53 protein-coding genes (2 of these 53 only partly in view) are annotated in these 56007 nt (G+C 67.7%); 34 read left to right on the plus strand and 19 right to left on the minus strand.

Going from position 1 to position 56007, the window contains the following annotated elements; all coding sequences use genetic code 11:
- The 4 genes from ACSQ1W_RS17670 to ACSQ1W_RS17685 all read left to right on the plus strand — a co-directional run.
- Positions 1-253: the end of a hypothetical protein gene (locus tag ACSQ1W_RS17670; RefSeq protein ID WP_436045053.1), read on the plus strand. 293 nt of this gene lie to the left of the window's left edge; only the last 253 of its 546 coding nucleotides appear in the window; its start codon lies beyond the left edge, outside the window; the stop codon is at positions 251-253.
- A 1002-nt stretch (positions 254-1255) separates the two neighbouring features.
- Entirely contained in the window at positions 1256-1654 is a 399-nt protein-coding gene (locus tag ACSQ1W_RS17675; RefSeq protein WP_436045057.1) for an Imm10 family immunity protein, read from the plus strand.
- Between the two features lie 456 nt (positions 1655-2110).
- Positions 2111-2527, plus strand: a complete 417-nt coding sequence (locus ACSQ1W_RS17680) for a nucleotide triphosphate diphosphatase NUDT15 (protein ID WP_436045059.1) — start codon at positions 2111-2113, stop codon at positions 2525-2527.
- A 159-nt stretch (positions 2528-2686) separates the two neighbouring features.
- The gene (locus ACSQ1W_RS17685; RefSeq protein WP_436045061.1) at positions 2687-3076 is read left to right on the plus strand and encodes a Na+:solute symporter; all 390 of its coding nucleotides are present in this window, start codon (positions 2687-2689) and stop codon (positions 3074-3076) included.
- A gap of 6 nt (positions 3077-3082) precedes the next feature.
- On the opposite strand, the gene ACSQ1W_RS17690 is transcribed toward ACSQ1W_RS17685, so the two are convergent.
- Both ACSQ1W_RS17690 and acs read right to left on the minus strand, forming a co-directional pair.
- Positions 3083-3751 (minus strand): response regulator transcription factor, encoded by a 669-nt coding sequence (locus ACSQ1W_RS17690; protein ID WP_192274472.1) that lies wholly within the window; start codon positions 3749-3751, stop codon positions 3083-3085.
- 118 nt (positions 3752-3869) lie between these two features.
- Entirely contained in the window at positions 3870-5813 is a 1944-nt protein-coding gene (gene acs, locus ACSQ1W_RS17695; RefSeq protein WP_436045064.1) for an acetate--CoA ligase, read from the minus strand.
- 321 nt (positions 5814-6134) lie between these two features.
- On the opposite strand from acs, the gene ACSQ1W_RS17700 reads away from it, so the two are divergent.
- The 3 genes from ACSQ1W_RS17700 (at position 6135) to ACSQ1W_RS17710 (ending at position 9698) form a co-directional block, all read left to right on the plus strand.
- Entirely contained in the window at positions 6135-7514 is a 1380-nt protein-coding gene (locus ACSQ1W_RS17700) for a DcaP family trimeric outer membrane transporter (protein ID WP_436045066.1), read from the plus strand.
- Positions 7515-7525: 11 nt separating this feature from the next.
- A complete protein-coding gene (locus tag ACSQ1W_RS17705) occupies positions 7526-9190 on the plus strand; it encodes an MFS transporter (RefSeq protein ID WP_192274475.1) in 1665 nt (554 codons plus the stop codon).
- A 127-nt stretch (positions 9191-9317) separates the two neighbouring features.
- Positions 9318-9698: a tautomerase family protein gene (locus ACSQ1W_RS17710; protein ID WP_436045068.1), complete on the plus strand. Its 381-nt coding sequence runs from the start codon at positions 9318-9320 to the stop codon at positions 9696-9698.
- Positions 9699-9704: 6 nt separating this feature from the next.
- Here the strand turns inward: ACSQ1W_RS17710 and ACSQ1W_RS17715 are convergent, their stop codons facing one another.
- Positions 9705-10037 carry an EF-hand domain-containing protein gene (locus ACSQ1W_RS17715; RefSeq protein ID WP_436045070.1) on the minus strand — a complete coding sequence of 111 codons (333 nt, stop codon included), beginning with the start codon at positions 10035-10037 and terminating at the stop codon, positions 9705-9707.
- Positions 10038-10157: 120 nt separating this feature from the next.
- On the opposite strand from ACSQ1W_RS17715, the gene ACSQ1W_RS17720 reads away from it, so the two are divergent.
- From ACSQ1W_RS17720 to ACSQ1W_RS17735, 4 genes are all read left to right on the plus strand, one after another.
- Positions 10158-10991, plus strand: a complete 834-nt coding sequence (locus ACSQ1W_RS17720) for an ABC transporter ATP-binding protein (protein WP_436045071.1) — start codon at positions 10158-10160, stop codon at positions 10989-10991.
- Positions 10984-11802: a bifunctional DNA-formamidopyrimidine glycosylase/DNA-(apurinic or apyrimidinic site) lyase gene (gene mutM, locus ACSQ1W_RS17725; protein WP_436045073.1), complete on the plus strand. Its 819-nt coding sequence runs from the start codon at positions 10984-10986 to the stop codon at positions 11800-11802. Before ACSQ1W_RS17720 ends, mutM begins: the two co-directional genes overlap by 8 nt.
- An 81-nt stretch (positions 11803-11883) precedes the next feature.
- Positions 11884-12450, plus strand: coding sequence for an ECF-type sigma factor (locus tag ACSQ1W_RS17730; protein ID WP_192274480.1), 567 nt, complete (start codon positions 11884-11886; stop codon positions 12448-12450).
- A 24-nt stretch (positions 12451-12474) separates the two neighbouring features.
- Positions 12475-15279, plus strand: a complete 2805-nt coding sequence (locus tag ACSQ1W_RS17735) for a protein kinase domain-containing protein (RefSeq protein ID WP_436045075.1) — start codon at positions 12475-12477, stop codon at positions 15277-15279.
- 6 nt (positions 15280-15285) lie between these two features.
- On the opposite strand, the gene ACSQ1W_RS17740 is transcribed toward ACSQ1W_RS17735, so the two are convergent.
- Both ACSQ1W_RS17740 and ACSQ1W_RS17745 read right to left on the minus strand, forming a co-directional pair.
- Positions 15286-15909: a thymidine kinase gene (locus ACSQ1W_RS17740; RefSeq protein WP_436045077.1), complete on the minus strand. Its 624-nt coding sequence runs from the start codon at positions 15907-15909 to the stop codon at positions 15286-15288.
- Positions 15910-15939: 30 nt separating this feature from the next.
- On the minus strand, positions 15940-16647 hold the full coding sequence (locus ACSQ1W_RS17745; protein WP_436045079.1) for a hypothetical protein: 708 nt from the start codon (positions 16645-16647) through the stop codon (positions 15940-15942).
- 98 nt (positions 16648-16745) lie between these two features.
- Here ACSQ1W_RS17745 and ACSQ1W_RS17750 point away from each other — a divergent pair, with 98 nt between their 5' ends.
- From ACSQ1W_RS17750 to ACSQ1W_RS17760, 3 genes are read left to right on the plus strand one after another with little or no spacing between them, the layout of a single operon-like run.
- A complete protein-coding gene (locus ACSQ1W_RS17750; protein WP_192274484.1) occupies positions 16746-18722 on the plus strand; it encodes a UvrD-helicase domain-containing protein in 1977 nt (658 codons plus the stop codon).
- Positions 18723-18780: 58 nt separating this feature from the next.
- The gene (locus tag ACSQ1W_RS17755; protein WP_436045081.1) at positions 18781-19167 is read left to right on the plus strand and encodes a hypothetical protein; all 387 of its coding nucleotides are present in this window, start codon (positions 18781-18783) and stop codon (positions 19165-19167) included.
- 20 nt (positions 19168-19187) lie between these two features.
- Positions 19188-19562: a VOC family protein gene (locus ACSQ1W_RS17760; RefSeq protein WP_436045083.1), complete on the plus strand. Its 375-nt coding sequence runs from the start codon at positions 19188-19190 to the stop codon at positions 19560-19562.
- 16 nt (positions 19563-19578) lie between these two features.
- Here ACSQ1W_RS17760 and ACSQ1W_RS17765 read toward each other — a convergent pair whose 3' ends face one another.
- The 4 genes from ACSQ1W_RS17765 to ACSQ1W_RS17780 all read right to left on the minus strand — a co-directional run bounded on the left by ACSQ1W_RS17765 (position 19579) and on the right by ACSQ1W_RS17780 (position 22874).
- Entirely contained in the window at positions 19579-20994 is a 1416-nt protein-coding gene (locus tag ACSQ1W_RS17765; protein WP_436045085.1) for a phospholipase effector Tle1 domain-containing protein, read from the minus strand.
- A 16-nt stretch (positions 20995-21010) separates the two neighbouring features.
- Positions 21011-21625, minus strand: a complete 615-nt coding sequence (locus ACSQ1W_RS17770) for a hypothetical protein (RefSeq protein ID WP_436045087.1) — start codon at positions 21623-21625, stop codon at positions 21011-21013.
- Positions 21626-21819: 194 nt separating this feature from the next.
- On the minus strand, positions 21820-22212 hold the full coding sequence (locus tag ACSQ1W_RS17775) for an Imm50 family immunity protein (RefSeq protein ID WP_436045088.1): 393 nt from the start codon (positions 22210-22212) through the stop codon (positions 21820-21822).
- Positions 22213-22220: 8 nt separating this feature from the next.
- Positions 22221-22874, minus strand: coding sequence for a YceH family protein (locus ACSQ1W_RS17780; RefSeq protein WP_436045090.1), 654 nt, complete (start codon positions 22872-22874; stop codon positions 22221-22223).
- A 114-nt stretch (positions 22875-22988) separates the two neighbouring features.
- On the opposite strand from ACSQ1W_RS17780, the gene ACSQ1W_RS17785 reads away from it, so the two are divergent.
- From ACSQ1W_RS17785 to plsB, 4 genes are all read left to right on the plus strand, one after another.
- Positions 22989-23891 carry a 5'-nucleotidase, lipoprotein e(P4) family gene (locus tag ACSQ1W_RS17785; protein WP_436045092.1) on the plus strand — a complete coding sequence of 301 codons (903 nt, stop codon included), beginning with the start codon at positions 22989-22991 and terminating at the stop codon, positions 23889-23891.
- Positions 23888-24613: an orotidine-5'-phosphate decarboxylase gene (gene pyrF, locus ACSQ1W_RS17790; protein ID WP_436045093.1), complete on the plus strand. Its 726-nt coding sequence runs from the start codon at positions 23888-23890 to the stop codon at positions 24611-24613. Before ACSQ1W_RS17785 ends, pyrF begins: the two co-directional genes overlap by 4 nt.
- Positions 24614-24873: 260 nt before the next feature.
- Positions 24874-25812, plus strand: coding sequence for a hypothetical protein (locus ACSQ1W_RS17795; RefSeq protein ID WP_436045095.1), 939 nt, complete (start codon positions 24874-24876; stop codon positions 25810-25812).
- A gap of 138 nt (positions 25813-25950) precedes the next feature.
- Positions 25951-28638 carry a glycerol-3-phosphate 1-O-acyltransferase PlsB gene (plsB, locus tag ACSQ1W_RS17800; RefSeq protein ID WP_436045097.1) on the plus strand — a complete coding sequence of 896 codons (2688 nt, stop codon included), beginning with the start codon at positions 25951-25953 and terminating at the stop codon, positions 28636-28638.
- Between the two features lie 99 nt (positions 28639-28737).
- On the opposite strand, the gene ACSQ1W_RS17805 is transcribed toward plsB, so the two are convergent.
- From ACSQ1W_RS17805 to ACSQ1W_RS17820, 4 genes are all read right to left on the minus strand, one after another.
- Positions 28738-29220, minus strand: a complete 483-nt coding sequence (locus ACSQ1W_RS17805; protein WP_436045099.1) for a hypothetical protein — start codon at positions 29218-29220, stop codon at positions 28738-28740.
- Positions 29221-29520: 300 nt separating this feature from the next.
- Positions 29521-30234, minus strand: a complete 714-nt coding sequence (locus ACSQ1W_RS17810) for a hypothetical protein (RefSeq protein WP_436045100.1) — start codon at positions 30232-30234, stop codon at positions 29521-29523.
- A 217-nt stretch (positions 30235-30451) separates the two neighbouring features.
- Positions 30452-31045, minus strand: coding sequence for a hypothetical protein (locus ACSQ1W_RS17815; RefSeq protein ID WP_436045102.1), 594 nt, complete (start codon positions 31043-31045; stop codon positions 30452-30454).
- A 121-nt stretch (positions 31046-31166) separates the two neighbouring features.
- A complete protein-coding gene (locus ACSQ1W_RS17820) occupies positions 31167-33128 on the minus strand; it encodes a hypothetical protein (RefSeq protein WP_436045103.1) in 1962 nt (653 codons plus the stop codon).
- Between the two features lie 321 nt (positions 33129-33449).
- Between ACSQ1W_RS17820 and ACSQ1W_RS17825 the strand changes: the two genes are divergently transcribed.
- Positions 33450-34568 (plus strand): helix-turn-helix transcriptional regulator, encoded by a 1119-nt coding sequence (locus ACSQ1W_RS17825; protein ID WP_436045105.1) that lies wholly within the window; start codon positions 33450-33452, stop codon positions 34566-34568.
- Between the two features lie 12 nt (positions 34569-34580).
- Here the strand turns inward: ACSQ1W_RS17825 and ACSQ1W_RS17830 are convergent, their stop codons facing one another.
- A complete protein-coding gene (locus ACSQ1W_RS17830) occupies positions 34581-35300 on the minus strand; it encodes an N-acyl amino acid synthase FeeM domain-containing protein (RefSeq protein WP_436045107.1) in 720 nt (239 codons plus the stop codon).
- A gap of 367 nt (positions 35301-35667) precedes the next feature.
- Here ACSQ1W_RS17830 and ACSQ1W_RS17835 point away from each other — a divergent pair, with 367 nt between their 5' ends.
- Positions 35668-36636, plus strand: a complete 969-nt coding sequence (locus tag ACSQ1W_RS17835; protein WP_436045109.1) for a HEAT repeat domain-containing protein — start codon at positions 35668-35670, stop codon at positions 36634-36636.
- Positions 36637-36699: 63 nt separating this feature from the next.
- Here ACSQ1W_RS17835 and ACSQ1W_RS17840 read toward each other — a convergent pair whose 3' ends face one another.
- A complete protein-coding gene (locus ACSQ1W_RS17840) occupies positions 36700-37068 on the minus strand; it encodes a YdcH family protein (protein ID WP_436045111.1) in 369 nt (122 codons plus the stop codon).
- On the opposite strand from ACSQ1W_RS17840, the gene ACSQ1W_RS17845 reads away from it, so the two are divergent.
- From ACSQ1W_RS17845 to ACSQ1W_RS17865, 5 genes are all read left to right on the plus strand, one after another.
- Complete coding sequence (locus tag ACSQ1W_RS17845; protein ID WP_436045113.1) at positions 37067-38182, plus strand: hypothetical protein; 1116 nt, start codon at positions 37067-37069, stop codon at positions 38180-38182. The genes ACSQ1W_RS17840 and ACSQ1W_RS17845 overlap by 2 nt on opposite strands.
- 55 nt (positions 38183-38237) lie before the next feature.
- Complete coding sequence (gene ttcA / locus ACSQ1W_RS17850) at positions 38238-39140, plus strand: tRNA 2-thiocytidine(32) synthetase TtcA (RefSeq protein ID WP_436045115.1); 903 nt, start codon at positions 38238-38240, stop codon at positions 39138-39140.
- 64 nt (positions 39141-39204) lie between these two features.
- Positions 39205-40107 (plus strand): recombination-associated protein RdgC, encoded by a 903-nt coding sequence (locus ACSQ1W_RS17855; RefSeq protein ID WP_192274505.1) that lies wholly within the window; start codon positions 39205-39207, stop codon positions 40105-40107.
- Between the two features lie 40 nt (positions 40108-40147).
- Positions 40148-40936 (plus strand): YgjP family zinc-dependent metalloprotease, encoded by a 789-nt coding sequence (locus tag ACSQ1W_RS17860; protein WP_436045117.1) that lies wholly within the window; start codon positions 40148-40150, stop codon positions 40934-40936.
- A 134-nt stretch (positions 40937-41070) separates the two neighbouring features.
- A complete protein-coding gene (locus tag ACSQ1W_RS17865; protein ID WP_436045118.1) occupies positions 41071-41688 on the plus strand; it encodes a hypothetical protein in 618 nt (205 codons plus the stop codon).
- On the opposite strand, the gene ACSQ1W_RS17870 is transcribed toward ACSQ1W_RS17865, so the two are convergent.
- Together ACSQ1W_RS17870 and hemH are read right to left on the minus strand one after the other, a co-directional pair.
- Entirely contained in the window at positions 41668-42513 is an 846-nt protein-coding gene (locus tag ACSQ1W_RS17870) for an alpha/beta fold hydrolase (RefSeq protein WP_436045120.1), read from the minus strand. The two genes, ACSQ1W_RS17865 and ACSQ1W_RS17870, sit on opposite strands and share 21 nt — an antisense overlap.
- Positions 42510-43478 carry a ferrochelatase gene (gene hemH, locus ACSQ1W_RS17875; RefSeq protein ID WP_436045122.1) on the minus strand — a complete coding sequence of 323 codons (969 nt, stop codon included), beginning with the start codon at positions 43476-43478 and terminating at the stop codon, positions 42510-42512. Before hemH ends, ACSQ1W_RS17870 begins: the two co-directional genes overlap by 4 nt.
- 156 nt (positions 43479-43634) lie before the next feature.
- On the opposite strand from hemH, the gene ACSQ1W_RS17880 reads away from it, so the two are divergent.
- From ACSQ1W_RS17880 to tatC, 4 genes are all read left to right on the plus strand, one after another.
- Positions 43635-44492: a lipid-binding SYLF domain-containing protein gene (locus ACSQ1W_RS17880; RefSeq protein ID WP_436045124.1), complete on the plus strand. Its 858-nt coding sequence runs from the start codon at positions 43635-43637 to the stop codon at positions 44490-44492.
- Positions 44493-44573: 81 nt separating this feature from the next.
- Positions 44574-44795, plus strand: coding sequence for a Sec-independent protein translocase subunit TatA (gene tatA / locus ACSQ1W_RS17885; protein ID WP_062353690.1), 222 nt, complete (start codon positions 44574-44576; stop codon positions 44793-44795).
- Positions 44796-44819: 24 nt separating this feature from the next.
- Positions 44820-45332 (plus strand): Sec-independent protein translocase protein TatB, encoded by a 513-nt coding sequence (gene tatB, locus ACSQ1W_RS17890; protein ID WP_436045127.1) that lies wholly within the window; start codon positions 44820-44822, stop codon positions 45330-45332.
- Positions 45329-46087, plus strand: a complete 759-nt coding sequence (gene tatC / locus ACSQ1W_RS17895; protein WP_192274512.1) for a twin-arginine translocase subunit TatC — start codon at positions 45329-45331, stop codon at positions 46085-46087. The genes tatB and tatC overlap by 4 nt, the downstream gene beginning before the upstream one ends.
- 165 nt (positions 46088-46252) lie before the next feature.
- On the opposite strand, the gene ACSQ1W_RS17900 is transcribed toward tatC, so the two are convergent.
- Both ACSQ1W_RS17900 and ACSQ1W_RS17905 read right to left on the minus strand, forming a co-directional pair.
- Complete coding sequence (locus tag ACSQ1W_RS17900; protein ID WP_192274513.1) at positions 46253-47134, minus strand: BPSS1780 family membrane protein; 882 nt, start codon at positions 47132-47134, stop codon at positions 46253-46255.
- Positions 47135-47165: 31 nt separating this feature from the next.
- Positions 47166-47897, minus strand: coding sequence for a glutamine amidotransferase (locus ACSQ1W_RS17905; protein WP_436045130.1), 732 nt, complete (start codon positions 47895-47897; stop codon positions 47166-47168).
- Positions 47898-47988: 91 nt separating this feature from the next.
- On the opposite strand from ACSQ1W_RS17905, the gene glyQ reads away from it, so the two are divergent.
- The 5 genes from glyQ to ACSQ1W_RS17930 form a co-directional block, all read left to right on the plus strand.
- Positions 47989-48924 carry a glycine--tRNA ligase subunit alpha gene (glyQ, locus tag ACSQ1W_RS17910; RefSeq protein WP_192313011.1) on the plus strand — a complete coding sequence of 312 codons (936 nt, stop codon included), beginning with the start codon at positions 47989-47991 and terminating at the stop codon, positions 48922-48924.
- Positions 48921-49577 carry a glutathione S-transferase family protein gene (locus tag ACSQ1W_RS17915; RefSeq protein ID WP_436045132.1) on the plus strand — a complete coding sequence of 219 codons (657 nt, stop codon included), beginning with the start codon at positions 48921-48923 and terminating at the stop codon, positions 49575-49577. The genes glyQ and ACSQ1W_RS17915 overlap by 4 nt, the downstream gene beginning before the upstream one ends.
- A 2-nt stretch (positions 49578-49579) precedes the next feature.
- Positions 49580-51676, plus strand: coding sequence for a glycine--tRNA ligase subunit beta (glyS, locus tag ACSQ1W_RS17920; protein WP_436045133.1), 2097 nt, complete (start codon positions 49580-49582; stop codon positions 51674-51676).
- Positions 51677-51892: 216 nt separating this feature from the next.
- Positions 51893-53677 (plus strand): autotransporter assembly complex protein TamA, encoded by a 1785-nt coding sequence (locus ACSQ1W_RS17925; protein ID WP_436045135.1) that lies wholly within the window; start codon positions 51893-51895, stop codon positions 53675-53677.
- Positions 53678-53760: 83 nt separating this feature from the next.
- On the plus strand, positions 53761-56007 hold the 5' portion of the coding sequence (locus ACSQ1W_RS17930) for a translocation/assembly module TamB domain-containing protein (RefSeq protein ID WP_436046243.1). The gene runs 1500 nt beyond the window's last position; 2247 of the gene's 3747 nt are visible here — the first part of the coding sequence; it begins with the start codon at positions 53761-53763; the stop codon falls past the right edge of the window.

The raw sequence follows: 56007 nt of genomic DNA on the forward strand, positions 1-56007 counted from the left end.
CATAGGGCAACAACCGGACGCAGTGGTGTACGTTCGCCGTGAAGCGTCAGATGGGAGTTGCGAGCATCCTCACCTTTTTGATCCGGAGTCACTTCGGAAAGCAATCGAGGATGACAAAGCGTTCGATGAGCGTTTTTTTCCCGGCCGCAAGAGTCCGAGCTTGGCGAGTGAGATCCTTGCCTACCATGAAGCGCGCCATCCGCACCAAACCGCACACTATGTGCTGAGCAATCGCTTCGCAGATGTCAGCTAACAATTCGTCCAAGCCGAACCCGCTTCGCGGGTCGGCTTAATTCAGGCGTTAGCGGCCATGATCAAGTTCCTGATAACTGGACTCCTTCTAGTGGGCGCCTTCAGTTTTCCAGCCTCTGCGTGCCAGCAGATCCTGGTCAGCAGCCCAACGATCAGAAAGAACGCCGACTTGGTACTCGAAGCTAAGGTTGTCTCAACCGAGCCAGATCATGGCCGTGACCCAAGGCCCGGTGACCCGGCACGCATACTTCGCCTTGAGGTCACCAGGACAGTAAAAGGCAAAGTAGGCCGCTCGATTAGCGTCCCGACAACAGGGTGCTACGTGCCGGCCTATGACACAGGAGAGTTGGTTACGGTTGTCCGCTTTCCCGGCGGCGAGTACCACGTTGTACCGAGACATCAGCAGTAGCGTGCTGCTGGCCGCTAACAATTCATTCAAGCCGAAGCCGCTTCGCGGCTCGGCTTAATTCAGGCGTTAGGCAACCAATGAAACACTTCCGCATCTTGTTGATAGCTCTCACAGTAGCGTCTTGTACGACAGCCGCTGGAGACTTCTCTCACCAGGACTTCATTGGAGTTTCGTGCAGCTCAAACGATGGCGGCAATACCTGCTTTGGCTACGGAGAGAGATACGAGAACGGAACAGAAGATGCTTGCGGCCGCATCCCAAATGGCGGGCCGGAATTCGCATTAAAGCTAACTAATGAGATCTCGGGATCCACCGTGTGCAGCACGGTAGTAAAGACTTCGGACACTCGTACCATGCCAGTCGGGGATAAGTTTTGCGCTGTTCATCTTCAGAGAAATGCAGATGGCCTGACCTATCGCTTCACTGACGACGAGCCTACAAAGATTCGGCAAATCTATCTGGCAAACAGGTCTGATAAGTGGTGCCAACATTTGGTTGACGCACTTTAATGCCTCGGTTGCCTAACAATTCATTCAAGCCGAACTTGTCCGCTGGCGCGGCCAAGTCGGCTTAATTCAGGCGTTAGGCACCGGAATGAGCACCTTTGCGTTCGAAGCAAAATGCGTGGTGACGGAGCAGTCTGAGGGCGAGTTTCATCTCGTGGGTTTCGCCGATCAAAAGTTCGACACGCGCTTCCACCTAATGCTCCAGCGCGCCCTCGAGCATGATGAGCAGGACATCGCCCTAAGCATGGACACCTATCACGTCGAGTGGCGCGGCCAGGGCATGTCCGGTTACGGTGGTATCTCGCGCTTCTTGCTTAGCCCAAACGGGGTTGAGGTCTCATTTGAGCCACAGGCAGTTGTGGAGCTGGATGGCATGGAGCACCTGTCCATTTCCTTTCAGTTGAGTCACGGCGAGTTCCTGATGCTGCGAGAGGCTCTCGGCAACATTTTCGTCGGCAGCGGCTGCCTAGTTGTGGCCAGTGCCTAACAATTCATAAGGCGTTAGGCCTCTCAGGACATGGATTCTTACCCCGCGGAGAAGGATCTGCTTGGGGCGCTAGACCGCTGCGATCACCTGATTCATGCGTGTGCTTCTGGGCGCCTTTCATTCGCTGACTTTCAAGCCGAGTACAACGACTTCTACTGGTCGTTTGCCTTGGACGGTCATGAATCGGATCAGGCTGGTCAAGCCGTGCTAGCCAAGTACGCCTCACGTATCGCTCTCCACCAAACGGTGGCGGAGGCCATTCTCGCCAAGGTTTGTTCGGACACAGACGCAGCGCAGGAGAGTTATCGCGCTGCAGGCCGCTTCGGCTCCACTGACGCGGTCACAAGACTTAAGCTTGTGGCGGAGGGCCTCCCGGGTAGAGAGGCCTAACAATTCAGTCAAGCCGAACCCGCTCGGGCAAACTCGATCGACATCTTGTCCCAAAGAACTTCCGCCATGAACTCAGAAAAGATACGTGTTGGCGTTGGCGCGATCGTCATGCGCGATGGACTGGTGTTGCTCGGGCAGAGGATCGGCTCGCACGGCGCTGGCACGTGGGCGCTTCCTGGCGGTCATCTCGAGTTCGGTGAGAGCGCCGCAGCGTGTGCCGCACGCGAAGTCCGCGAAGAGACCGGGCTGGAGATCAGGAACGCCGTCGCCGCTCCCTACACGAGTGACGTATTCGCCCAGGAGGGCAAGCATTACGTCACCTTGTTTGTCGTTGCCCAAAGCGATGCCGGTGATCCGATGGCGTGTGAGCCCGGCAAGTGTTCCGGTTGGCACTGGTTCCGCTGGGCGGAGCTGCCACATCCCTTGTTCCAGCCTCTTGCCACGCTTCGCGCGACCGGGTTCGTGCCGGACGGAGCAGTCTGACAAGGCTTCGAAGCCGATCTCGGCTCATGGGTCGGCCTGCCTGAGACGCAGGATGGATGGCACGCGGCTTCATCCTAGCGCACGTGAACACGTCGTCTTTGCATGACGTTCCGCATGATCGGGCGTCAGACCATCGGCCATTTTCACCGGAGATCGTGCATGGAAATCCCGCGCAGGCAGGCCCTCATCGCTGGAGCCGCCGCCATCGCATGCATCATCGCGCTTCAGGCGTTCAACAGCGTAGGCTGCTACGAGCACACGCTGCTGACGTTCCTGCAGGTGCTTGGCATGTTCCTGCTGGTGCCCCTGCTGCCCGCGCTGGTTTCGCTGTTCACCGCCAATCCGCTACGGGCGGTCGGGGCCTGCCTGCTGTTCGCGCCGTGGCTGGTGTTCGCCTATTACGTCGACTGCGTGCGCCCTTACCAGGGCGGCGGGGCGTCGATGATCTACGTGGCGGTGCTGCTGTGGGGCACGCCGTGCGCCATTGTCGGCGCCTTGCTGACGGGACCGGTGATGCGGCTGTTCGGACTGTCGGTGGCGCGCCGGTAGCCGGCCCTACTCCCCCTCTTCCGGCGGCAGGATGATGCCGTCGGGATCCACCGCCAGGCGACCGGCGGCGAGCACGGCCTGGGTGCGGTTGGTGACGTGCAGCTTGCGCAGGATGGCGGTGACGTGGGCCTTGATGGTGGCTTCGGACACGCCGAGGTCGTAGGCGATCTGCTTGTTGAGGCGGCCGGCGCCGAGCATCTGCAGCACCTTGAACTGCTGCGGGGTGAGGTCGCGCAGGCGCTGCGCGGTTTCCTGTTCGTCGCGGCTGGTGGCCGGCGCGTTGTGCGCTTCGTCGGGCACCCAGCGCTCGCCGTCGAGCACCGCGCCGATGGCCTGGCCGATGGTGTCCGAATCCGCGGACTTCGGAATGAAGCCCAGTGCGCCGTGGTCCAGTGCACGGCGCATCACGGCCGGCTCCTCGCGTGCCGACACGATGACCACCGGCAGCTGCGGGTGCAGCGCGCGCAGGTGGACCAGTGCGTTGAAGCCGTGCGCCCCCGGCATGTTGAGATCCATCAGCAACAGGTCGGCGTCGGGATGCGCGTCGACCAGCACGTACAGCGCATCGACGCTGTCGGCTTCGTGCAGCTTCACCCCCGGCATGACCCGTTGCACGGCGCCGCGCAGCGCCTCGCGGAACAGCGGGTGGTCGTCGGCGATCAGCAGGGTGGGCATGGCGTTGCGGTCCATCGTGGGGGAAGGGTAATCCGTAGGGGTCGTGCTGCACAGGTGCGGGCATCATCCGCCCGCACCGTGCCTGGTCCTCCGCCTCCCCGCGAAGGACCCGTGGTGCTTACTTGACCTTGCGCTCGGCGACCAGCGATTCCACCACCGACGGGTCCGCCAGCGTGGAGGTGTCGCCGAGCTGTTCGGGCGCGTTCTCGGCGATCTTGCGCAGGATGCGGCGCATGATCTTGCCCGAGCGCGTCTTCGGCAGGCCGGGCGCCCACTGCAGGTGGTCGGGCGTGGCGATGGGGCCGATCTCCTTGCGCACCCACGCCACCAGTTCCTTCAGCAACTCGTCGCTCTGCGCTTCACCGGCCTTGAGCGTGACGTAGGCGTAGATGCCCTGGCCCTTGATGTCGTGCGGGAAGCCGACCACGGCCGCCTCGGCCACCTTGGGATGCGCGACCAGCGCGCTTTCCACTTCGGCGGTGCCGATACGGTGGCCCGAAACGTTGATGACGTCGTCGACGCGGCCGGTGATCCAGTAGTAGCCGTCCTCATCGCGACGGCAGCCGTCGCCAGTGAAGTAGGTGCCGGGATACGTGCGGAAGTAGGTATCGATGAAGCGCTGGTGGTCGCCGTACACGGTGCGCATCTGGCCCGGCCACGAATCCAGCAGCACCAGGTTGCCTTCGGTGGCGCCGTCGAGCTGTTCGCCGTTGGCATCCACCAGTGCCGGCTTCACGCCGAAGAACGGCAGCGTAGCCGAGCCGGGCTTGAGGTCGATGGCGCCGGCCAACGGGGTGATGAGGATGCCGCCGGTCTCGGTCTGCCACCAGGTGTCGACGATCGGGCAGCGCGCGTCGCCGACCACGTCGTAGTACCAGCGCCAGGCTTCCGGATTGATCGGTTCGCCGACGCTGCCGAGCAGGCGCAGCGAGGCGCGCGAGGTCTTCTTCACCGGCGCCTCGCCTTCGCGCATCAGTGCACGGATGGCGGTGGGCGCAGTGTAGAAGATGGTGACCTTGTGCTTGTCGATCACTTCCCAGAAGCGCGACACGTTCGGGTAGTTGGGCACGCCCTCGAACATCACCGCGGTGGCGCCGTTGGCCAGCGGACCGTAGACGATGTAGCTGTGGCCGGTGACCCAGCCCACGTCGGCGGTGCACCAGTAGATGTCATCCTCGCGCAGGTCGAACACGGCTTCGTGCGTGTACGCCGCGTACAGCAGGTAGCCGCCGGTGGTGTGCAGCACGCCCTTCGGCTTGCCGGTCGAGCCGGAGGTGTAGAGGATGAACAGCGGGTCCTCGGCGTTCATGCGCTCGGGCTCGCACTCGGCCGGCTGCGCATCGACCACGGCGTCGAACCAGCGGTCGCGCGGCATCTGCATGTCGACCGCGCCGCCGGTGTGGCGCACGACCAGCACGGTTTCGACCGAGTTGGTGCCGGGCAGCTTCAGCGCGGCGTCGACGTTCGCCTTCAGCGGCACCTTCTTGCCGCCACGCAGGCCTTCGTCGGCGGTGATGATCAGCTTGCTGGCGCAGTCGGCCACGCGGTCGGCGATGGAGTTGGGCGCGAAGCCGCCGAACACTACCGAGTGGATGGCGCCGATGCGCGCGCAGGCCAGCATGGCGACGGCGGCGTCCGGGATCATCGGCAGGTAGATGGTGACGCGGTCGCCCTTCTGCACGCCCAGCGCGCGCAGCGCGTTGGCCAGCTTGCAGGTGCGTTCGTACAACTCGCGGTAGGTCACGCCGTAGGACGGCGTGTCGGGACCATCGGGTTCGAACAGCAGCGCGACCTTGTCGCCGCGATCGGCCAATTGGCGGTCCAGGCAGTTGACGCTGGCATTGAGTTCGCCATCCGCGAACCAGCGGATGCGGAAGTCGTCGAGGGCGTAGTTGACGTCCTTGATCTGCGTGGGCTTCTTGAACCAGTCCAACCGCTCGGCCGCCTTGCCCCAGAACGCCTCCGGATCGGTGATCGATGCCTGGTAGTCGCGCGCGTACTGCTCGCGCGTGATGCGTGTCTTGGCGGCGAATTCCGGCTTGACCGGATACAGGTCAGTCATGAGGTCCTCCCGGGACGTTCAAGTAAGGCGTCGATTCTGAAGCAAGAAGGGCGGAAGACGCGCGTCCGCAAGGACGGTGTCGGCGCATCCGGGGGATCGAGTTTGACGCATACCGGCGTGCGGCATTGCAGCATCCAGCTTAGACAATGGTCTTAAAGCACGCGGGTGGCGGAGTGCGACAGAACGCCGCACCCCTGTTTTTGTAGGGGTTTGCTTTTGCTGCACTGCCGTTACGACTAATGGCGAATAGGCGCTGCCGGTACGCAGGCGCAAGTCTCCTCCCAGCCGCGCAACGCGGCCATCAACCTTTCGGGAGGGGTTATGACCCAACGTTCCGCATTCGCGCGACGGCCATTGGCTGCCGCGCTGTTCGTCGCCTTGATCGCGCCGGGGATGGCGTTCGCACAGACCGCCAAGGAGAAGGCGCTGGAGGCCCGCGTCGCCGACCTGGAGCGGCAGGTGCAGCTGCTGCTGTCGTCGCAGCAGCAACAGCAGACCCAGATCACCACCACGCAGGAGCAGGTGACGCAGGTGCAGGCCGCACAGGCGGCCAAGCCCGCCGCACCGGCCGCCAAGCAGCCGATCCAGAACTCCACCATCCTGACCGCCTCCAATCCGGGGAGCACGTTCTCCTACGGCGGCTTCATCAAGATGGACGCGATGGTCACCGACACCAGCGATGGCCGCATCGCCGACGGTTCATCGGGCCGCCTGTTCTACGTGCCCAGCACCATCCCGGTCGGTGGCCCGACCGCCGACGGCGGCGATCCCTATGCCGACTTCCACGCGCAGTTCTCGCGCTTCTGGCTGAGCGCGGACCACGTGACCGAAGGCGGCGACAAGCTCAAGGGCTTCGTCGAGATGGACTTCTTCGGCGGCGGCAGCAACGCGCTGGCCGGCAACGAGACCGCGACGAACACCTACGCCGTCACGCTGCGCCATGCCTATGTCAGCTGGAACAACTGGCTGGCCGGCCAGACCTGGTCCAACTTCATGGACGCGGCGGCACTGCCGGATGCCGTGGACTTCGTCGGTCCCACCGACGGCACGATCTTCGTGCGCCAGGCGCAGTTGCGCTACACCATGGGTCCGTGGTCGTTCTCGATCGAGAACCCGCAGACCACCGTCACCCCGTACCTCACCGGCGCCCGCTTCAACAGCGGGGACAACGCCGCGCCGGACGTCACCGCGCGCTGGCTGACCAAGGGCGACTGGGGTCACTTCACCGTGGCCGGCATGGTGCGCCAGTTCAAGCTGCTGGACGAAACCGACACCGGCGCCTCCGTCAGCGTGTCGGGCAAGTTCAACCTGGGCAAGAACGACGACATCCGCTATGCGGTGAACGCCGGCCAGGGCATCGGCCGCTATCTCGCCTTCGGCGTGGGCAGCGACGTGGTGACCGAAGCCAACGGCGACATCAACGCGCTGGACGGCTACGGCGGCTTCGTCGCCTGGCGCCACGTCTTCAGCCCGAAGGTGCGCACCAACCTGATGTACTCCGCCTCGCACTTCGACAACGACACCGCGCTCACGGGCTGGGGAGTGACCGAGCGCACGCAGTCCATGCATGCCAACGTGATCTATTCGCCGTTCCCGAAACTGGACATCGGCGCAGAGCTCATCTACGGGCAGCGTTCGCTTGAGGACGACCGCGAGGGCGACCTGAAGCGTCTGCACACCTCCGTCAAATACACATTCTGAGGGGAATCCACATGAGTTCCACGTCTGCGCAGCATTCGTCGAAGGGCGAGCTGACGAAGGGCCACAAGAAGGTCATCTTCGCCTCCAGCCTCGGCACCGTCTTCGAGTGGTACGACTTCTATCTTTACGGTTCGCTGGCGGCCATCATCGCCAAGCAGTTCTTCAGCGGCGTCAACCCGACCACGGGCATGATCTTCGCGCTGCTGGCGTTCGCGGCGGGCTTCTTCGTGCGTCCGTTCGGCGCGGCCTTCTTCGGCAGCCTCGGCGACCGCATCGGCCGCAAGTACACGTTCCTGGTCACCATCCTGATCATGGGCATCTCTACCTTCCTGGTCGGCGTGCTGCCCAACTACGAAACGATCGGCATGGCGGCGCCCGTCATCCTCATCGTGCTGCGCCTGTTGCAGGGTCTGGCGATGGGCGGCGAGTACGGCGGCGCGGCGACCTATGTGGCCGAGCACGCACCGGACGGCAAGCGCGGCCTGTACACCGCCTTCATCCAGACCACCGCGACGCTGGGCCTGTTCCTGTCGCTGCTGGTGATCCTGGCGTGCCGCCTGTCGCTGGGCACGGAGGCGTTCGAGGCCTGGGGCTGGCGCATTCCGTTCCTGGGTTCGATCGTGCTGCTGGGTATTTCGGTGTGGATCCGCATGCAGTTGAGCGAGTCCCCGCTGTTCCAGCAGATGAAGGCCGAGGGCAAGGGTTCGAAGACGCCGTTCCGCGACTCGATGAAGGGCGGCAACCTGAAGCTGATGCTGCTGGTGCTGTTCGGCGCCACCGCCGGCCAGGCCGTGGTGTGGTACGCCGGCCAGTTCTACGCCCTGTTCTACCTGCAGAGCATCCTGAAGGTCGACTCCACCGTCGCCTACCTGCTGATCGCCGCCGCGCTGTTCCTGGCCACACCGTTCTTCCTGTTCTTCGGCTGGCTGTCGGACCGCATCGGTCGCAAGAAGATCATCATGGCCGGCTGCCTGCTGGCCGCGCTGACCTACTTCCCGATCTTCAAGGGCATCACCCACTACGCCAACCCGGGCGTGGAAGAAGCCAGCCGCACGTCGCCGGCCGTCGTGGTCGCCGACAAGAACACCTGCTCGTTCCAGTTCGACCCGATCCCGGGCACGCGCAAGTTCACCAGCTCGTGCGACCAGGCCACCGCGGCGCTGGCGCGCGCTGGCGTGCCGTACAGCGTGCAGGACGCAGCGGTCGGTTCGCTGGCGCAGGTGAACGTGGGTACCACCTCGGTGCCGTCGTTCGAAGCCGCCGGCCTGTCCGGCGACGACGTGAAGGCCAAGACCGCCGCGTTCGGCGGTGAGCTGAAGAAGGCGCTGGGTGCCGCCGGTTATCCGGAGAAGGCGGACACGGATCGCATCAACGTGCCGATGACGATCTTCCTGCTGTGGATCCTGGTGATCTACGTGACCATGGTGTACGGCCCGATCGCCGCCTACCTGGTCGAGCTGTTCCCGACGCAGATCCGCTACACCTCGATGTCGCTGCCGTACCACATCGGTAACGGCTGGTTCGGCGGCTTCCTGCCGGCGATTTCCTTCGCGCTGGTCGCGGCCACGGGCAACCTGTACTACGGCCTGTGGTACCCGATCGGCATCGCGGTGATGACGCTGATCATCGGCACGCTGTTCCTGCGTGAGACCAAGGACGTCGACATCACCAAGTAACAAGGTCCTCCCCCGCCGGCCCCTCCCAGGGCCGGCAACCTCGACGCCGGCCCTCGTGGCCGGCGTTTTCTTTTCGCATCACGGCGGCCGGCTAAGCTGGCCGTTCTTTCTCCACGGGAGCGCCGCCATGCCGCTGATCACCCTCACCGTCCGCGCACCGAAGGACGATGCGTTCAAGTCGTCGATCCTCGATGCCGTGCATGGCGCGCTGGTCGCGTCCGGCGTGCCGGCCACCGACCGCTTCCAGCGCGTGCTGGAGCTGTCGGCGGAAGACTTCCGTTTCGACCCGTCCTATCCGGACGTCGCCGGTGCGCGCGACGAAGACTTCGCGCTGATCGAGATCCTGTGGTCGGTCGGCCGCAGCGTGAAGGTCAAGAAGGCGCTGCTGGCCGACCTGATGCAGCGACTGGCGGCCGCCGGCCGCAACCCGGAGAACGTCATGGTCTGCTTCAAGGAAACCACGTGGGAGAACTGGGCGTTCGCGGGCGGACGCCTGATCCACACGTGACGGGCGTCAGCGCGGCGGTGCCGCCAGTTCCTTCTCGCTGAGGAAGCCGTCGCCGTTCGCGTCCTGGCGCTTGAAGCGATCCGCCAACTGCGCGAGATGCGCCTCTCGGGTGATCGGCTTGCCGCGACCGCCCGGCAGCTCGTCGACGGACAGCACGCCGTCGCGGTTGCGGTCCATGCCCTCGAAGGCATAGCTCATCCACGCCTGGTACTCGGCCAGGCTGACGCGGCCGTCACGGTCGGTGTCGATCCGCGCGAGGTACTCGCCGGTGGCGGTGACCTGGGCCGATGCCGTCAGCGGCAGGCAGGCGAGCACGAGCGGGAGCAGGAAGCGGGGCATGGCGGCATTGTAGGGCCCGGCGCTCTCCCTCACGTGATGCGGTCGGTCCTGCCGGATCACGGTCCTCGGCGGAGCGGCAGATTCGGGTACGCTGCTCGCGCACCAACCCTCCCCGCTCCGATGAACCTGCCCGTCTCCCCCGCTGCGGCCACGTCCGCCGCGCCCCTGTTCGAACTGGACCGCGCCACCGTCGTGCGCGGCGCGACCCGCGTGCTCCACAACCTGTCGCTGACCATCCCGCTCGGCCAGCACACGGCGATCCTCGGGCCGAACGGCGGCGGCAAGTCGACCTTCATCAAGCTGATCAACCGCGAGCTGTATCCGCTGGCCCGCGAGGGCGAAGCGCCGGTGAAGGTGTTCGGCCTGCGCCGCTGGAACGTCAACGAGCTGCGCAATCGCCTGGGCGTGGTGACCAGCGACCTGACCCGCGACCTGCAACAAATGCCGTACCTGCGCGTCGAGGACGCCGTGGTCACCGGCTTCTTCTCCAGCTTCGTGGTGCCGCCGCATCGGCAGATCGATGCCGACATGCGCACGCGGGCACGCAACGCGCTGGAGCAGGTGCGGGCGTCCGCATTGGCCGACCGCCACGTCGCGGAACTGTCCACCGGCGAGATGCGGCGCGTGCTGATCGCCCGTGCGCTGGTGCACGAACCGGAGGCCCTGCTGCTGGACGAGCCCACGGCCGGACTGGATCTGGTGGCGCGGCAGCATTTCCTGGGCCTGATGCGGCTGCTCGCGCAGCGCGGCATCACCCTGGTGTTGGTGACCCACCACATCGAAGAGATCATTCCCGAGATCGACCGCGTGCTCTTGTTGCGCGACGGCGCGGTCTACGCCGACGGCAACCGCGCGGCCACGCTGACCGAAGCGCATCTGAGCCACGCGTTCGGTGGGCCGGTACGCGTACGCTGCGAGGACGGTTTCTACAGTGCGGTGCCCGGCCATGCCTGAGCTGCCCGAAGTCGAGACCACGCGCCGCGGTCTGGCGCCGCACGTGGAAGGCCGCCGCATCCAGGCCGTGACGCTGCGCCGCCCCGACCTGCGCTGGCCGATCCCGCCGGAGATCACGCACGACCTGCCCGGCCAGCGCATCGATGCTGTCCGCCGGCGTGCCAAGTACCTGCTGGTGGATACGGCCGCCGGCAGCGCCCTGCTGCACCTGGGCATGTCGGGCAGCCTGCGGGTCCTGCCGGCCGATACACCGGTGACCGCGCACGACCACGTGGACATCGCGCTGCAGGGCAAGGAACAGCGCGTGCTGCGCTTCAACGACCCGCGCCGGTTCGGCTGCCTGCTGTGGCAGCCGCGCGGCGAGACCCATCCGCTGCTGCAGGGCCTGGGGCCGGAGCCGTTGTCGGACGACTTCGACGGCGACTACCTGTTCGACCTGAGCCGCGGCCGCAAGGCGCCGGTGAAGACCTTCCTGATGGACCAGGCGGTGGTGGTGGGCGTGGGCAACATCTATGCCGCCGAGAGCCTGTTCCGCGCCGGCATCTCGCCCCTGCGCGCGGCCGGCAAGGTCTCCCGGGACCGGTACGTGGCGCTGGCGGCTGCCGTGAAGGACATCCTGGCCCATGCGATCACCCGCGGCGGCACCACGCTGCGGGACTTCCTGAGCCCGGACGGGGCACCCGGCTACTTCGAGCAGGAACTGTCCGCCTACGGCCGTGGCGGCGAACCGTGCCCCCGCTGCGGGCGGCCGATGAAGCAGGCCAGCATCGGCCAGCGCGCCACGGTCTGGTGCGGCTACTGCCAGCGCTGACCCGCTGGAGGATCCCGCTTCGATCACGTCATGTGAGGTAAATGACGTTATATTCCCGCCCTTGGCACGTGGGGAAGACGGATGGCCGACGCACCTGACATCACCTTGTGGCTGGATTCGGCCCGTGGCGGCGACCGCGCCGCGCTGGACCGCGTGCTGGCCACGCTGTACCAGGAACTGCACACCATGGCGCGCCGCCAGCTGTCCGGCCAGCACGGCTACACGCTGGACGCCACCGCGCTGGTGCACGAGTCCTACCTGAAACTGCTCGGCTCCACCGGCACGGCCAAGTTCGAGGACCGCGCCCACTTCTTCGCCTATGCCGCCTCGTCGATGCGCAGCGTGGTGGTGGACTACGCCCGCAGCCGCCTGGCGCGCAAGCGCGGCGGCGACCTCAAGCGTGTCGCCGACATCCCCGAGGAGGTCGAAGGCAACCTTCGCCTGGACGAGGACATGCTGGCGCTGAACGACGCGCTGGAGAAGCTGGCCGCCGCCGACGAGCGCCTGGCCCAGGTGGTCGAGATGCGCTATTTCGCCGGCCTGTCGGAACTGGAGATCGCCGAACTGCTGCAGCGCTCGGAGCGCAGCATCCGCCGCGACTGGCAGAAGGCCCGCCTGTTCCTGCTGTCTGCGATGCAGGACAGCTGACCCCAGGCCAGCCGCACCGCGCCGATGGACGTCGAACGCTGGAAACGCCTGTCCCCATTGCTGGACGTCCTGCTGGAGCTGGAGCCGGAGGCGCGCGCGGAACAGCTCGAGATCCTGCGCGCGGATGATCCCGACACCGCACGCGAAATCGAGAAGCTGCTCGCGCTGGAGGAAGAGGGCGACGGGTTCATCGACCAGCCGCTGGTCGACAAGCCGGGCCAGCTGAAGCCCGGCACCCGCGTCGGCCCGTACCAGCTGGAATCGCTGCTCGGCGAGGGCGGCATGGGCATGGTCTGGCTGGCGTCGCGCGCCGATGGCCTGTACCAGCGCCGCGTCGCGCTGAAGCTCCTGCGCCCGGGCCTGGCCGACCCCAACCTGCGCCTGCGCTTCACCCGCGAACGCGAAATCCTGGCGCGGCTGGAGCACCCCAACATCGCGCGCCTGCTCGATGCCGGCGTCGGCAGCGAGGGTCAGCCCTACCTGGCGCTGGAGTACGTGGAAGGCGTGTCGATCACCGACTACTGCCTGGCCAACAACATCGGCCTGGAGGCACGGCTCGCGCTGTTCCTGCAGGTATGCGAAGCGGTCAGCCACGCCCATGCCAACCTGATCGTCCATCGCGACCTCAAGCCATCGAACATCCTGGTGACACCCAACGGGGACGTGCGCCTGCTGGATTTCGGCATCGCCAAGCTGCTCGACGACCCCGAGCCGGTGGCGTTGCATCCGCGCACCGAGGTGCGTGCGTTCACCCTGCACTACGCGGCGCCGGAACAGGTGCGCGGCGAACCCGTCACCACCATGACCGACGTCTATTCGCTCGGCGTGGTGCTGTACGAACTGATCGCCGGCACCAAGCCCTACCGCCTGCGCCGGCAGACCGACGCCGAGTGGGAACAGGCCATCCTGGCGGTGGAGCCGCTCAAGCCGTCAGTAGCCACGTTGCGCACCACCGACGGCAGCCGCAACGCGTGTCCCGACGCCCGTCGCACCGCACGCAAGCTGGCCGGCGACCTCGACAACATCACCCTCAAGGCGCTGCAGAAGGCGCCCGAACAGCGCTATCCGTCGGTGGAAGCGCTGTCGCTCGACCTGCAGCGGCATATCGAGGGCCGCCCGGTCCTCGCGCGCCCGCAGAGCGTGGGCTACCGGGTGCACAAGTACCTCGTGCGGCACCGCTGGGCGCTGGCCGGTGGCGGGGTGGCCGCCGCGATCCTGATCTCGGCGCTCGCCGTCAGCGTCCTGCAGGGGCGCCAGGCGATGCGCGAGACCGCGCGCGCGCAAGCGATGCAGGACTTCGTGATCGGCCTGTTCGACAACGCCAGCGCTTCGCAACAGGGCAACACCTTCGATGCGCGCGAGTTGCTGGCGGCGGGCGAGCGTCGCGGTGATCGCGAACTGGCCAACCAGCCGCGCGCGCAGGCGGAACTGCTGGGCGTGATCGCCCGCCTGCGGCTGGGTCTGGGCGACTACCACGAATCCCTCGCCCTGCTGGAAAAGCAGGCGCGCGTGCTGGCGGTGACCGACGACATCCCCGACAGCCTGCGCCTGCAGGCGTCCACGCAGCACGGCCGCGTGCTGCGCCTGCTGGGCCGCTCGCGCCAGTGCGTGCAGGCCATGGCCCCGATGGAGGCGCGCCTGGGTGCGCTCGAATCGCGCCTGCCCTTGCGGGTGGCCGAATTCCAGTCGCAGAACGGGCGCTGCCGGGCGGATGCCGGCGAAAAGCAGATCGCGCGGCAGATGTTCGACCGCTCGCTCGAGATACGCCGCAACCTGGGCGACGAAGCCGGCGTCGCCGAGAACATGCGCGACCTGGCGCAGCTGGACGTCGAGCTGGGCAATGCCGATGCGGGGGCCCGCGGCTATCGCGCCGCATTGACGCATCTGCAGGCGCACGGACAGGGCCGCCATCCGCTGGTGATCGAGATCCAACGCAGCCTCGCCCTGCTGTACCGCAATCGTGGCGAGACCGATGCCGCGCTGGCCGCGTTCCGGCGTGCACGCGCGCTGTCGGAGGATATCCACGGTCCACGCCACCCCCTCACCCAGGCGCTGCGCCGGCACATCGCGGCCGTACAGGTGGACCAGGGCCAGTTGCGCGAGGCGGACGAGGAACTGCGCCGCCTGCACGCGATGACGCTGGAGTCGCTCGGACCGCACCACCGCGATACGGCGTCCAGCTGGAACTCGATGGGCATCATCGCGTGGGAGCGCGGCGACAACGAGACCGCCGTGCGCGATGTCGCACAGGCCGTGGCGATCTGGCGCGCCAACGAGAGCCTGCAGATCCTGCCCGGTGGCCTGTTCAACTACGGCATGGTGCTGCACAGCGCCGGACGCAACGACGAAGCGCTGGCGGCGCTGGAGGAGTCGCGCCAGATGCGGGTGGGGACGATCGGCGCCAGCCACGCCCTGATCGGCGAGACCGACCGCATGATGGGCGAGGTGCTTGCCGCCAAGGGCGACCTGCGCGGCGCCACCGAGCGGTTCGACCGCGCCGTGCGGCTGACGCGCGTGGGCTTCGGGCCCGACCATCCGCGCACCTGGTTCGCCGAACTGTCGATGGCCCGCCACCTGACGCGGCTGGGACGGCCACAGGATGCGATCGCGCCGCTGCAGGTGCTGGCCGCGCACGAGGGCGACGGCAGCGAGGCGCCCAAACTGCGCTGGTCCGCACGCGCTTACCTGGCGGAGGCGCGCTGCCGCCTGGGCGACAAGGAACGCGCGCGCCGCGACCTGGACGCGCTGGCGGGCGAGCTTCGCGTCGCGTTGCCGGACGGCGGCATCATTCCCCGCGAGGTCGCCGCGCTGCGTGCCGCCTGCCGCTGATGCGGCTCAGCCCAGCGGCAGTGCCTGCTGCAGGGACTCGATGCGGCTTTCCCCGCGCGCGATCCGCTTGAACTCGGCGCGGCTGACCGACACGTAGCGTTCGTTGCCGCCGATCTCCACCTGCGGCCCGTCCTGTACGGCCAGCCCCTGCTCGTTGACGCGCACGGTCATGGTCGCCTTCTTGCCGGTATGGCAGATCGTCTTGATCTCGCTCATCTCGTCGGCCCAGGCCAGCAGGTACTGGCTGCCCTCGAACAGTTCGCCGCGGAAATCGGTGCGCAGGCCGTAGCACAGCACCGGGATGCGCAACGCATCGACCACTTCGCTGAGTTGCCAGACCTGTGCGCGGGTGAGGAACTGCGCTTCGTCGACCAGCACGCAATCCAGCTTGCCATGCGCGGCGATGTCGTCGCGTACCCACCGCTCGAGATCGTCGGCCCGATCGAACGCCACCGCGTCCGAACGCAGCCCGATGCGCGACGCCACGACGCCGGTTCCCGCACGGTCGTCCAGGCGCGGCGTCAGGATCGCCACGCGCATGCCGCGCTCCCGGTAGTTGTGCGCGGACTGCAGCAAGGTGGTTGTCTTCCCGGCATTCATCGCCGAGTAGTAGAAGTAGAGCTTGGCCATGCCGCCATTGTACGGGCGGCGGCGTTCCGCCTACTCGCCCTCGCCCGCTTTCAGCGGCTCGACGTCGCCGACGTCGACCCGGCCCTTCCTCGGCGCCTCCCACACCGCATCCTGCAGGCGCCAGTACAGCTCGGGCTGCCAGTACTTGCGGTCGTAGTACTGATCGCCGCGGACCGTCATGCCGGTGCCGGCCAGCGGACCGGTATGCGGAATGATGTCGAGGTTGCCCACGTAGCCGACACGGCTGCCGGTCATGCCGCTCACTCCGCGCCGGAGCGCTTTCTCCAGCCGCGGCTTGGCGGCGGCGTCTCCGTACTCCGCGAGGATCGCCTGCCCGCGCTCGATGGCCGCCTTGCGCTGCGCTTCATCCAGTCGCGCCCAGTAGAACTCGCGCTGCGCGAGGAAATCCGGATAGAGCCGCTCGGCGGCGATGTCCATCCAGGCGTAGGCGATGGCGCGATCCTGCGCAACGCCGGTGCCCTGCCAGTACATGTCCGCGATGATCGCCTGCGACGGCTTGTCGGCGTGGTAGGCGGCCCGCTTGAAACGCTCCAGCGCGCCCGGGTAATCCTTGCGCTCGTAGGCCCGCGCACCTTCCGCGCGCCAGCGCAGGTCGGGGTGCGCCGCCAGGAAGCCCTCGGTCATCACCGCCGGGTCGGCATTCGCCTGCTGCGCCATCGCAGGCCACACCGCGAACAGGACGGACAGGATCAGCACGCAGCAACGCAGGGCGTTCATGGTGGTATGCCTGCTTCCGGAGACCGGGAATGGCGCCATGCTAGGAGAAGCGGAACGCGGTTGTCTGTAAACTGATGGCCTACGCAGAAGTACGTCACATGCACGGTCTCAACCCCCCCCAACGCGCCGCCGTCCTTCACAGCAAGGGCCCCCTGCTGGTGCTCGCGGGCGCCGGCAGCGGCAAGACGCGGGTGATCGTGGAGAAGATCGCGCACCTGATCGCCGGCAACCACTTCCCGGCACGCCGGATCGCGGCGATCACCTTCACCAACAAGTCCGCCAAGGAAATGCGCGAACGCGTGTCCAAGCGGATCCGGGGTGATGCCGCCGAAGGCCTGACCATCTGCACGTTCCACGCGCTGGGCCTGAAGTTCCTGCAGATCGAACACGCCGCGGTGGGCCTGAAGCGAGGCTTCTCGATCTTCGATGCGGACGACGCCACCGCGCAGGTCAAGGACCTGATGTACGGCGCCAAGCCCGACGACATCGAAGCGGCGAAGAACCTGATCTCACGCGCGAAGAACGCCGGCCTGTCGCCCGAAGAAGCGCTGGCCGAAGCGCGCACCAACCGCGAGAAGGACGCCGCCCTGCTGTACCAGCGCTACCAGGATCGATTGACCACGTTCAATGCGGTGGACTTCGACGATCTGATCCGCCTGCCGGTGCAGATCCTGGAGAACAACCCCGAGATCACCGCGGCGTGGCGCGAGCGCATCGGCTACCTGCTGGTCGACGAATGCCAGGACACCAACGACGCGCAGTACCGCCTGCTGAAGGCGATCGCCGGCGAGCGCGGCGATTTCACCTGCGTGGGCGACGACGACCAGAGCATCTACGCCTGGCGAGGCGCGAACCCGGACAACCTGCTGCAGATGGCGAAGGACTACCCCGCCCTGCAGATCGTCAAGCTGGAACAGAACTACCGCTGCAGCAACCGCGTGCTGCGCGCCGCCAACGCCCTGATCGCCAACAATCCGCACGAGCACCCGAAGGCGCTGTGGAGCGACCAGGCCGACGGCGAACGCATCCGCGTGTGGGAGTGCCGCGACAACGAGCACGAAGCGGAGAAGGTCGCCGCCGAGATCTCGTTCGTGCACGCGTCGAAGAGCGCCGCGTGGAGCGACTTCTGCATCCTGTTCCGCGGCAACCACCAGTCGCGCGCACTCGAAAAAGCGTTGCAGCTGCTGCGCATTCCCTACCACCTGACCGGCGGCACCGCGTTTCTGGAACGCCAGGAAGTGAAGGACGCGCTGTCGTGGCTGCGCCTGCTGGTGAATCCGGACGACGACGCCGCCTTCCTGCGCGCGGTGCAGTCGCCCAAGCGCGAAGTCGGCGCCACCTCGCTGGCGAAGCTGGCCGAGATGGCCCAGCACGCGCACCTGCCGCTGTCGCGCGCCGCCGAGTCGATGGGCGCGTTGAAGGCCCTGCCGCCGCGCGCTGCGAACGGGCTCAGCGCCTTCGTCGACATCGTGCGCGACCTGCGCCGACACGCCGAGGAGCTGCCGCCGGCCGACCTGGTGCGCCGCCTGAGCGAGCGCTCGGGGCTTCTGGCGGACCTGCGCTCGCAGTGCAAAGACGAAGCCTCGTTCCAGCGCCGCCGCGCCAACCTCGACGAACTGGCCGACTGGTTCGAGGGCGGCCCGCGCGGCAGTTCGGCCGGTGACCTCGCCGCGCAGCTGGCGCTGCTGTCGCGCAACGACAAGGACGACGGCGGCAACCAGGTGCGGCTGATGAGCCTGCACGCGGCCAAGGGACTGGAGTTCCGCTACGTTTTCATCGTCGGCTGCGAGGACGGCACGCTGCCGCACGAGACCAGCGTCGAGGAAGGCAACCTGCAGGAAGAGCGGCGCCTGATGTACGTGGGCATCACCCGCGCCAAGGAACAGCTGTGGCTGAGCCACAACCGCGAGACGCGCCGCTTCGGCGAACGCCTGCGCCTGCAGCCCAGCCGCTTCATCGACGAACTTCCCGCCGACGAGCTGCAGCGCGACGGCGCCGACCCGGTCGCCGACGCGGAACGCAAGAAGGAACGCGCCAGCGCCGGCCTGGCCGCGATCCAGGCGATGTTCGACTGACCCGCGCCGACGGCGGTTGCGTTACGCTGCGCGGCATCGCACTCCGGTGGACTTGGGCATGACGCGCGACAGCAAGGCTTGGCGGTGGATCGGCTTCCTGATCGCCCTCGTCGGCGTCGGTTTCCCGTACTGGCAGCTGCCGCCGGAACTGGCCGGTCTGCCTCGCGCGCTCTACGGGCCTGGCCTGGTCGCTGTCGGCGTGATCGCGATGCTGCTGCGTGCCTTCGGCACCGGACGTTTCGCCACGCTATGGCTCCTGATTGCATGCGCAGTGCCGGCAGCCGTGCTCGTGCGGATGGCATGGGATGCGATGCATCACCTGCCACTGGCCGGCGCGCCCGTGGCGGACTTCGTGGTCGCCGGCGTGCTCGGACTCGGCGCATCCCTGGTCGGCATGCTCATCGGCAGCCTGTTCCTGCTGCGCAGCAGCCGTCGCCCGAAGTGACCTTCTCCGGAGCGTTCGCCATGGAACCGCGCCTCGCCGACATCCGCCAGATCGCCATCACCGTCGGCGACGTCGACACTGCGCTGGCCTTCTATCGCGACGTGCTCGGCCTTGCCTTCCTGTTCCAGCCTGCTCCCACGCTGGCGTTCCTGAGCGCGGGCGACGTACGCCTGATGCTGACCACGCCGCAGGGCGCGGGTGCCGTCGGTGCGAACTCGATCCTCTACTTCAGCGTGGATGACATCGTCGCCACGCAAGCCGCGCTGGTGGCGCGAGGCGCGACGGAAGAGCGTCCGCCGCAGCTCGCCGCGCGCATGCCCGATCACGAACTATGGACGGGCTTTCTGCGCGATCCGGACGGCAACCTGGTGGGCCTGATGGAAGAGAAACGGTGACCGCGCACCTGCAGGCCTAGCGGACAACCTCGGGCGTATCGCGAACAACCTCCGCCGCCGGCCGCGATGCGGCATCCCTCGCCACCAGTTCCTTCGCCATCTCCGCCTGGAACTCGCGCGCCCAGGGTCCGCGCAGATATTCGACGACAACGGCCGGCATGAGACCCGCACCATTACCCGCGCCCTCGCGCGACACCTTCTCCACGATGTCGTTCAGGCCCGGCCGATGGATCGGCTCCATCGCCGACGCCGGAAGGCCGGTCTCCGGCCGGACCGCAGGCTGCGGCATCGTCCCGGTACGGCGTTCGAACCGGGCGTCGAGGGCTTCGTCGATCGGCTCCTTGCGGTTGCAGTCGTCCACGATGCCACGGCGGCACAACTTATCCGGGGCGAGATCAGTCTCGCGATCGCGCACGCCGTCGCGATCGAAACCCTTCGTGCCATAGAGCCCTGCCATGTGCTGGTCCGAACGGTGGATCACGTACTGATCCGGATCCTCGGGAGGGGCACGTTTTTCCAGGTATGGCCGATCGCTGAGCCTGTTGAGGAATGCGACGCCGAGGTTGAGACTTTCCGTGCCCAGACCGTTGCGCCGGTAGGTATCGCCGATATCGCTATGGGCACCGGCCACCCACGCGTTGTAATTGCGGTGGTCTTCGCTGAAACCCGCGGGCACGTGTTCGCTGGACGGAAAGAGATCGCGCCGTTCGTGCTGGGCGGTGATCTGGAACGTCGTCAGCGTGGAGGGCGGCAGGCGACGGTCATGCTCTTCGACACCAGTGGAGACGGGGTCGAAGAGCAACGCGACCTGCGGTGTCTTGCCCGGCTCTACCAGAAGCGGACGGTCGGCGTATTCGACGCGCACGACAAGTCCTTCGGCGTCCCGCTCGATCTTCGCCCCTTGCGGATCGCGGATGCCACGCTCATGCACCATGCGCTCCAGCGCGGCGATACCTTCGGCTCCCCGACTGAAGCCGACGCCCGCGAGCCGGATCTGCGCGTCAGGATCTTCGTCCAGCCATTTCTTGGCCTGCTCGCAGAACTGCAGATAGGCGGTCTCGACCCGCTCGTCGAAGGTATGGCCGAAGCGGCCGTCCCACCATTTCTCCGGCGTCCTCAGCAGTCCATTCTGCGTGTAGGTGCCTTCGACGTAGCCTGCCGAGATGCGCGCGTGCTTCAGCTCTTCGATCTGCTCGTAGAGCTTGGCGACGGCGCTCCATTGCTCCGGATCGTCGTCGACCATACTGTTGCCGGTGCCGTCCATCGCGGCCACGTACAGTCGATCATGCGGCCGGTCCTCACGAAGAAAAACCGGAATCCGGAGCTGCGAAAGATCGCTCTCTGCACGCCGGTAGCTGTCGCGACCAGTATCGCCTGCCAGTTCGACATCGATGCCACCATCGCGATGCGCTGAAGGATTTCCTGACCCCATGGCGAGCACTCCCTGCTCAGTAGGTGCGACTGAATACCTTGATCAGATCATCGCGGAAATCGCTGTGCGGACGATCGGGAAACTGCGGCTTCTTCAGCGCGATCATGTCCCGCATGTATACACTGATGGTGCGATCATTGACCTCAACGATGATTTTGGGTGTTCCACTGGACGCCGGATCCAGTGCGTCCTCGCGCGCGACATGGTGGCGGATCAGCTGGTCCTTGAATATCTCGCCGATGTCGATCTTCGCCTCAAGCGGCGTACCGTCCTTCGAGCGCCAGGTCACCGTGGCAGGAGGAGGAAAATTCGGGATGGGGCCGCGACCGGCGCTCAGCAGTTTGTCGAGCGGTCGGCCATACGACTCGACCGAGGGCGATGGCTTGTCTTCCGCGCCATGCCTGAAACCCCGATAGAGGACTTCGCACGACTGGGTGTCGAAGCAGTGGGCGCCAAAATAATGCGCCCTGAACTTCAACGGCCACTCGGCACCGACGTTGGTGTAGTGGCCTTCTGGCAACCCGGTGGACGAGGCGGGAGGCGTGGAGGTGGACATGGTGGCATTGCATCCTGTCGTGGCAACGGAGATCAACGCGCCCGTGGCGATGCTCCGAAGAAGGCGTCGTTCCATGAGGCTTTCCTGACCATTCAGCAGCCCCACGTTATCGCGCGGCGGATACACGCGCAATCCGCGGCGGAGATGTGAAGAACGTGTGGAGGAGTGCTACTCACGAAAGGAGTGGAAACGATGCTGGGCTCGTACGTCCGTTTGCGACGCATCGGACACACTTCATCCATTTACCGGACGCGACAGCCACCGGTTACTCAGGCTGCCTCTCCAGGATCGTAATACCCGGACAGCGACTCGACGCGCACCATCGACGTTCGCAGCGCAAGCACGACATCGTCCACACGGAACTCCACGTCCCACGCGCCACCAGCGGGCCGCATCGCCAACCGTCCGGACATCGTGGTCGCGAAGCCCGACAACGTGAACGCGCTGATGCCGAAGCAGGCCAGTTGCAGTTGCGTGCGGTTGGCATCGCCACCCCAGCGCGCGGGCAGCGGATTCGGCACGGCATCGACATCGAAACGCAGGCGCACGCGGGGACCATCGCGGTGCAGGATCACCTCATGCAGGTCGATGGGCCGCGCACCGATATCGGACGGCAGCTGCGCCAGTGATTGCGGATTGGATACGGCAACCGTCCAGTCCATGGTGCCGCTCAGTCGCTGGGGCGCTCGGCGAGCAGTCGCTCGACCTGTTCGCGCAGCGCGGCGACCTCGCCTTCCAGCGCCGCGACACGGGCTTCGAGCTCGGCGCTCGCAGGCTCGCTCGACGACACGGACGGCAGACGCGCCGCGATCGCCGCGACATCCACGGGCCCACTCAACAGGTGCGCATAACGGTCCTCGCGCTGGCCGGGGCCGCGCGGGATCTGCACGACCAGGGCGGTCTCGCGCTGGATCAGGCGATCGAGGTGATGGCGGACATCATCGGCATCATTGAACTTGAACAGCCGCTCGCTGCGCGCGAGCAGTTCGTGCACGGTCTGCGCACCGCGCAGCATCAGCAGGCCCAGCAGCACCGCCTGCTGCTGCGGAATGCCGAAGAACGCCGCGGTGCGGTGCTCGTAGCGCTCGGCGCGCGAGGAGAACACCTGCTTCGCCAGCCCCTTCTGTTCCAGCTGCCGCAGGGCGTGGTTCACCGCGCCGGGATCCAGCGCCATCACCGGCTCGCGCGCGGTCTTCTGGTTGGCGGCCGCCTGCGCGGCGTTGACCGTCAGCGGATAGGTCTCCGGCGTGGTCGCTTCCTTTTCAATCAGGCAGCCCAGCAGGCGGGCCTCGGCGGCATTCAGGACGGGCGCGGTGTCTTCCATGGAGGCATCGGGAACAGGAGCGGGGCCGGCAGGATAACCCGCATGCCGTTGCGCCGAACGACGGGTGTAACACCGGTCGGCTAGAATTCCCGCACATTCGAAATGGGATCTTCCATGCGCGTTTCCCTGCTTGCCGCCGGCCTGGCGGCGTCGTTGCTGACCCTGGCCGCCTGCAAACGCACCGAACCCGCCGCCGCCCCGGCCGAGGCCGCCGCGCCTGCCGCCGCCGCAGCGAAGCCCACCGGCACGCACGACAACCTCAACGCGGTGGCGTGGGTGCAGACCTCGGTCGAATACCGCGCGATCACCACGCAGACGTTCCGCGCGGCCGCCGACCACCTCGATGTCGCGCTGAAGGAAAAGAACTGGGACGCGCTGGTCCCGAGCGAACGCGGCAACGCCGCCACCGGCCTGAAGCCGGCCGTCGTGATGGACGTGGACGAAACCGTGCTGGACAACTCGCCGTACCAGGCGCGCCTGATCCGCGACGGCAAGGAATACGACGAGATCAGCTGGGACCAGTGGGTCGCCGAGAAGAAAGCCAAGCCGCTGCCGGGCGTGGTCGATTTCGCCAGGGCCGCGGCCGAGAAGGGCGTGACCATCCTGTACATCTCCAACCGCGCCGTGCACCTGAAGGAAGCCACGCTGGCCAACCTGCGCGAGGCCGGCCTGCCGGTCGCCGACGACAGCGTATTCCTCGGCCTGGGCACGGTGCTGGAAGGCTGCGAGCAGAACGGTAGCGAGAAGAACTGCCGCCGCCGCCTGGCCGGCCAGCAGTACCGCGTGCTGATGCAGTTTGGCGACCAGATCGGCGACTTCGTGCAGGTGGAAGCCAACACCCGCGACGCCCGCCAGGCGCTGTTCGACGAGTACGACGACTGGTTCGGCGAGCGCTGGTGGATGCTGCCCAACCCGACCTACGGTTCGTGGGAGCCGGCGCTGTTCAACAACGCCTGGGACCAGCCGCCCGCCGCCCGCACGCAGGCCAAGCGCGACGCGCTGGACTACGCCCCGTGAGCGCACGCGGGCCGGTCGCGCTGACTGCACGCGAGCGCCTGATCTTCGCGCTCGACGCCCCCTCGGGTGCCGACGCGCTGGCGTGGGTGGACCGGCTGGGCGATGCGGTGCAGTTCTACAAGATCGGCATGGAGCTGCTGGCCAGCGGCGACTATTTCACCGTGCTGGACGAACTGGCCCGCCGCGACAAGCGCGTGTTCGTCGACCTGAAGTTCTTCGACATCCCCGCCACCGTAGCCGGGGTGATCCGCGGCCTGTCGCGCTGGCCGGTGACCTACGCGACCATCCACGGCTGGCATGCCGGCATGATGGAAGCGGCCGCCGAGGCGCGCGCTGGCGAGCTGCGGTTGCTGGCCGTGACCGTGCTGACCTCGATGGACGGGGGCGACCTGCGCGCCATGGGCATCAACAGCGGCGAACCGGCGGACATCGTCGTGCAACGCGCGCTTTCGGCGCAGACGGCCGGCATCGACGGCGTGATCTGCTCCGGGCAGGAGGCGAGCATGATCCGCGCGGCGACCGGTCCCGGCTTCTCGATCGTCTGCCCCGGCATCCGCCCCGGCGGCCCGGTCGGCGACGACCAGAAGCGCACCGTCGGCGTGGCCGAGGCGTTCTCACTGGGCGCCGACGCCATCGTGGTCGGCCGACCGATCAGCAAGGCGACCGATCCGCGCGCGGCCGCCGAGGCGATCCAGGCAGAAATCATCACCGCCATTAAGTAAAATCAATAACTTGAAGTAAATTACTTCAGGTATTGCCTTAGCATTCGGGCGCAGTTAGTCTGTGCGCATCCGGCCTCTGGGCCGGAGATGTGCCACAACACTTCGTCCTCCGGCTTCGGCCGGATTTCAGGAGGTCCGCGGGGTCGCAAGACATCCGGACCTCCTTTTTTATTGCCCGGAGCACGGCAACTTGCGACGCCCATGCTTGCCGCTCCCGCCACGGGCCGCGAAGATGCGGGGCGACTGGGGAGTCACACCGCATGAAGCCGAAGCCGTCCGCGTCCGTCCTGCGCGTGCTGGCAGCCCTCGGGCTGTCGCTGGTGCTGCTGGCCGCCTGCAGGAAGAGCGAGCCCGTGGAACTCGCCGGCGCCGCCAGCGAGCCGGCCGCGGCGGTTCGCCAGTTGGCGACCCACCTGCAGCGCAACGACCTGGTCGGCTTCGCGCGCGATGCCGTCCCGCCGGACGTCCACGCGCGGCTGGACATCGCTTGGCGCGCTGGCACGAGCCGCTGGCCGCTGACCGAGCTGCCGCTGGACGACAAGCTGGTGGCGATGCTGGCCGCGCTGTCGGCCAAGGATGCCGAAAGAACGCTGCAGCGCAGCTTCGAGCGCCAGTTCGCCCGGCAGGACCGCGATCTGAAGGAGGCCGCGCGCACGCTGGGCCTGTTCGGCGTGCAATACGTGAAGAACGAGGGCGACTACACCCAGGAGGAACGCGACCACTACGCGCAGGTGATCGCGGCCCTGGGCGACTGGGCGCAGCAGGCGCCGCTCGGTGATCCGGCGCTGGCCAAGGCCACGCTGGCGCGGCTGGCGCCGGCGGCGCGACGCAGCGGGCTGACCACCGAGCAGGCCCTGAACGACGCCGGCATGGCTGCCAGCCTGCAGCGGCTGACGCCGTTCTTTATCGAGGCCAAGGCCACGTTCACGCGCTACGGGCTGCCGCTGGACGCCACGTTCACCGACTTGCGCACGGGCCTTGTCGAACAGAAGGGCGACACCGCCACCGTGCGCATCCACTACCCGCTGGGCGAGCGCGAGATCGACACCGTGGTCAGCCTGACCCGGCGCGACGGCCAGTGGTACCTGACCGACTACCTCCGGCATGCCGACGAGGTGCTGGCGGCCGCGACGCCTCCCTTTCCGCCGACGAACCTACCGGCGCCACCTGCCGACGACGCCCCCGCCAGCAAGCCCTGACGCGCGGCAACGCTCTTTCCTTTAGACTTTCAATTACTTACGGCCACTGCACCGCCCGGGTTGTCCCGCTGGCTCAGGATAAGCACCGCCCGCCGAGGGCTGTAACCGCTTTCCAGCCAGCCATGGCCGTGGGCCATAATGCGGACGATGCCTGAACAGAACTCCCTGCCGTTCCCCGACGGTCCCAAGCCGACGCCGCCGGAGAAGAAGTCCGATGCGACGGATGCGGCTGCGCCCGCGACCTCGCCGGATCCCGCTGGCCGCGACGTTGCGCCGGTGACCGCGGGCGTGCCGATGGCACCGCCCGTCGCCACCCGCCAGGCCAAGCGCCCGTTGTGGGCGCGGATGCTCGGCCGGCTCGCGGACCCGTGGCTGGCCTTGAACATCGAGCCCGGCGTGCCGGCCGACCTGCTCGACGGCCGCCCGGTCTGTTATGTGCTGGAAGACTACGGCCTGTCGAACGCGCTGATCCTCGATCGCGCCTGCCGCGATGCCGGCCTGCCCTCGCCGCTGGTGCCGCTGCCGGTCGGCGGCAATCCGCTCGGCCGCAAGCGCGCCTACGTGGCGCTGTCGCGCCGCAACGCCAGCACGCTGATCCCCGACCAGATCAGCGCCAAGACCCACTCGGGTTCACTGGCCAAACTGCTGGACGCGCATCGCGCCAGCCCGGCGCTGGACGTGCAGCTGGTGCCGGTGTCGATCTTCGTGGGCCGCGCGCCGGACAAGCAGAGCGGCTGGTTCTCGGTGCTGTTCTCCGAAAACTGGGCCATCGTCGGCCGCTTCCGCCGCCTGCTCGCCATCCTGCTCAACGGCCGCGGCACCATCGTGCGCTTCGCGCCGCCGGTGTCGCTGCGCACGACGGTCGACGAAGGGCTCGAGCCCGAGCGCACCGTCCGCAAGCTGTCGCGCGTGCTGCGCACGCACTTCCACCGCATCCGCGAAGCCGTCATCGGCCCCGACCTGTCGACCCGCCGCCTGCTGGTCGACCAGGTGCTGGCCGCCGATCCGGTGAAAGAGGCCATCGCCGAACAGGCCAGGCGCGACAAGTCCAAGCCCGAGGACGCCTGGAAGAAGGCGCACGCCTACGCGTGGGAAATCGCCGCCGACTATTCCAACCCGGTGGTGCGCTCGGCCAGCTTCCTGCTGAGCCATGTGTGGAACCAGATCTACGATGGCGTACTGGTCCACCACCTGGACAAGTTCAAGGAAGCCGCGCCGGGCCACGAAGTCGTCTACGTGCCCTGCCACCGCAGCCACATGGACTACCTGCTGCTGTCGTACCTGCTGTACGAACGCGGCATCGTGCCCCCGCACATCGCCGCCGGCATCAACCTCAACCTCCCTGTTGTCGGCACGTTGCTGCGCAAGGGCGGCGCGTTCTTCATGCGCCGCAGCTTCCGCGGCAACCCGCTGTACTCGGCGGTGTTCACCGAATACGTGGCCCAGCTGGTCTCCGGCGGCTACTCGCTGGAGTACTTCATCGAAGGCGGGCGCTCGCGCACCGGCCGACTGCTGCCGCCGAAGGGCGGCATGATTTCGATGACGCTGCGCGCGTTCCTGCGCCAGCCGCGCAAGCCGGTGCTGTTCCAGCCGGTCTACATCGGCTACGAGAAGCTGCTGGAAGGCACCAGCTACCTGGACGAACTCAGCGGCCGGCCGAAGGAGAAGGAATCCATCTGGGCCGTGCTGTGGGGCATCCCCAAGGTGCTGCGGCAGAACTACGGCCAGGTGGTGGTGAATTTCGGCGAGCCGATCCCGTTGAACGACGCGCTGGCCAAACACGCGCCCGAATGGGACGGCACGCCCGTTGGCGAAGAGGAAAAGCCGGCCTGGCTGTCGGACATCGTCGATGCGCTGGCGCAGCAGATCCAGGTCAACATCAACCGCGCCGCCGACGTGAACCCGATCAACCTGCTGGCGCTGGCGCTGCTGTCCACGCCGAAGCACGCGATGGGCGAGGCGGACCTGATCGCGCAGATCGAACTGTCGAAGACGCTGCTGGCCGAACTGCCCTACTCCGACCGCGTCACCGTCACCCCGCATTCGCCGGACCGCATCATCTCCCACGCCGAGGAGATCAACATGCTGCAGCGGATCAAGCATCCGCTCGGCGACGTGTTGAGCGTGGACGACGACACCGCGGTGCTGCTGAGCTACTACCGCAACAACGTGCTGCACCTGTTCACCGCGTCGTCGTGGATCGCGTGCTGCTTCCAGAACAACCGCCGCATGAGCCGCGCCGGCGTACTGCGCCTGGGTCGCACGCTGTATCCGTTCCTGCAGGCCGAGCTTTTCCTGCCGTGGACGGAGGACGAGTTCGCCGAGCGCATGGAACGCACCATCGAGGTGTTCGTCCGCGAAGGCCTGCTGCAGCAGGTCAACGACGACGACGGCGGCATCCTCGCGCGCAGTGCCGGCCAGACCGACGAGGTGTTCCGCCTGCGCGCGATCGGCCATTCGCTGCAGCAGGCGTTCGAGCGCTACTACATCGCCATTTCGGTGCTGGTGAAGAACGGCCCGGGTACGCTGGGCGCGGCCGAACTGGAAAGCCTGTGCCAGCAGGCGGCCCAGCGCCTCAGCCTGCTGTACGCCCCGGCCGCGCCGGAGTTCTTCGACAAGACGCTGTTCCGCGGCTTCATCCAGAAGCTGCGCGAACTGAAGCTGGTGTGGCCCGACGAGAACAGCAAGCTGCTGTTCGACGAACGCCTGGACGCGTGGGCGCGCGACGCCAAGGCCATCCTCGGCCGCGAACTGCGCCACACCATCGAGAAGGTCAGCCCGGAAGCGGCCAAGCCGGCCGAGCCGGTGGTGGCGTCGCAGGATTGACGCCCGCGCTGCGGTCGCGCAGGTCGACACGCAGTTCGCCCCCGACGCGGATGATCGTGCGCAGCGATGACCAGCCGCGAACAGCGCTGGCTGGCAGGCTCAGAAGCCTGTTCCCGCCGCCTTGTCGCAGTTCATGCGAAGGAACTCCATCGCGTAAAGAACGCGTGCGGCCAGATCCGTCGCGCCCAGATCAACGGAAGACGCGCTATCGACGCCGCGTTGGTGGATCAGTACGGTTGCTCCACTGGACGTCGCTTTGACCTGCGTGACGTCGGACCAGGAAATCGTGTCCTTCGCAGTCGTCCCATTCACGAAATTCTGCGGATAGTACTGGTGGGCAGGACTGCTTTTCCAAGGCAACCAGCGCCCCTGCTCACTGGTGTCGTAGACGCGTTCACTCGATTGCAAGTCGATGGATGAGGTGTCATGCAGGATTTCGGTTACGCAAAGATCCGGACTGCGAACGTCGACCACCCTGGCTGCTCCAGAAAACTTGATACGACTGAACACCAATCGGCCCTTCAGTTCCTCGAAACTCGCCATAAACGTTCCGCTCTGATAGCCGTTCTGCGGAAGTGTCATGGCAAGGAATTCCTGTGCCCCCTCGGCAGTCTGCTCGGGTTGCGCGGCGGCTTGCCCGGCCAGCGCAATGCACGCGACGAGGACTCCTCCTTTTTGCGATCCGTAGCGTTCTTGCGAACTTCATTTCGACGCCCCCTTGCTGTGATGGTCCTGCGGGATACTTCACTGTGGTCTTGCCGGACATGTCGCATCAACAATGCAGACCCACGCCCCGGATCTCTCCACCTGCGCGCGCGATTTCGCCGAGGCCTTGGAGCGAACCGGCGTCCATGGAGATTCCTCCGCTCAAGGCATGGTTCCTCACTGGCCTGAGCTCTTGACCGTGCCTACGGTCTTGCAGGTCTCCTTCGGCGCAGCGCAGACGATTGGCGCGGAGCACTTGAACTCGAACCGGGGAGGGTCGTTCGCGGGGCGCTTGGCCATCTGTGCGACCGGCATTTGCGCCCATAACGACCTGTCCTCGCGGACACAGGCGATCCCGCCCGCGCTGTAGGCAGGATTGCCGGTATTGATCCTGCACAGATGGGCCGCATCCCGCGCGAATGCTGCGCGGGCATCGGCTTCGGCGGCCTTGAACATGGACGTCGGCGTGGTCCTGAAGGGCGCGCTGGTGCAGACCTTGCGCGGTTCGGCTCCGGACTCGGGCGGGCGCGCACCGGCCGCCGTCGGAGCACCGCGCGCTCTCGCTGCCGCTTCGCGCATCTCCACGAGGCGCCGCGCCTCAGCCTCGCGGTGGCTTCCGAGGCGCTGGGTTTCCCGCGCCACTTCCGCCGCCTTGCGATTGCGCTCCGCCTCGGCGGCCTTGCGCTGGAGATCGGCCTGCGCCTCCCGTTGCCGCTGCTCGCGCTCAAGGCGCGCCCGTTCGGCAGCGGCGCCCGGGTTCGCCTTGTCGGCGGCGGCCTGTTCCGCGGGCGATGCGGCCTTGCAGTAGCCAAGGGCGATGCACTTTTGAGGCGTGACGCAATAGCGATCCTCAAGGTCATCTACCAGCATGCCGACCGTGTTGATCTGCATGTCGCGGGCGATGTAGACCGTCCGTCCCTCGGAATATGCGTTGGTTTCCCTGCAAGGCAGCCAGATTCCGACCTGTGCATGCACGATGTACGGTGCTGCCAGCAGCGCAAGTGCGAGCAGCAGGCGGAGGGCAGTTTTCACGCACTCCCCTCCCTCAAGGCGAACCTGTCCGGGTTCGACGCATCGCCACCGGAAGCCGAGAAAGCTGGCAGGAACATCAGAACCCCGTCCCCGAGGTGGCATCGCACTCCAGGCGCAGGAACTCCATCGCATAAGCAACGCGCGCGGCCAACGGCTCGGAAGCCAGCTTGAAGCGGATGGCCGGCTTGATCCCGCTTACGGCCACGCTGGTGCCGTCCTGCTTGACCTCGGCCACCTTGTCCCAGTCGATGCCGTAGGACGGCTTGCGGTAGGGCAGGCTGACTTTCCAGTAGTTCTTCTGCCCGCTGTCGACCTCGATGTCCTTCGCCTGTACCTCCGGCGTGGAGATCTGCGAGGCGCAGCGCGTCAATTTCATGATCGACGTCAGCCTGTATCCGCCAACGTCGTGGGTCGATGTCTTGTAGTCGCCGCAGCCGTATTCGCCCGCCTTGAAACCGGAGGCCGTGTCGTAGCTGTAGTAGCGACAGAAGGATTTGCTCGCTCTCACCTGTCCCCAGCCGTTTCCGTCGTCCAGTTCGAACGTCGTGGCTCCCTGCTCGACCACTTTTGAGAGGAACAGGTGGGCACCTTCCACCGTCTGCTGTTGCGCATGGGCCTGGAACGGGGCAACCAGCAGCGCGAGGACGCATACCTTCTTCGAGATGTTCATTCGTTTTTCCTTTTCGCCCGTCCGGGCATAGTCATTTTTGAGGTGATGGCGTGCAGCGGCGGGCCCATTCGATGCAAGGCCGGTGGCGGCGTGCGGGAGTGGAGGCTCACGATCTCTGTTCTCAGCAGCCCGTCACGTCGGTCACCCGCACCGTGACCTGCTCCACCGGACACGACAGCGGAGAACCGGGAATGGCGATCGCATCGCCCACGCCCATGCAGCTGCCGCCGACGTAGTTGTGCTGGCTGCCCTGCACGCCCGCGCCCTGGGCGACGCCGGGGCAGCGCGCCTCGTAGTGCACCGTGACGCAGCCGTTGACGGTGGTCTTCGGGCCGATCACGTAATAGCGGCCGCTGCCGCCCAGGCAGGTGTCCGCGCGCAGGCGCAGCGTGCTGCGCGCCAGGTGCAGGCTCTGCTGCCACGCCTGCTGCTGGCGTTGCTTCGCCTGCTCGTCGGCCAGCCGCCTTGCTTCGTCCTGCCGCTGGCGCTCGGCCTCCTCCTGCTGCTTCCTGCGCGCCTGGTCGGCGGCCTGCTGCTGCGCCACGCGTTGCTGTTCGGCCTCCCGCGCCGCCTGCTGCCGCGCCTGTTCGGCGACCTGCGCATGGGCCTGTTGCTGCGCGATGGCACTCTGCTGCGCCTGCTGGCGGGCGCGTTGTTGCTCCGCCTGTTCGGCCTGCTGTCGCGCCTGTTCGCGCGCCTGCGCTTCTTCCATCGCGCGCCGCGCGTCGGCGACGCGCTGGTTGGCGCGATCGACTTCGGCCATGTCCTGCTGGAGGGTCGCCGCGGCCGTGTTGAGGCCGCCCATGAACGCAGCGAAGTTGGCCTCGCGCTGCGCCTCCTCTTCGCGGCGACGCTGCGCGTCGATCTGACGCTGGTAGTCGTCCTGCACCTTCCAGTTGGCGTGGATGCCGCGATATTCCTGCGCCAGCGCCGGCGTCACCGGCATCAGGTCGTAGGTCTGGTCGTAGGCGTCCGATCGTCCGCCGAGCATGCCGGCGGTCCAGCCGTAGCTGCGCCACCGCGGCGCGCCATCCGGCGCCACCCAGAAATCGGCGTTGCGCACCCAGCCCGTATGCGGCGCCATCGTCACCTTGATGGCTTCGCTCAACAGGCTCTCGTAGTACTTCTTGCGGGTGGTGAACTCCAGCACCTGGCCGTCGGCCTTCCAGCGCGCGCCGGTGCTCACGTAGTACTCGCCCTTGCGCGACGTGATCTGCGGCTTGAGTTCGTTGGGCTGCTTTCCGCCGGGCATGGCGACGTAGGCGAAGTCGCATTCGCTGCCGCCGTCGGCGGCGAAGAAGCACACGCGCAGTCCATCGCCTTGCTGGTGGAAGCGGATGTAGCAGTTGTTGCCACCCACCTGGGACGGCTTGCACCAGGTGAAGGTCTGGCCCGACAACGCCGCCAGCGGCCCCAGGCCGGTGATGACCGGCGCGGGTTCGGGTGGAGGCTCGGGCAGCGCCGGCGTGGACACGGGCGCGGACACGAGCGTCGTCGCTATCGCCTCGGGGTCGGAGGCCGGCATCGTCGCCATCGGCGTCCCGGCCGGAACGTCGGCCGCTTCCGCGACGACGGGCGCGATGTCGCGGGACGCCAGCGGCTTCAGCTCGTGCGCGTACTTCACGTCCGTCACCTGCTCGTCCTTGAGCTTGACGCCCTCGTACATCACCTTGTTGTCGCCCGCCAGGCGTAGCCGGTAGGGCAGCTTGATCATGCCTTCGCGCGCCCAGACCACCTCGCCCGGCGACGCGATGCGCCCCTGCCACTTGAGGTTCATGCCGAGCAGCGACGACGTCAGCTCCAGTCGGCCCGGCGTGGACGTGGGCCGGATGACGTTGGTCTGCACCACCTTGCCGTCGTGCGGGTTGATCCATTGCTCGCGGAGTTCCTGGCCCGGCGACAGCCATTGCCATTCCACGCGATAGCCATCGCCGAGCTGCCAGCCTTGTTCCACCAGCCGGACGTAGGGCCCCCATGCGGCGGCGTCGATGGCAGGCTCGGCGGTGGCGGCCTCCTGCGCGCGCGCGCCGGGAATGCCGATGGCCAGGCATGCGAGAACGAGGAGGACGCGGGACAGGGACATGATCGGATTCCGGGACAGGATGGACGGGGTGCGATGGCGCCACGCGATGCCGCGGCGCACTCCCTTGCAGCCATATCGGCACCCCACTTGCCGTCCTTGAGCCTGCGCATCCCCCGACGCCATCCCCATGGCCCCGTGCGATCCACCGCGTGCGGCGATCGCGCCCCTGTGCGGACGATAGCGACCTGCGACAGACGCGCGCACTCCCGTTCCGGACTTGACGCGGGCGCGGAATCCGGCTTGTGCGCGGACGCGTTTCGTAATTAACTGCGGCGAAGATGGCGCGGGACGCGATCCGCGCGCCGCCAAGGGGGAACACCGATGAACGACGACCACGCCCTGGCGCGCGTGCTCGAGCCGCTGTACGAATCGATCCTGGACCCGAGCCGGCTGGACGACTTCAACGTCCTGCTGGGCCAGGCGACGCACAGCCATCTCACCGGCATCCTCGGCCACGATGTCGCCTGCGGTCGCGGCAGCGTGGCGCGCGTGGCCGGCGCGGATCCGGAACGCATGGCGGCGGAAATGCGTCCACTGAACCTCAATGTCGATCCCTGGGTCAGCCGTGCGATGCCACACCTCGCCACCGGCCGCGTCTTCAATACGGAAGACCTCCTGCCGAACGCGCAGATGCGGCGCAGCGACATCTTCAACGCCTACTACCGGCAGTTCGGCGTCGAGCAGCAGGTCGCGGCGGTGGGTCATTACGACGGCGCCAATTCGATCACCCTGTCGATCTGCCGCGACGACCGGCATCGCCTGTTCGACGAGGACGAACTGGGCCTGTTCCAGCGGGTGGTGCCGCACTGGGTAAACGCCTACGCCATCATGCGCCGGCTCGACCTGCTGCAGCAGCGCGTCGAGTCGCTGGAGGCGGCGCTGGACCAGGCACCGATGGCCATGTTCACGCTGTCCGCCAATCGTCAGCTGCTGCGCGCCAATGCCGGTGGCGAGCGCCTGCTCAGCCTCGGCGTCCTGCATCGCACTGCAGGCCAGCTGTCCGCATCGGGCTGGCAGGATGCATCCCTGCAACAGCTGCTGGCGCGCGCCACGCTGGCGCGCCCCGACGGTCAGGCGGGCGACGTGGAAAAGCTGGTGGTACAGGCGCCCGGCATCGGCGCCATCGCCATCACCGCGCATCCCCTGGCGCCGCCGCTGATCGCGGGCGACGCCGCCTTGCTGGTGTTCGCGCAGCCGGTTGCCTCCGCGAGCCCCGCGCGGCTGGAACAGGCGCTGCACCATCTGTTCGGCCTGACCGACGCCGAACGCCGCCTCGCGGTGGCCATGCTGCAGCACGCCGACCTCGCCCTCGCGGCGCAGGCCTGCGGCGTGGCGGTATCCACCGCGCAAACGCGATTGAAGGTGGTCTTCGACAAGACCGGCGAGCGCAGCCAGCCGGCGCTGGTGCGGCTGCTGGGTGCGCTCAACGCGGTCTGCTGACCGCGCCGCGGCTCAGGACATCGCGTGGAACGAGCGCGTCAGCCAGGCTTTGGCGGGCAGCGCGCGCGCGGGCTCCCGGATCAACCGGTGCAGCGGTGAGCCGCACTCGGACAGGTACGGCTCGTCCTCCATCACCAGCACCATCCGCAGCAGATCCACGCCCCCGGGCAGGATCGCCGGCGGGAGGTACTCGCGGAAGCCGTAGTGCTCGAACACTCCATGCAGGAACGGCTCGCAGGCGAGCAGGCAGTACTGGATGCGCGCCTCCTGCGCCCAGCGATACGCCTCTTCCATCAGGCGATCCACCACCGGCTTGCTGCGCTGGTCGGCCTGCACCGCGAAGCGCGTACCCACCGCCACCTGCGCCAGCGGCCAGGTGCGCGCGAAATCGTCGATCTGGAACAGGCTGCCGTACTCCACCTGCACCGCCAGCGGCGAAAAATCGTGCAGGCGCAATGTGGCGATCGCCTGCTGGCCCTTTTCCACCGCCAGCGTGGTGCCGCAATCGTCCAGGCCATCGGTGACGCGCTTGCTGCGGTCGCCGAACTGGCCCTGCTCGTGGAAGTAGACCTCCCGTCGCAGGCGTGGCACGTCGCCCAGGGATTCCCCCGGCTGGATGCGGTGCGTCCGCAGCCCGATGCCGGCCAGCGCCGCCTCGGCCGACGCCGATGCGATCCGCGCCTCGCGGGCGGAGGTCGGCATCCGGTGGTTGAACGGTTTGTCCTGCTCCATGCCACTCCCTCGCCACGGCGCCACAGCGCACGGGGCCTGATCATCGGGAACCGCGGCGCCGGCAGGACGGCAGACGGTCAGTCGGTAGGGGAAATCCCCACGCCGGGCTTTCAAGCAAGCATCGGGCCAACTGTCGGCCGCGCGCGCACGCGACTCCTTCTTCCCCTCTTGGCGGCGCGTAGCCGGGTGCGCGCCGCCGGACGTGGTGCAGCGGCCTGCGCCGGAGTGACGCACTGCGTCAGATTGCGTCGCCCCTGAAGGACGTCGCGCGCCCGCGTGTCAGTCGTGTCGACGTGGCTATACTCGCCCGCGGCGTCCGGTGGGGACCGGTCGCCACAAGGAACGTCACACCACACAGGGGAACTCAATGTCCGTACGTCATTTCGCCCGCATGGCCGCATGCGTGGCCGCGCTCGCCCTGCTCGCGGGCTGCGCGCCCAAGTCGTATTCCGTGCGCCATCCGGCACCTTCCGAGCATCTGGTGTTCGGCACCGCCGCGCCGGCCACCACGCTGGCGCTGGTCGATGCGCGGCCGGGTGCGGGCCGCGCCTTTTCCAGCGGCGTCCTTCCGGCCGCGCTGACGGTGGACGGCGCGCCGCTCGATGCCGCCGGCTACCTCGCGAAGAACCTGCAGGCGGAGCTGGCGGCGCGCGGCCTGCCCACGCAGGTCGAGCTGGGCGGCAACGCGCTGCCGACGCTGGAACTGACGGCGTTCCGCATGCAGAACCATCGCGTGAACGGCTTCAGTCCGTTCGTCACGCTGACCTTCCTCGGCGGCGACCTGGTGACGCCGACAGGCAAGCAGCGTCTGGGCGTGTTCGTGAAGCGCGGCAAGGTCCCGGTCTGGAGCTTCGATGAGGTCGTCGAGCCCACCTTCAACCAGCCGCTGTCGCTGGCCATCAAGGAACTCGCCGCGAAGATCGCCGCACGCCTGCACGGCGCGCGCAACAGCGATGCCGACGTGGACCGCCTGGTGAAGAAGATCGCCACGCGCAGCGACGACAGCTATCTCGACGTGTACGCGCTGGGATTCACCAACAACCCGAACGCGATCGGCCCCATGGCGACGCTGGCACGCGATCCGGACGAGTACGTCCGCCTGGCGGCCATTTCTTCGCTGGGCACGCTGGGTGCGGTCGACCAGCTGGACCTGCTGACGTCGATCTACCGCGACGGCACCCTCTGGCAGGACCGCGCCATGGCGTTGAAAGCCATCGGCGACCTGGATTCGCCCGCGGCGGATGCGTTCCTGGAAGCGGAACATGCCGCGCTCGAGGCGAAGGCCGGCGACAAGGAAGTCGACTGGACCCTGCAGGTCGTCCGTCTTTATCGGTGATGCATCGCCCCGGAGGTCCGAAGGACCGCTCAGGCGGGCCTTCGTCTTCCCTGTCTCCGGCGGTCAGGCCGGCTCGTCGGGGATCTGCGCGCTTTCGAGACGCGCGATGCAGTCCTTCAGCCACAGTTTGCGCTTCTTGAGCCGCTTGATCGCGACCTCGTCGGCGGCCTCGTCGTCGACCAGCCGCACGATGGCCTCATCCAGATCGCGGTGCTCCACCCGGAGCGCGGCGATCTTCTCGGCAATGTCGGCGGGGTTGTCGATGTCCACGCCGCGAGCGTACACCGTCCCGCTCCGCATCGTCACCGCATGCGCGTGCCTGTCCGGTGCTAGGATCGGCCGCCGGCGAGGGACCGGCATCATCATGTCCAGGGGAAAATCGATGTCCGTGTTCTCACGCTGCTGCATGGCGGCGCTGTTGTCGTGCGCCATGTCGCCCACCCTTCTTGCCGCCGACCGGCAACCGCCGCCGCTGGACACCTTGCGTGCCGCGCCGTTGCACCTGGTCGCGCTGAACGACCGCACCCGCATGCAGGTGCCCTATGTCGGTCCTGCCGGCGCCCCGACCGTCGTGTCCAACACGATCCCGGCCGGCGCCCTGCTGGCCGGCAACCTGATCGGTGGCCTGGTCGTCGCCGGCATCGAGCACCAGCGCCTGAAGGAAGCGCGCGCCACCGTGCAGCCTGCGTACGACCTGCTGCGCGAACGGCAGTGCCTGCTGGACGGAAGCACGGCCTTCATGGATGCGCTGGAGCCCATCGCCCGCCACCAGGGGCAACCGACCGTCGCCCGCCACGTGCTGACGGGCAAGCAGACCCTGGACGATGTGGTGTCGGCCAAGGACGAACGCCACATGCTGCTGCTCAGCTATGCACTGACACCGGCCCTGGACTACCTGCTGACCACGGTGCAGGTGATGTACGCGCCGAAGGGCGAAGGCAGCAAGGACTCCCGCGTCAGCTGGGACGGCCAGATCACGGTCGCCAGTCCTGCCGCCCCGCTGCCCGCCAAGACCCCCGACGACATGCAGCGGTTGGTGGACGAGGCACAGGCCGAGTGGATCGAGGGCGGCGGAGCCGCGCTCGTCGAAGCCGCCAATCGCGGCGACGCCGACGCGCGGCGGCGTGTCGCCGGCCGCTACGCCACCCACCAGCAACGCCTCAAGGACGCGCGCTCGGCGGAGTGGTCGCTACGCTACGCCTCGACAGAGCGCGCACGCGTCTGGGTGGCCGACGACTGCGCGCCACTGCGCCAGGCCATCGAGACCAATGCGGCGCGGGCGGCGGCGCTGTTGCCGCGCCTGTACGCGCAGAACCTGCAGCCGTTCCCCAAGCCCGGTTTCTGGAAGATGCCGCCGATCCCGGAAGAAACCCGCGACGGCATGGTGATCCGCGCCGGCGGCCCGATGGCGTGGCTGTCCTGGCCGGAAGGAAACACCATGCCGGGCCGGCACCCCTCGTCCACGTGGATGCCGGAAGGCGACACGCCGGAGCCCGAAGCACCGGCCGCCGGGGACACGCCGCCGCAGGACGCCGCCGCAGACTGACAGCACCCGTCCCGCGCGAGGCGAGGGTCGGAGGACGCCCGGGTAGAATGGCGCCATGAGCACCGTCCTGCCCCTGCCCGACCCCGTCCTGCGCCGTCCGGCCACCGATCCGCGTCGCGCCGCGCACGAGCAGGGCAAGCTGGCCAAGCGCCTGCGTCGCCAAGTCGGCCAGGCGATCGCCGACTTCGGCATGATCGAGGACGGCGACAAGGTGATGGTGTGCCTGTCCGGCGGCAAGGACAGCTACACCATGCTGGACATCCTGCTGCAGCTGCAGAAGAAGGCGCCGGTGCGCTTCGAGCTGGTCGCGGTGAACCTGGACCAGAAGCAGCCCGGCTTCCCCGAGCACGTGCTGCTGGAGTACCTGGAGCGCGTGGGCGTGCCGTTCCACATCATCGAACAGGACACCTATTCGGTGGTCAGCCGGGTGATCCCGGAAGGCAAAACGATGTGTTCGCTGTGCTCGCGCCTGCGCCGTGGCTCGCTGTACAGCTATGCCGAGGAGAACGGCTTCACCAAGATCGCGCTGGGCCACCATCGCGACGATCTGGTGGCGACGTTCTTCCTCAACATGTTCTTCCACGCCAAGCTGTCGGGCATGCCGCCCAAGCTGTTGTCGGACAACGGCAAGCACGTGGTGATCCGCCCGCTGGCGTACGTCCGCGAGGACGACATCGCCGAGTACGCCGAGGCCAAGGGCTTCCCGATCATTCCCTGCAACCTGTGCGGCAGCCAGGAGAACCTGCAGCGCAAGCAGGTCAAGAAGATGATGGACGCGTGGGAACGCGAGACGCCCGGCCGCATCGAGACTATCGCGCGGGCACTCGGCGATATCCGCCCGTCGCAGCTCAGCGATCCGAACCTGTTCGATTTCCTGTCGCTCGGCCATCGCGACGGCGCCGCACTGCCCGGCGCGGCCCAGTGGCTGGTGGGCGATCCTGTCGCCGACGAGACCTGATACGCCCCTTTCGACCACGCCCACCGCGGCATGGCCTTTCCGCTTTCCAGAGACCTGTCTTTCGATGTTCTTCCGCAATCTGACGCTGTTCCGCTTCCCCACCTCCCTCGATTTCTCCCAGCTCGATGAACTGCTCCCGGAAGCCGCCCTCAAGCCGGTCGGGCCGCTGGAACTGTCCTCGCGCGGCTTCATCTCGCCGTTCGGCCGTGGCGAGGAAGCGCTGTCCCACCGCATCAACGACGCCATCTGGTTGAGCGTGGGCGGCGAGGACAAGATCCTGCCTGGCGCGGTGGTCAACGACCTGCTGCAGAAGAAGCTGCAGGAAATCGAGGCGAAGGAAGGCCGCAAGCCCGGCGGCAAGACGCGCAAGCGACTGAAGGACGACCTGCTGCACGAACTGCTGCCGCGCGCCTTCGTGAAGCCCTCGCGCACCGACGCGCTGATCGACCTGGAGCACGGCTTCATCGCCATCGATGCGTCCTCGCGCAAGACCGGCGAGAACGTGGTGTCGGAAGTGCGCCGCGCGCTGGGCAGCTTCCCGGCATTGCCGCTCAACGCCGAAGTGGCGCCGCGCAACGTGCTGACCGGCTGGATCGCCGGCGAAGCCCTGCCGGAAGGGCTGTCGCTGGGCGAGGAATGCGAGCTCAAGGACGCGATGGACGGTGGCGCCGTGGTGAAGTGCCAGAACCAGGAGCTGCAGAGCGACGAGATCGCCAAGCACCTGGAAGCCGGCAAGCAGGTCACCAAGCTGGCGCTGGTGCTGGACGACCACGTGTCCTTCGTCCTCGGCGAAGACCTGATCGTGCGCAAGCTGAAATTCCTCGACGGTGCGGTCGACCAGTTGGAAAACACCGAGCACGACGACCTGCGCGCCGAGCTGGATGCACGCTTCGCCCTGATGTCGGGTGAAGTGAAGCGCCTGTTCCTGGTGCTGGAACACGCGCTCAAGCTCAGCAAGGCCGACTGAGCGCACGCGACCGCGGCGGCCCATCCACTACCATCGCCCCATGCCGTCCCTGCTCCAGCGCCTGATCACCCGCACGCCGCGCAGCGTGGAGCGCGATACGGTAACGGTGACGCTGGAGGACGGCCGCGCGCTGGACATCCAGCGCGTCCGCGACCCTCGCGCGAAGCGGCTGAAGCTCAGCATCGACGAGCGTGGCGCGCGCCTGACCTTGCCGTGGCGCGCAAGCCTGGTGTCGGGCGACCGCTTCCTGCAGCAGCACCGCGGCTGGCTGGCCGAGCAGCTCGCGCGCCACATGCCGCACGACGACCTGCCCGCTTTCGTTCCCGGCGTCACACCGCACCTGCCGCTGCGCGGCGAGGACGTTCCGTTGCACTGGCACGACGGCCGCTTCGCCCGCATCGAGCGGCTGGATGATGGCATCCATGTGCGCCTGCCTGCGCGCGTCAGCGACGTCACCCTGCGGCGTACGTTGCGCGCGTTCTACGAGGCCGAGGCGCGCACGGACATCGGGCGATGGTTGCCGGCCTACCTCGCCGGGCTTCCGCGTGCGCCACGCCAGATCCGCCTGAAGGTGATGTCCTCGCAATGGGGGTCACTGGCGCCGGATGGCACCCTGACGCTGGACTTGGCGCTGGTGCTGGGCAGGCCGTCGGCGTTCGAGTACGTGCTCGTCCACGAGCTGTGCCACCTGCTGCAGGCCAACCATTCGCCGGCCTTCTGGCGGGAAGTCGAAAGCCGCTTTCCCTCCTGGCGCGTTGAGCGGGCGTGGTTCCACGCCGAGGGCCGCCGGCTCAAGGCGCGGCTGCACCGGCTCCTGCAAACGGGCTGACCGCGCGGACCGGCGGTCACTTCGCCCCATGTCCTGAGTGAGACGTTCGTCACGATTTCAGGTGAGCCGGAACCGGCGGGCCAGCAGAGGGTGCTCGCCCGCCGCCCGGCCTTCCTCTTCGCCGGCCATCGTCCATGAACCAGCGCCCGCCCGCGCCACAACCGCCTGCCACGCCACTCCGTCAGGGCACGTCCCGCCCCGGACTTCCCCAGGGAGGGGGCGGGTTCTCGCTGTACAACCTGCCGGTCACCGAAACCGCGACCAGCCTCAACGCGCGCCGCGCCGTGATGAGCCGCAAGGGCATATCGGCGGAAGAAGCCGGCGCACGGGCGCGTGAGCGGCGCCGCCAGGCCGGCAAGATCCAGCGCTTCGATCGCATGGCCATCTTGCTGGCCCTGATGCTGCCATTCACCGGAGCGCTGGCATGGCGGGGGAGTACCGCCGGCTCCATCCCGATGCTGCTCGCCGGCTACATCCTGTCCGGGCTGGCGGTCGCCGGACTCATCGCCCGCCTGACCCGCACGCCGGAAGCCGCGCGCGCGCCGTTGGAGCAGTACTACCTGCCCGACGAACAACTGGCCAACGCGGAAGACATCACCCTGCTGCGCCGGCTGGCGCTGGAGGATCGCGAGCTGGATGCGGTCACCGCCGCGTGGTGGCGGAGCAGCGCCCCGATCCGCAAAGGCGATGTGGCACTGGCCGTGGCGTTCCATGCGGCCAAGCGGGATGGTTCAGGACTGAAGAAATCCTGATACCAGGGTAGCGACGCCGACCGGATCCTCCATGTGGAGATGATGCGTGCCGGCGATCACGTGCAGCCGGCCATCGGGCAACAGCGCGGCGCGCTGCGATCGCAGTGGTTCGGGGAAATAGGGTTGCGGCGGATCCGCGTACACGACGGTGGTCGGACACGTGATGCCGGCCACCAGCGCCGAAAGCTGCGCTTCGTCCAGCCGTTGCGGCGTGGGCAGGGTCAGGCGCGGATCGCTGCTCCAGACGAATCCCCCCTCCACGGGCCGCACGCCACGCTCGACCAGCAGGCGCGCCGCCGGCTCGCTCAACTGGTTCGCCAGCATGCGCGCGCGCACCGGCGCCGCCAGATCGGTGAACACACGCAACTGCTTGCCCGGCAGCGCGCGCGCCGCGGCGATCGCTTCGCGCCAGCGGTCCGCGGTGCGCTCGACGGTTTCAGCCAGACCGCCCAGGGCTTCGATCACCACCAGCCGCTGCACGCGTTGCGGCACGGCCGCCGCCATCAGACTGGCGATGCCGGCGCCCATCGAATGGCCGAGCAGCGAGAACGTCTCCCACCCCAGCGCGTCGGCGATATCGAGCACGGCATTGACCGCCACGCCGCTGGTGTATTCCGCGCCGGGCGCGAGATGCGCGCTGCGGCCATGGCCCGGCAGGTCGGGCGCCACCAGTTGCACCCCCCGCAGGTGGGCAGCCAGCGGCACGAAGCTCGCCGCATTGTCGAGCCAGCCATGCAGCGCCAGCACACGGGGACCGGTGGTACCGGCACGCAACCCGGTGATGCGCCCCAGCGGGATATCGACATCGAACTCGCGCAGCGTCATGCATCCGCCCCGGCGATGCGTCGCGCCAGCGCCGCCAGCGCGTCCGCATGCAGGCCGTCGTCGTTGAGGCAGGGCAGGTAACGCAGCTCACCACCGCCCGCTGCATGGAAGAGCTCGGCGTTCTGCATCGCGATCTCTTCCAGCGTCTCCAGGCAGTCGACCGCGAAGCCGGGGCAGACCACGTCGACCCGACGCACGCCACGCGCCGCCAGCGCCTGCAGCGTGGCGTCGGTGGCCGGCTCCAGCCAACGCTCCTTGCCGAAGCGGGACTGGTAGGTCAGCGTCCACTCCCCCTCACCGAGGCCCAGCGCCTCCACGATCGCGCGGGTACTGGCCTCGCACTGCTGCGGGTACGGATCGCCGTTGCGCGCCAGCCGTTGCGGCAGGCCGTGGTACGAGAACAGCAGGTGTTCGCCGGCGGTGTGGCGCTCGCGCCATTGCCGGACCGAGGCCACGACCGCCGCGACCCAGTGCGGATCCGTCGCGTACTGCTCGATGAACTGCACTTCGAGGCCGGCGGCCTCGCGCAGCACGACGTCGCGGACCGACTCAGTGGTCGTCGTGGAGTATTGCGGGTAGAGCGGCAGCACCACCACGCGGCGGATCCCCTCGGCTCGCAGCGCACGCAGCCGCCCGGCCAACGCCGGCCGGCCGTAGCGCATCGCGTCGAGCACGCGCCACCCCGGCAATCGCGCCTGCACCGCTTCGGCCAGCCGGCGCGTGTACACGGCGAGCGGCGAGCCCTCCGGCATCCAGATGCTGGCGTACTTCTCCGCTGCGCGCGGGCCGCGCAGCGGCAGGATCAACCCGCGCAGCAGCGGCTGCCACAGCAGCCAGGGGATCTGCACCACGCGGCGATCGCTGAGGAACTCGGCCAGATAGCGGCGCACCGCCGGCGCCGTGGGCGCCTCAGGCGTACCGAGATTGACGAGGAGCAGTGCAGTGGCGGGCGTGGTCGCTGGCATCCGCGTATTGTGTCAGAGCGTCGCAGTCGCGCCGATGCCGTGCGACCTTTCGCCGCACCGCAGACGGGACGGCACGCGTCAGCACCGATTCATCACAGCCCGCCTACTTTCAGGCAGTTGCAGCGTCCTGCTGCGAAACCCCCTTATGGAGCCGCCATGAACCGCACCTCCCGTCGCCTGCTGCCGCCCACCGCGCTCGCGCTGGCCGCCGCCCTGTTCGCAGGCCAGGCCATTGCGGGTCCCAAGGAAGACGAGCGCGCCACCAACGCGGTGCGCGTGCTCAACGAGATCCAGCGCATCCCCGAGAACGGGATCCCCGACAAGCTGCTCGACGAAGGCAGGGCGATCGTCGTCATTCCGGACACACTGAAAGCCGGCCTGGTGATTGGCGGCCGCCGCGGCCACGGCCTGATGTCGGTGAAGAACGCCGATGGCAGCTGGTCGCAACCGGTCTTCATCAAGCTCACCGGCGGCAGCATCGGTTTCCAGGCCGGCGTGCAGTCGTCGGACGTGGTGCTGGTGTTCCGCAACGACCGCTCGCTCGACTCCATCGTCAACGGCAAGTTCACCCTCGGCGCCGATGCCGGCGTGGCCGCCGGCCCCGTCGGCCGCAATGCCAGCGCGTCCACCGATGGCCAGCTGAAGGCCGAGATCTGGTCGTGGTCGCGCGCGCGCGGCCTGTTCGCCGGCGTGGCACTCGATGGTGCCGTGCTCCAGATCGACGACGAAGCCAATACCTCGGTCTACGGCAGCGCCGCCACGCCGCGCGCCATCTTCGAGAGCCGCGCGGGTCAGCCGTCGGATGCCGTGGTCGGCTTCCGCGACCAACTGGAAGAAGTCACCGAGCTTGCCCGCGGCAACCGCGGTACGAGCGGCACCCCCACGCAGACGACGGCGCGCGCGCCCGCACCCGCCGTCGCACCGGTGGTCGTCGAAGCGCCCGTGCAGACGCAGGGCTTCGAGCCCGTGCAGGAAGGTGAAGTGCGCACCGAGCCGCTGGACGGCACCCCGTAACGGAAGTAATGGGCGGTGGATCGCCATCCCGGCGGTCCGCCTGCGCTATCCTGAGCGCCCCAACTTTCCTGCGAGCACACCATGGGCGGTTTGAGCATCTGGCATTGGATCATCGTGCTGGTGGTCGTATTGCTCGTCTTCGGCACCAAGCGCCTGCGCAACGCCGGCCAGGACCTGGGCGAAGCGGTCAAGGGCTTCAAGAAGGGCATGAAGGACGACGACAAGCCGGCCGGCCAGCTGAACGACCAGTCGCGCACCGATGAGTCCAGCGCCGCCAAAGAGCGCGACCGCGACGCCAACTGATCCGGCGGGACGCCCGCCGCGACCATGTTCGACATCGGTTTCAGTGAACTGCTGGTCATCGCCATCGTCGCGCTGATCGTGCTGGGTCCCGAACGCCTGCCCAAGGCCGCGCGCTTTGCCGGCCTGTGGGTGCGCCGCGCACGCGCGCAGTGGTATTCGGTGAAGGACGAGCTGGAACGCGAGCTCGCCTCTGAGGAACTCAAGCGCAACCTGAAGGACGCGCAGGACGCATTGCGCGATACCGAGCAGCGCATCCGCGACAGCACGCGCGAAACCGAGCGCCAGTTCGAGGACCTGCGGCAGGCCGCCCGCGATGACGCACAGGCGCTGCGCGACGACATCGAATCTTCCATCACGCCGCCCGCGCTCGCGAAACCGCCGGCTGCGCCTGCGGCAGCCGATCCCGAGCCGGTGCTCGAGGAGGAAGGCCGCCTCGCTTCGACGACCGACATGCAGGTCGATGCTCCGCAGGACGAAACGCACGCGCCCGAAACGGGCACGACCGCCGATCTGTTCCCGCCGAAGGATCCGCGATGAACCGCGAATCCCCGGAGCAGGAAGCCGAGAGCAGCCTGATGGAACATCTGCTGGAACTGCGCACGCGGCTGGTGCGCGGTCTCGCAGGGACCGGCATCATCCTGCTCGCGCTGCTGCCGTTCGTGCGCCAGCTCTACGATCGCCTCGCCCAGCCGCTGATCTCCCAGCTGCCCGCGGGACAGGCCACGCAGATGATCGCCAGCGACCCGACATCCGGGTTCTTCGCGCCGATCAAGCTGGCGTTCTTCCTCGCCCTGTTCCTGTCCTCGCCATGGCTGCTGTTCCAGGCATGGAGCTTCGTCGCACCCGGCCTGTACAAGCACGAGAAACGACTGGCGGTGCCCCTGCTGGTCTCGGCCATCGCGCTGTTCTATGCCGGCTGCGCGTTCGCGTACTTCCTGGTGCTGCCCAGCGTGTTCCACGCGCTGACCGTGTTCACGCCGGACATCGTGACGCTGGCGCCGGATCCGGCGAAGTACCTCGACTTCGTGATGGTGATCTTCCTGGCCTTCGGCGTCAGCTTCGAGCTGCCCGTGGCGCTGGTGATCATGGTGCTGCTGGGGTGGGTGACGCCGCAGCAGCTGCGCGAAGGCCGCGGCTACGCCATCGTCGGCGTCTTCGTCATCGCCGCGCTGATCACGCCACCCGATGTGGTGTCGCAGCTGATGCTCGCCATCCCCATGTGCCTGTTGTACGAGCTGGGCATCATCGCGGCGGGCTGGCTGAAGCCGAAACCGGCGCCCGAGACGCCGTAGTCGCTCGGCAAGGCAAATCCGCCTCCACGGCACCGGCGTGGCCCGAGCGTGGGCGCGCTTTTCGTAGAGCGGAGCTTGCTCCGCTGCTCTTCGGCCGCCGTCGGTTGGCGGCTCAGCCGAGCAAGCTCGGCTCTACTGGATGCAGCGTCGGCGCTTGCGCCGGCCTCAGACCTCGATCCGCGAGGGCGCCGTTGGTGCGCCCGGCGTGGCCGCGCCCTCGCCCAGCATCTGTCGCCATGCGGTGTAGGCGGCACCCGCAAGCACCGGCATCACCAATGCCATCAAGGTGAACTGCCACAGCCCCATTGCGATGGCACCACCGACGACCAGCGCCAGGATAGACGCGACCAGCAGCGATCCCATGCCGACCGCGAAGATGGCGATACCCGCCAGCAGGTAGAACACCAGCATCGCGGTCCAGTTGTGCACGCAGGCGCGCAGGCTGTTGCGCATGGCGTCGATGACATGCGTGCCGGAGAACAGGATCTGCGGCGACGCAATGAACGTCATCCATTTCACCGCCACGAAGACGACCGCCACCAGCAACAGCCACAGCAGCAGGCGACCGGCCGGGAGCCCTTCGACCAGTGAGGGATCGGGCTGGCCGCCGGCGGCCGCGATCGTCTGCATCTTCTGGTAGACATCGGCCAGATGCTGCAGTTGTTCGGTCCCCACCATCACGAACAGCAGCGCGCCCATCACGAGCGCGGCCAGCAGTTGCGGCAACAGCGTCGCCAGCAGCGCGGGCGCGTGGCCATCGCGGACCGGCTGCAGCAGGTTCGAGGGCTGCGCCGCGCGTCCCTGGTCGACTTCGCGCACGGCCCACAGCATGCCCGCGAAGAACAGCGGGCCAGCCAGCACCAACAGGAATTGCATCGCCAGCGTCATCGCCGGCAGCGTCACGGCGACCAGCGCCACCACCATCGACATCAATCCCCACAGCACAGCAAGCGTGGCCAGCGGCACCGGCGCGCGCTTCAGCAGCGCGAAGCCCGCCAGCAGCCATTCCGCGCCGGCACTGGCCGGCACCTTGTTGATCGTTGACATCGGGGTTCTCTGAGGGGTGTGCAGCGGTGAATCAGCGCGCGTGCAGGCCGCGCGCATGGCGGACGAACCGCCGCAATAGTTTGCGGGCTTGCGGCGCCGCCGTCACGCTGCGGGCGATCGTGCCCGGGCAGCGGCCTTCGCTACGCAGGTGGTCGGCGCGGGCATGCACGTAGCCGCGCATGTGGTGGGTGGCGAATTCGGGGTGGAACTGCACGCCCCAGGCGCGGTCGCGCCAGCGGAAGGCATGGCATCCATCCTGTTCGGAGCGCGCCAGCACCGTGGCGCCTTCCGGCGGCCGCGCCACGGTCTGCACATGGGTGGCGTGGGCGGCGAACTTCAGCGGCAGCGCGGAGAACAGCGGATCGTCCTGCGCATGCGGATGCAGGTCGATGTGGACCGTGCCAGATTCGCGCCCGGCCGGGTTGTAGGCGACTTCACCGCCGAGCGCGTGCGCCAGCAACTGGTGTCCGTAGCAGATGCCCAGCAGCGGCAGGCCTTCATGGGCGGCATCGCGCAGCCAGTCGGCACTGCGCTCGCTCCAGTCGGCGCGGTCGGTGACCATCGCGGCGGAGCCGCTGACGATGACGCCGGCAAAGCCTTCGCGCGCGGGCAAGGCATCGCCGCGTTCGACGTTGGCCACCACGGTCTCGTCCGCTTCCAGTCCGGCGGCCACGCGGATCCAGTGCGGGAAGCCGCCATAGCGCCGCATCGAGCGCACCGGCTGGCCGGTTTCGACGATGAGGAAAGGGGCTTTCACGGGCATATCCACGACGGCGGCGAACGGGCGAAAAGCGGCGGAAGGACAAGGGCTTGCCCGTATACTAGCCCGCTTTTCCGCAGTGCACGATAACGCGATGGCCGGACAAACCATTTCATCGGCAACCACCTTCCAGGGCCTCAGTTTCCAGGCCCTGATCCAGACCCTGAACCAGTACTGGGCCGAACAGGGCTGCGTGCTGATCCAGCCGTTGGACCTGGAAGTCGGCGCCGGCACCTTCCACCCGGCCACCTTCCTGCGCGCGCTGGGACCGGAGCCGTGGAATGCCGCCTACGTGCAGCCCAGCCGCCGCCCCACCGACGGCCGCTATGGCGAAAACCCCAACCGCCTGCAGCGTTACTACCAGTACCAGGTGGTGATGAAGCCCAACCCCGACAACCTGCAGGAGCTCTATCTGGGCTCGCTGAAGGCGCTGGGCATCGATCCGCGCGTGCACGACCTGCGCTTCGTCGAGGACAACTGGGAATCGCCGACCCTCGGCGCCTGGGGCCTGGGCTGGGAAGTCTGGTTGAACGGCATGGAAGTCACCCAGTTCACCTACTTCCAGCAGGCCGGCGGCCTGGAATGCCGCCCGGTGCTGGGCGAGATCACCTACGGCCTCGAGCGCCTCTGCATGTACCTGCAGAACGTCGACAACGTCTACGACCTGGTGTGGACCGTCGGTCCACAGGGCGTGGTCACCTACGGCGACGTCTACCACCAGAACGAAGTCGAGCAGAGCACGTACAACTTCGAGCACGCCGACGTGGCCGAGCTGTTCCACCGCTTTGACGCCTGCGAGAAGGAAGCGCTGAAGCTGGTCGAAGCCGGCCTTCCCCTCCCTGCCTATGAGCAGGTCACCAAGGCCAGCCACAGCTTCAACCTGCTGGACGCGCGCCGCGCGATCTCCGTCACCGAGCGCCAGCGCTACATCCTGCGCGTGCGCAAGCTGGCGCAGGCCGTCGCCGAGGCGTACCACGCGCAGCGCGAGAAGCTGGGTTTCCCGGGCCTGAAGCGGGACAGCGCCGCGTGATCCTGATCGGCATGTTCGATTCGCCGTTCGTACGGCGCGTCGCCGTGGCGATGGAGCTGCACGGCGTGCCGTTCGAACACCGCGACTGGTCGGTGGGCCGCGACTTCGACCGCATCCGCGAGTACAGCCCGCTCGGGCGCGTGCCGGTGCTGGTATTGGACGATGGCGAGGCGCTGACCGAATCGGCGGTGATCCTCGACTGGCTGGATGGCCAGGCAACCGATGGTTCATCACTGCTCCCGCCGCACGGCGCGCAGCGCCGGCAGGCGCTGAAGCTGGTCGGCTATGCCACCGGCGCGGTCGAGAAGGCGCTGCTGCAGGTCATGGAGCGCGTGTTCCGCCCCGCCGAGAAAAGCCATCAGCCGTGGCTGGACCGTTGCAACACGCAGATGCGTGGCGCATTGCAGGTACTCGAAGCCGCCTGCGTCGACGCCGGTGACGCCGAATGGTTGATCGGCGATCGCATCGGCCTGGCCGACATCACCCTGGCCTGTTTCTGCACCTATGTGCGAGATGCGGTGCCGTTCGACCTGGATGCATTCCCGGCATTGTCCGCGCGCGTCGCGCGTTACGAGGCGTTGCCGGTGTTGCAGAAGTTCTACGTGCCGTTCGATGCGCCGGTTCCCGGCGCCGCGGCCCCCGCGAAGGATTGAAGATGAGCCAGACCTCCTCCCTGCTGATCGAACTGGGCACCGAAGAGCTGCCGGTCAAGGCGCTGCCCGGCCTGGCGCAGGCCTTCTTCGATGGCGTGACCACGGCGCTGGAGAAGCGTGGCATCGGTTTCGAACGTGGCGACGCCAAGCCGCTGTACACCCCGCGCCGCCTGGCGGTGCTGCTGCCGGCGGTGGACGTGGAGCAGCCGGAGCAGAAGTCCGAAGTGCTCGGCCCGTACCTCAACATCGCGCTGGACGCGAACGGCGCGCCGACCAAGGCGCTGGAAGGCTTCGCCGCCAAGGCCGGCATCGACTGGACGCAGCTGGAACGCACCACCGACGGCAAGGGCGAACGCTTCGTCCATCGCGCGGTGAAGCCCGGCGCGAAGACCGCCGACCTGCTGGCCGAGATCGTGCGCGAAGCGCTGGCCGGCATGCCGATCCCCAAGCCGATGCGCTGGGGCGACCACGACTACGCGTTCGCGCGGCCGGTGCACTGGCTGGTGCTGCTGCTGGGCAAGGACGTGGTGCCGGCCGAGGTGCTGGGCGTGACGTCCGACCGGATGAGCCGCGGCCATCGCTTCGAGCACGACAAGCCGGTGTGGATCAACAATCCCGATGAGTACGTCATCGCGCTGGAAAGCGCGAAGGTGCTGGTCGATCCCGATGCCCGCCGTGCGCGCATCGTCGATGAAGTGCAGAAGTCCGCGGCGCAGGCCGGCGGCAGCGCGCGCATCACCGACGACAACCTGGAGCAGGTCGTCTGCCTGACCGAATGGCCGGCGGCGGTGCTGTGCAGTTTCGAATCCGCGTTCCTCGCCGTGCCGCAGGAAGCGCTGATCGAGACGATGGAGATCAACCAGAAGTTCTTCCCGGTGCTGAGCGACGGCGGCAAGCTGACCGAGCACTTCATCGGCATCGCCAACATCCAGTCGCAGGACGTTGCGGAAGTGCGCAAGGGCTACGAGCGCGTGATCCGTCCGCGCTTCGCCGATGCGAAGTTCTTCTTCGACGAAGACCTGAAGCAGGGCCTCGCCTCGATGGGCGACGGCCTGAAGACCGTCACCTACCAGGCCAAGCTGGGCAGCGTCGCCGACAAGGTCGCGCGCGTGGCCGCGCTGGCCGAGACCATCGCCGCGCAGGTCGGCGCCGATCCGGCGCAGGCGCGCCGCGCCGCCGAACTGGCGAAGAACGACCTGCAGTCGCGCATGGTCAACGAGTTCCCGGAGCTGCAGGGCATCGCCGGCCGCCACTACGCCCTCGCCGCCGGTGAGCCGAAAGAAATCGCGCTGGCCATCGACGAGGCCTACCAGCCGCGCTTCGCCGGCGACGACATCGCGCTGTCGCCGTTGGGCAAGGTGCTGGCGATCGCCGAGCGTCTGGACACGCTGGCTGGTGGTTTCGCTGCAGGGTTGAAGCCGACCGGCAACAAGGATCCGTTCGCGCTGCGTCGCAATGCGCTGGGCCTGGCGAGGACGGTGATCGAGAGCGGGTTCAACCTCTCGATCAAGGACCTGATCGCCAAGGCAATCGAGGCGATCGGTCCGCTGCCGACCGGCAAGGACAACGCCACCGCGCTCGCCGACGGCAACGAACTCTACGACTTCATCCTCGACCGCCTGCGCAGTTACTACGCTGACAAGGGCGTGCCGGCCGCGCACTTCACCGCGGTGGCGGAACTGAAGCCGGCGTCGCTGTACGACTTCGACACGCGCCTGGATGCCATCGGCACCTTCGCGACGCTGCCGGAAGCCGAAGCACTGGCCGCGGCGAACAAGCGCATCGGCAACATCCTGAAGAAGGCCGACATCGCCATCCCGCATGCGATCGACCGGTCACTGCTGAACGACCCGGCCGAAAGCGCATTGGCCGAAGCGGTGGAAGCCGTACTCGGCGAGACCGACGAAGCCCTGCACCACCACGACTACGTGACCGTACTGAACCACCTCGCACGCCTGCGTCCGCAGGTCGACGCGTTCTTCGACAGCGTGATGGTCAACGCCGACGACCTGGCCGTGCGCGGCAACCGCCTGGCCCTGCTGAAGCGCCTGGCCGACCGCTTCCGTGCGGTCGCGGCGATCGAGCATCTGTCGAGCTGAGTCCCCGCGCCGTCTCCGCCGTCATCCCGGCGAAGGCCGGGACCCAGCGACTTCTGTCAGATCCAAGGTCGCGCGCTAAAGACACTGGGTCCCGGCTTTCGCCGGGATGACGATGGTTGGGACTCAGCGCAATAACCGCCGGTTCTCGTGAACCGCTACTCGCTCGAACAGCGCACCCCTTCACCCTGCTTAACCTGCACCGGGTATCCTCCCCGCATGCGTCGATTCCCCCGCTTCGCCACCTTCGTCGTCCTGCTCGCCGCCACGGCTCCGGCCTGGGCCGCGGCCATCGTCGACAAGGTGCAGGTCGAAGGGCTGGACGACGAGTTGATGGTCGAGAACATCAACGCCGCGCTGTCGCTGAACGACTCGCTGGGCAAGCGACTGGGCGAGTCACGGCTGGAATACCTGCTGGGCGAGGCCGTCGCCGAAACGCGCGAAGCGCTGGAACCGTTCGGTTATTACTCGCCCACCGTCACCCTCGACGCGCCCCGCACCGACGGCGCCGACGACGAACGCCTGACGGTGACCGTGCGCGTCGATCTCGGCGAACCGGTACGCGTGCGCAAGCGCGACCTCTCGATCGAGGGCGAAGGTGGCGACGACCGCTACCTCAAGGAAGACCTGGCGGCGTTCGCGCCCGCCGTCGGCGACGTCTTCGACCACACCACGTACGAGGCCAGCAAGCTGGCCATCGTGCGGCGCCTCGCGGACCGTGGTTACTTCGATGCCGACTTCACCCACCGGCGCGTCGAGGTCACGCGCGCCGACCACGCCGCCGACATCGCATTGGGCTGGGTCAGCGGCATCCGCTACGACATGGGCACCACCACCTTCCACCAGGACAAGTTCGATCCCGGCCTGCTGGAGAAACTGGTGTACTGGGAAGAAGGCAGCTACTTCCACCAGGGCAAGCTGGACCGCCTACGCGAGTCGCTGGTGGGACTGGACTACTTCTCCAGCATCGACATCCAGGCCAATCCCGACAAGGCCGAGGACGGCCGCGTGCCGATCGACGTGAACCTGGAGCTGGCCAAGCGCGACATCTACACCGCCGGCCTCAGCTACGGCACCGAGAGCGGTCCCGGTATCCGGCTGGGCCTGGACCGTCGCTACGTCAATTCGCGCGGACACAAGCTGTCCACCCACCTGGACTACGCGCAGAAGCGCAAGACGCTGCTGACGCAGTACCGCATCCCGGCGTTCAAGTGGCTGGACGGCTGGTACACCGTCGGCGTGCAGGCCAGCGATGAGCAGACCGACTACATCGACCTGCGCCATGTCGAGTTCACCGGCAGCCGCAGCGGCCAGGTCAGCGAGGACTGGACGGCGGTCGCGTCGATCCATGCGCTGCGCGAACGCTGGCGCTACGTCGAGAACGATCCGCTCACCGGCCTGCCCGACACCACCGTGCAGTACGCCACGTTCACCTACCCGTCGCTGCGCGCGGACTACACCAACTCGCCGGTGGGTTCGAACCGGCCCGACCAGCTGGCCGGCTCCATCCTGCTGCGCGGCGGCGTGGACGGCGCGGGGTCGGACGCCAACTTCATGCAGTTCCACATGCGTGCGCGGTGGTCGCAGCGCTACAAGACCAACAGCGCGCTGATCGTGCGCGGCGAGTACGGCCACACCTTCACCAGCTCGCTGGTGGCGATGCCGCCGTCGCTGCGCTTCTTCGCCGGCGGCGACCGCAGCATCCGCGGCTACGCCTGGCGCGAAGTCGGCCCGCGGCGCGGCGACTATGCGCTGGGTGCGAAGAACGTGCTGACCGGCAGCGTCGAGTACGAGCTGTATCCGAACGGCGGACCGTTCGGTGGCGCCGTCTTCGTCGACACCGGCAGCGCCTTCGACGGCACGCGTCCCGACCTGAGCACCGGCGTGGGCATCGGCTTCCGCTGGCGCTCGCCGGTGGGACCGGTGCGGCTCGACGTGGCGCATGGCCTCAACGACCCGGATTCCAGCTTCCAGATCTACCTCAACATCGGGACGGATCTGTGAGGAAGCACAAGCTCCCGGACAACCTCACGCCCGAAGAGCGCGACGCGCGCATCGCAGAACTGCGCGCGCGCCGCAAGGCACGCATGCGCACGCTGGCGATCCGCAGCGCGATCGGCACCGGCATCCTCACCGTCCTGTTGTGCATCGGCCTGTACTGGCTGCTGCAGACCGTGGCGGGCCGCGACGTGCTGCTGGCGCAGATCAAGGCACGCCTGCCGGCGGATGCTTCATTGAACTACCGCGAAGCGGAGGGACCCATCGCCGGCCCGCTGACCTTGCGCGGCGTCGACTTCCGCTGGGACAAGATCCGCTTCACCGCCGAGGAGGTCTACCTGGAGCCGGACCTGCGCCCGCTGCTCGGCAAGCGCCTGCGCCTGGACGTGCTGAAACTGCGCGGCGCGATGCTCGACGTACCCGAAAGCGACGAACCGTTCGAACTGCCGCACTGGCCCGACCTGCTGCCGCAGATCGAAATGCCATTGGCGATCCAGGCCGACAAGCTGGAGATCGACCGCTTTCTGGTCCGCCAGAGCGGCCAGCCCGTCATCGACATCACGCATGCCAGCGGCGGCATCGATATCGGCAACGGCTACGTGATCGCCGAGAAGCTGGCCATCGCCAGCGATCGTGGCGCCTTCGGCGTGCACGGCAGTTACGCGCCGCGCGACGGCTACGCGACCGACCTCACGGCCACCGGCGTGTTCCCTGCCCCGCTCGGACGCACACCGGCCCGCATCGGGCTGGTGGCGCGCGGCAACCGCGCACGCATGAATGTCGGCGTGTCCGGCGCCGCACCCGCACCGCTGCGGGCGACGCTCACCCTGCGCGGCGAGACGAGACCGACGTGGAACTTCGCGGCAAAGAGCGAAGCCCTGGATCTGTCGCTGCTCGGCGTGATGGACGACAGCACGCCGGTGTCGTTCGACCTGGTCGCCAAGGGCGCCGGTGGCGCTGCCGACCTGCAGGGCACTGTGCAGCAGGGCGACATCGCGGTCGTCATCGAACCCTCGCATGCACGCATCGATGGCGAAGTGCTGACCGTGGAGCCGCTGGCGATCCGCGCGTTCGATGGTTACGCCTCGCTGCGCGGCCGTGCCGACTTCACCGTGCCGGAGAATCCCGAGTTCCGCTTCGCCGTCAACGCACGCGGACTGCGCTGGGGCACCGAGGCGGACAGCATGATCGGCACCGAAGGCGACTTCGGCGTCGCCGGCAAGCTGGAGGAATGGGCAGCGCTGGGCAAGGCCACGCTGACGCGCGGCGACGACAGCGCCGTGCTGGAGTTCGATGGCAGCGGCAACGCCGAGCGCGCGCAGGTGAAGACGCTGCGCGCCACCATGCCGACCGGCACACTGGATGCCACCGGCACCGTCGGCTGGTCGCCCGCCCTGGACTGGGACGTCACCGCGACGCTGGCCGGCTTCGATCCCGGCTACTTCGCCGCTGGCTGGAACGGGAACATTTCCGGCAACCTCGCCTCGAAGGGACAGCAGCGCGAGGACGGCCTGCTCAAGGGCACGCTGGATATCCCGAAGCTCAGCGGCCGCCTGCGCGACCGCCCGCTGGATGCCCGCGGCACCTTCGCGCTGGACGGCAACAACGGCGAAGGCGATCTCGCGCTGTCGCTCGGCGGCAGCCGCGTCACCGCGAAGGGCAAGGTCGGCGACACGCTGGACGTGGATGCCGCGCTCAGTCCGCTGAACCTGGCGGACCTGCTGCCCGACGCCAGCGGCACGTTGGCCGGCACGGTCAATCTCACCGGTGCACGCACCGCACCTAACATCGACGCCGACCTCGGCGGCGAGAACCTGCGCTGGAACGACTGGAGTGCGGGCACGCTGAGCCTGCGCGGGCGCCTGCCCTGGCGCAGCGGCGACGGCGACCTCGCCCTGCAGGGCAGCGCGGTGGATGTCGGCACCGTGCTGGACAGCGTGACCGTCAATGCGCGTGGCGCGGTGGAAGATCTGCGCTTCGACGGCGACGCCCGCAATGCCATGGGCGCGGTCGCGTTGTCGGGCACGGCAGAAAAGCGCGGTGCCAATTGGCAGGGCTCGCTGGACGCGCTGCGTATCGCACCGTCCAAGGGCAATCCGTGGACGCTGCGGCAGCCTGCCCGCTTCGCGCAGAACGGCGCCAACTGGACGCTGTCGGAAAGCTGCCTCGGTTCGGACATCGGCGGCGCGCTGTGCGCCAGCGCCAACTGGCCGCGACAGGGACTGGAGGTGCGCGGCGAAGCCTTGTCGCTGGCGCTGGTGCAACCATGGCTGCCGCCGGCCGATGGTCGTCCGCTGACGCTGCGCGGCGAGTTCACGCTGGATGCGACGCTGCGC

This window comes from Pseudoxanthomonas sp. LjRoot143 (assembly GCF_964252945.1).
GTDB lineage: Bacteria > Pseudomonadota > Gammaproteobacteria > Xanthomonadales > Xanthomonadaceae > Pseudoxanthomonas_A.

Coding starts and splice junctions, on each gene's coding strand:
- ACSQ1W_RS17785 (WP_436045092.1), top strand. CDS start 22,989: ATGCGCGTTTCCCTGCTTGCCGCCGGCCTGGCGGCGTCGTTGCTGACC.
- ACSQ1W_RS17705 (WP_192274475.1), top strand. CDS start 7,526: ATGAGTTCCACGTCTGCGCAGCATTCGTCGAAGGGCGAGCTGACGAAG.
- acs (WP_436045064.1), bottom strand. CDS start 5,813: ATGACTGACCTGTATCCGGTCAAGCCGGAATTCGCCGCCAAGACACGC.
- ACSQ1W_RS17755 (WP_436045081.1), top strand. CDS start 18,781: ATGACGCGCGACAGCAAGGCTTGGCGGTGGATCGGCTTCCTGATCGCC.
- ACSQ1W_RS17770 (WP_436045087.1), bottom strand. CDS start 21,625: ATGGAACGACGCCTTCTTCGGAGCATCGCCACGGGCGCGTTGATCTCC.
- tatC (WP_192274512.1), top strand. CDS start 45,329: ATGAACCGCGAATCCCCGGAGCAGGAAGCCGAGAGCAGCCTGATGGAA.
- ACSQ1W_RS17775 (WP_436045088.1), bottom strand. CDS start 22,212: ATGGACTGGACGGTTGCCGTATCCAATCCGCAATCACTGGCGCAGCTG.
- ACSQ1W_RS17735 (WP_436045075.1), top strand. CDS start 12,475: ATGGACGTCGAACGCTGGAAACGCCTGTCCCCATTGCTGGACGTCCTG.
- ACSQ1W_RS17805 (WP_436045099.1), bottom strand. CDS start 29,220: ATGACACTTCCGCAGAACGGCTATCAGAGCGGAACGTTTATGGCGAGT.
- ACSQ1W_RS17730 (WP_192274480.1), top strand. CDS start 11,884: ATGGCCGACGCACCTGACATCACCTTGTGGCTGGATTCGGCCCGTGGC.
- ACSQ1W_RS17820 (WP_436045103.1), bottom strand. CDS start 33,128: ATGTCCCTGTCCCGCGTCCTCCTCGTTCTCGCATGCCTGGCCATCGGC.
- ACSQ1W_RS17685 (WP_436045061.1), top strand. CDS start 2,687: ATGGAAATCCCGCGCAGGCAGGCCCTCATCGCTGGAGCCGCCGCCATC.
- tatA (WP_062353690.1), top strand. CDS start 44,574: ATGGGCGGTTTGAGCATCTGGCATTGGATCATCGTGCTGGTGGTCGTA.
- ACSQ1W_RS17835 (WP_436045109.1), top strand. CDS start 35,668: ATGTCCGTACGTCATTTCGCCCGCATGGCCGCATGCGTGGCCGCGCTC.
- ACSQ1W_RS17825 (WP_436045105.1), top strand. CDS start 33,450: ATGAACGACGACCACGCCCTGGCGCGCGTGCTCGAGCCGCTGTACGAA.
- ACSQ1W_RS17870 (WP_436045120.1), bottom strand. CDS start 42,513: ATGACGCTGCGCGAGTTCGATGTCGATATCCCGCTGGGGCGCATCACC.
- ACSQ1W_RS17675 (WP_436045057.1), top strand. CDS start 1,256: ATGAGCACCTTTGCGTTCGAAGCAAAATGCGTGGTGACGGAGCAGTCT.
- ACSQ1W_RS17795 (WP_436045095.1), top strand. CDS start 24,874: ATGAAGCCGAAGCCGTCCGCGTCCGTCCTGCGCGTGCTGGCAGCCCTC.
- tatB (WP_436045127.1), top strand. CDS start 44,820: ATGTTCGACATCGGTTTCAGTGAACTGCTGGTCATCGCCATCGTCGCG.
- ACSQ1W_RS17900 (WP_192274513.1), bottom strand. CDS start 47,134: ATGTCAACGATCAACAAGGTGCCGGCCAGTGCCGGCGCGGAATGGCTG.
- ACSQ1W_RS17845 (WP_436045113.1), top strand. CDS start 37,067: ATGTCGCCCACCCTTCTTGCCGCCGACCGGCAACCGCCGCCGCTGGAC.
- ACSQ1W_RS17700 (WP_436045066.1), top strand. CDS start 6,135: ATGACCCAACGTTCCGCATTCGCGCGACGGCCATTGGCTGCCGCGCTG.
- ACSQ1W_RS17740 (WP_436045077.1), bottom strand. CDS start 15,909: ATGGCCAAGCTCTACTTCTACTACTCGGCGATGAATGCCGGGAAGACA.
- ACSQ1W_RS17680 (WP_436045059.1), top strand. CDS start 2,111: ATGAACTCAGAAAAGATACGTGTTGGCGTTGGCGCGATCGTCATGCGC.
- ACSQ1W_RS17750 (WP_192274484.1), top strand. CDS start 16,746: ATGCACGGTCTCAACCCCCCCCAACGCGCCGCCGTCCTTCACAGCAAG.
- mutM (WP_436045073.1), top strand. CDS start 10,984: ATGCCTGAGCTGCCCGAAGTCGAGACCACGCGCCGCGGTCTGGCGCCG.
- ACSQ1W_RS17780 (WP_436045090.1), bottom strand. CDS start 22,874: ATGGAAGACACCGCGCCCGTCCTGAATGCCGCCGAGGCCCGCCTGCTG.
- ACSQ1W_RS17765 (WP_436045085.1), bottom strand. CDS start 20,994: ATGGGGTCAGGAAATCCTTCAGCGCATCGCGATGGTGGCATCGATGTC.
- ACSQ1W_RS17905 (WP_436045130.1), bottom strand. CDS start 47,897: ATGCCCGTGAAAGCCCCTTTCCTCATCGTCGAAACCGGCCAGCCGGTG.
- ACSQ1W_RS17840 (WP_436045111.1), bottom strand. CDS start 37,068: ATGGCGCACGACAACAGCGCCGCCATGCAGCAGCGTGAGAACACGGAC.
- ACSQ1W_RS17855 (WP_192274505.1), top strand. CDS start 39,205: ATGTTCTTCCGCAATCTGACGCTGTTCCGCTTCCCCACCTCCCTCGAT.
- ACSQ1W_RS17745 (WP_436045079.1), bottom strand. CDS start 16,647: ATGAACGCCCTGCGTTGCTGCGTGCTGATCCTGTCCGTCCTGTTCGCG.
- ACSQ1W_RS17710 (WP_436045068.1), top strand. CDS start 9,318: ATGCCGCTGATCACCCTCACCGTCCGCGCACCGAAGGACGATGCGTTC.
- glyS (WP_436045133.1), top strand. CDS start 49,580: ATGAGCCAGACCTCCTCCCTGCTGATCGAACTGGGCACCGAAGAGCTG.
- ACSQ1W_RS17715 (WP_436045070.1), bottom strand. CDS start 10,037: ATGCCCCGCTTCCTGCTCCCGCTCGTGCTCGCCTGCCTGCCGCTGACG.
- plsB (WP_436045097.1), top strand. CDS start 25,951: ATGCGGACGATGCCTGAACAGAACTCCCTGCCGTTCCCCGACGGTCCC.
- glyQ (WP_192313011.1), top strand. CDS start 47,989: ATGGCCGGACAAACCATTTCATCGGCAACCACCTTCCAGGGCCTCAGT.
- hemH (WP_436045122.1), bottom strand. CDS start 43,478: ATGCCAGCGACCACGCCCGCCACTGCACTGCTCCTCGTCAATCTCGGT.
- ACSQ1W_RS17860 (WP_436045117.1), top strand. CDS start 40,148: ATGCCGTCCCTGCTCCAGCGCCTGATCACCCGCACGCCGCGCAGCGTG.
- ACSQ1W_RS17830 (WP_436045107.1), bottom strand. CDS start 35,300: ATGGAGCAGGACAAACCGTTCAACCACCGGATGCCGACCTCCGCCCGC.
- ACSQ1W_RS17720 (WP_436045071.1), top strand. CDS start 10,158: ATGAACCTGCCCGTCTCCCCCGCTGCGGCCACGTCCGCCGCGCCCCTG.
- ACSQ1W_RS17815 (WP_436045102.1), bottom strand. CDS start 31,045: ATGAACATCTCGAAGAAGGTATGCGTCCTCGCGCTGCTGGTTGCCCCG.
- ACSQ1W_RS17925 (WP_436045135.1), top strand. CDS start 51,893: ATGCGTCGATTCCCCCGCTTCGCCACCTTCGTCGTCCTGCTCGCCGCC.
- ACSQ1W_RS17690 (WP_192274472.1), bottom strand. CDS start 3,751: ATGCCCACCCTGCTGATCGCCGACGACCACCCGCTGTTCCGCGAGGCG.
- ACSQ1W_RS17760 (WP_436045083.1), top strand. CDS start 19,188: ATGGAACCGCGCCTCGCCGACATCCGCCAGATCGCCATCACCGTCGGC.
- ttcA (WP_436045115.1), top strand. CDS start 38,238: ATGAGCACCGTCCTGCCCCTGCCCGACCCCGTCCTGCGCCGTCCGGCC.
- ACSQ1W_RS17810 (WP_436045100.1), bottom strand. CDS start 30,234: ATGCAGATCAACACGGTCGGCATGCTGGTAGATGACCTTGAGGATCGC.
- ACSQ1W_RS17865 (WP_436045118.1), top strand. CDS start 41,071: ATGAACCAGCGCCCGCCCGCGCCACAACCGCCTGCCACGCCACTCCGT.
- ACSQ1W_RS17880 (WP_436045124.1), top strand. CDS start 43,635: ATGAACCGCACCTCCCGTCGCCTGCTGCCGCCCACCGCGCTCGCGCTG.